The sequence below is a fragment of the Hymenobacter sp. M1-2 genome (assembly GCF_057808495.1).
The window spans coordinates 63,583-119,625 of record NZ_JBTYZO010000006.1 but is presented as its reverse complement, the minus strand read 5'-3'; the positions used below and the strand labels follow the sequence as shown (position 1 = coordinate 119,625).

Sequence of the window (56,043 nt, the reverse complement as noted above, 5' to 3'; positions counted from 1 at the left end):
TCACACCTTGCCGCTGCTACTCTTTTCGCGCTTGCTGGCTGGTGCCGCCTCCGGCAACCTGTCGGTGGCCCAGGCTTATCTGACGGATATTACACCACCGGAGGGCCGCGCTAAGGCCCTGGGCATGATTGGCGCAGCCCTCGGTCTGGGGTTCATCTTTGGCCCGCCCGTGGGTGGGGCCGTGCAGTTCTACCTCGGTATTGAATGGGTGGGCTACGTGGCCGCCGCGCTGGCCGGGCTGAATCTACTGTTGGCGCTAGGGCGCTTGCCGGAGTCGCTGCCTGCCAGCCGGCCGATGCGCCCAGTGCGCCTGCTCGACGTCGAGGCGTTGGCTGCTATAAGCCGTTCGCCGCAGTTGCGGCGTCTGTTTAGCGTGTATTTTCTTTTCACGTTGGCCTTCGCTTTGCTCACCGTCACGGGCGCGTTGCTGTGGAAAGATAGATTTAAGCTCAACGACGCCCAGATTGGCTACACCTTCGCGGGTATTGGGGTAGTCACGGCTGGGGTGCAGCTAGGGCTACTAGGCCGGTTGGTGCCCCGCTTTGGGGAGCGGCGCCTGCTGCTTGCTGGTTTGTTGCTGATGGCTGTGAGCTTTGTGCCGATGCCTTTCATGGCGCCGGGCGCATTCGGCTCGGGTGAGTTATTGCTGATTGCCGTCTTCGGGCTGGGCTACGCGTTGGTGCTGCCTAGCGGCACCGCTCTGGTGTCGCGTTCCGTGGGAGCGGCCGAGCAGGGTCAGGTCCTGGGCCAATACCAGAGCGTGGCCGCGCTGGCTCGTATTGTGGGGCCAATCATGGGGGCGTCGCTTTACGGGTGGCGCATAGAAAGCCCCTACCTGCTGGGTGGCAGCCTGATGCTGCTCACGTGGCTGCTGGCCCAGCGTATCCGCCAGCCGGAGCCGCAACCGGAGCCTGCCGTCGTGCCAGCCGCGGCCTAAAGGTGCTCTGCCGCCGGCCATATTAGCCCTCGTTGTAGCGGCTCGTTTACATTTTCGCAACCTCTTCACTTATGCTCGCTACTGCTCCTTCTTTTCCTGCTGCTCACGTGGCACCGCCAGACGTGCTGGTGTTCAAAACCTCCGTTAGCCATCGGCAACAGGTGCAGAGCCTTACCCCCGTGCTCCGTCCGTTCGGCCGTTGGACCTTCGATCTAGAAGATTGCGACCGGGTTTTACGCGTCGAAACCGATCTTGGCAATGCGCTGCTCATCTGCCACCTGCTGCTGGCCCGAGGATTTGTCTGTGAGGAATTACCCGATTAATTGTTGCCAACTTACTCCTTACTTATCTGCCCAGGCATGAAACACTCTGGCTCCGCTGATTTGCCCCTTTATTCCGGCTCCGTACCACCCTGGCTGGCCGAACGGATGAGCCGCTTGGGGCTGGCCATTACGGAGGCCATCTTGCTCGAAGAAGGTACGGCCGGCTTTCTGGCGCGCCTTTCGGACCCGTTCTGGTTTCAAAGTTTCGGCGCGGTGTTGGGCATGGACTGGAATTCTTCGGGGGTAACCACGGCCGTGATGGGCGCTCTGAAACGCGTCCTCAACCCGCACGCCGCCGCGCTTGGTCTCTACGTATGCGGGGGCAAGGGTAAACATTCCCTGCAAACTCCCGCCGAACTACTGCGCGTAGGCGAGCGGACCGGCCTCGATGGTGTGGCCCTGGCCCGCGCCAGCAAGCTCACCGCCAAAGTAGATAACACGGCCATTCAGGATGGTTTTCAGCTCTACCTGCACTCTTTTGTGGTAGCTACTGATGGGCAGTGGGCGGTAGTGCAGCAAGGCATGCGCGGCGGTACGGCCAGCGCCCGTCGTTATCACTGGCACTCGCCTGCGTTGCGCTCCTTTGTAGAAGAGCCCCATAGCGGCATCTGCGGCGAGCCGCAGGGTCAGATTCTCAACCTCGTTGATGCGCAGGCTCAACCCGCGCAAACGGCTATTCTGCACATCGCACGGGAAGAGCCGGAACGCATGCTCCGCGAAATCCGACAGATGCGCCTGCCCAGCTACCACGAGGTGCGCGCCGCCGACGTGGACCTCAAGCGCCTCGGCGCCGTGCTCTACCTGGCTCAGGAGCAGGCTCCCGCCGCCTTCGAAGATGTACTGCTGTTGCCTGGCTTGGGGCCACGCACGCTGCAATCATTGGCCCTGGTTAGCGAAGTGATTCACGGCACTCCATCCCGCTTCACCGACCCGGCCCGCTTCTCGTTCGCGCACGGCGGCAAGGGCGGCCGGCCCTTTCCCGTGCCTACCCGCGTGTACGACCAAACTATTTCGGCTCTGCGTCAGACCGTCGAGCAAGCCAAAATCGGACACACGGACAAGCAGCACGCCCTGCAAAAACTGCACAAGGTGGCGGAGCGCGCCGAGCAGGATTTTACGCCGAATGATAAGTTCGAAGAGCTTCTCCAAAAGGAACGCGACGACTCGTGGAAATACGGCGGACGCACGTCTAGCGGCTATGTGAAACCACCCAAGCCAGGTCAGCAGCTGCGTCTGTTCTGAGCTGAGTGGGCAAGTAGCCAGAGTGCGATAGTTGAAGGCACTGCTTGCCCGCTAATACCCAACATTAGGCTGCCATTTGGCACAAAAAAGAAGCCCCCGTAAGTAACTGCTTACGAGGGCTTCTTTTTGCATTGCTGCGGTCCGGACGGGACTCGAACCCGCGACCTCCGCCGTGACAGGGCGGCATTCTAACCGACTGAACTACCGAACCAGTTCTTCACTGCCGGGGCGTTGAAGTGGTGCAAAAGTAGACGGCGGGGGTGGAGTACGCAACTATGGCCGTAAAAAAACCGGGAAAAAGGCGCTGCTCGTCTTGTTTGCGGCTGTTTATCAGCGACTAATTTTTTTGCAAAAAACGGCCCGCCCGCGCGGTGGGCTGTCTGCACGGCTTCGCTTACCTTTGCTTCCCTTCTCTCACTCCGCAACCCAGACGCATCCAACCGTGGCCATGCTCCTCGATTTTGAACAACCGATTGCCGCTCTCGAAGGCAAGCTCCGTGAAATGCAGCAACTGGCCCTCGACAGCCAGGTAGACGTTTCGGAAGCCGTAACGGCGCTCGAAACCAAGATAAAGGCCCTCAAAAAGGAAACCTACGCCAACCTCACCCGCTGGCAGCGCGTGCAGCTCTCTCGCCACCCCGACCGGCCCTACACGCTCGACTACATCGAAGGCATGACCGACAAGTTCATCGAGCTGCACGGCGACCGGACCGTGGCCGACGACAAGGCTATGGTAGGCGGCTTCGCCGAGCTCGATGGCCGCTCGGTGATGTTTATTGGGCAGCAAAAAGGCCGTAACACCAAGCAGCGGCAGTTTCGCAACTTCGGTATGCCCAACCCCGAAGGCTACCGCAAGGCTCTGCGCCTGATGAAGCTGGCTGAGAAATTCGGCAAGCCTATTGTGACGCTGATTGATACGCCCGGCGCGTTTCCGGGCTTGGAAGCGGAGGAGCGGGGGCAGGGCGAGGCCATTGCCCGCAACCTCAAGGAAATGTTCCTGCTCAAGGTGCCCGTCATCTGCATCATCATCGGCGAGGGCGCTTCGGGCGGGGCCCTGGGCATTGCCATCGGCGATAGGGTGCTGATGCTGGAAAACACGTGGTACTCGGTGATTTCGCCGGAGTCGTGCAGCAGCATTCTGTGGCGCTCCTGGGATTACAAGGAGCAAGCGGCCGAAGCCCTCAAGCTCACGGCCACCGACATGCTCGGCAATAAGCTCGTGGATGGCATCGTGAAGGAGCCCCTCGGCGGCGCCCACACCGACCCGGCGGCCATGATCAAAGCCCTGAAAAAGACCATCCTCAAAACTATCGACGAGCTGGAGGCCCTGCCCCACGAGGAACGCATCAGCCAGCGTATCGACAAGTTCTCCGCGATGGGCGTGGTGCTGGAATAAAGTCAATTGTTGAATTGCTGCATAATTAAATGGTTGCTCAACGGCGCGTTAGAAAGATCAGCCATTTAATCATTAAACCGTTAAGCCATGCAAATTCATACGCTCGATACCGGCCTGTTTAAGCTTGATGGGGGAGCCATGTTTGGCGTGGTGCCGCGTAGCATGTGGCAGAAACTCAACCCGCCCGATGCCAACAACATGTGCACCTGGGCCATGCGCTGCCTGCTGATTGAGGATGGCGGCCGGCTGGTGCTCGTCGATAATGGTATTGGGGAGAAGCAGGACGAGAAGTTTCGGGGGCATTTCTACCTGCACGGCGACGATACGCTGGAAGGCTCGCTGCGCAAGCTCGGTTTCACGTCGGCCGACATTACGGACGTGTTTCTCACCCACCTGCACTTCGACCACTGCGGCGGCTCGGTGGTGCGCACATCTGGCGGGGCGCTGGAACTGGCTTTTCCCAACGCCACCTACTGGAGCAACCAAAGCCACTGGGACTGGGCCGTGACGCCGAACCCGCGCGAGAAAGCCAGCTTCCTGAAAGAAAATATCCTGCCCATCCAGGAAAGTGACCACCTGCAATTCGTGGACCCCGCGGCCGGGGTGCCCGAGGCACTAGCCAGCTTCCGCGACATCCTCTTCGCCGACGGCCACACCGAGAAGATGATGGTACCGCTGCTCGAATACAAAGGCCGGACGGTGGCTTTTATGGCCGATTTGCTGCCCAGTACCGGCCACGTGCCGCTACCCTACGTGATGGCCTACGACGTGCGGCCCCTGCAAACCATGACCGAAAAGGAGCAGATCCTGCGCCGGGCAGCCGACGAAAACTGGGTGCTGGTGCTGGAACACGACCCCACCACGGAATGCTGCACCGTACAGCATACCGAAAAAGGCATCCGTCTGGCCGATACGTTCCGCCTGTCCGAGCTGTAACGCTCAGGCTCGTGCGCGGAACGGATTGCCGCGTTACGGGCTTAGTTCGAGAACTTTTTGGGGCTGCTTTGTAGCCGAGCTGCTTGATTTCACGTTGTTGGGTTGCGGTTTTTTCCTAACGCCAAACATGCCTGCTTCTCGTGGCCGAAACTGACAACCAACAACTAGCAATCAGCAACTCCCTGGCTTTGGCGCTTTCCGGGGGTGGGGCGCGGGGTATTGCGCATTTGGGCGTATTGGCGGCGCTGGAAGAGCTACAGATGCCGGTGGGCCGTATAGCCGGGGTGTCGTCGGGGGCTATTGCGGGCACGTTTTACGCGGCTGGGTTTCCGCCCCGTGAGATTCTGCGGCTGTTCATGGGCATCAATATCACGCGGCTCACGCGCATGGCATTCAGCCGCTACGGTTTGTTGCAGCTCGATGCCGTGCAGCAACTGTTTGCCCAGCACCTCGGTCCCGACTGCACCTTTGCCGACCTCAAGATTCCGCTCACACTCGTTGCTACTGATCTCACAGAGGGCGCGTCCGTTTATTTTTCGGAAGGCTCGCTGATTCCGCCGCTGCTGGCCTCTTCGGCGGTGCCGGTGCTGTACCGGCCGGTGGAGTACCAGAATCGGCAGCTCGTGGATGGCGGTTTGCTCAACAACCTGCCCGTGGACGCGCTGCTTGGGCGCGGCCTGCCGGTAGTGGCCGTGAACTGCATCCCAACCAACCGGGCGGTACGCGTCACGAGCTTTCGTAGCCTTGTGGAGCGCACGCTCAACCTGGTCATCAACGCCAACAGCACCCTCAGCAAGCTACAGTGCGACCTGCTGCTGGAGCCGCCGGATCTGCGCACGTACCGGCCGCTGGATTACCGCCGGGGGCAGGAGCTGTTCGATATCGGCTATACGTACACGCTGGCCCAGGCCGAGGAGCTAACGGCGCTGCTGGCGGTGCGGGCTTCCTAGTGGCATACGGGTGCGGGCTTCGCCTACATTTGTCTAGTTTTGATTTTTGGCTGCCCTTCTTCCACCCAGGGCGTTTTTTCCCGCATGGCTGCTCGCAAGACCTCTTCCTTCTGGTATCTGTTTTCAAAATTCTGGTTCTGGATAACCGGCTGGCGGCTGGGCTCACAGGTGCCGCCCGGCATCAAGAAGAGTATGATGATTGCCGCGCCGCACACCAGCAACTGGGATTTCATGTACGCCCGCGCCGCATTTTTCCTCATGGATGTCGATGTGAAGCTCACCATCAAGAAGGAGTGGACCACCATTCCGGTGCTGGGCGCGCTGGTCCGCTCGCTAGGCGGGCTGGCCGTGGATAGGAGCAAGAACAACAGCCTCGTAGACGGCATGGTGCAGCTTTTCCAGGAGCGTGACGAGCTGGTGATTCTCATTACGCCAGAAGGCACGCGCAGCTACCAGCCCAAGTGGCGCAAGGGCTTCTACCACGCCGCCATGGGTGCGGGCGTACCCATTCTACTCGGCTACCTCGATTACCAGAAGAAAGAAGCCGGCGTCGGTCCCGCGTTCTGGCCCACCGGCGACTACGAAAAAGACCTAGAGGAAATCAAAGCCTATTACCGCACCAAGCCCGGCCGCTTCCCGGAAAAAGGTGTACGTTGAGTCTGCAAACGCAAACGAGGCTTAGCTCTTGGCGTTTCTTCGACACGATTTCACTCCCCAAGCCACCCTCATATACCTATCCGCCGCATGGAAAAGCTGCAAACGTTGCTCTGGATACTGCTGGGGCTGGGAATTTTCATCTGGCGCATGGTGCAGAAGGCGCGGGCCGCTATAGCCCGCGACCAGCGGGAGCGGCCCGCCCGCACCGGGCAAGCGCCGCCGCTGCCGGCCGCTTCGTTTGAAGAACTGCTGAAGCAGATGCAGGCGAAAAATACCGCTCCTGCACCGCCCGCCGTGCCAACAGCCCGCGAAATCACGACCCCGGCCGGCCGACCATTGCCCCGCGAAACGCCGCCGGTGGCCCGTAGCCTGGAGCGTACCGAGCAGACGTCCCGAACCCTGGAAGCAACTCCCGAAGCCCGTTCCTTGGAGGTGCCCCTGCACGAAGCTCGCCGCGCCGCTCAACTGGCCCGCGCCAGCAACCGCCCCGTTCAGGAAGACTACTGGACGCGCCAAGCCGCCCAGGCGAAAGCACCGGCGCAGTCAGCCGTTGCCGATATGCTGAAAAACCCGGCCAACCTGCGCACAGCTTTCGTGCTGAGCGAGATTCTGCAACGCAAGTTCTAGGCACCGCGAAATCGTGGTCAGGGCGGAAGTCGCTGGCTTGAATGCCTGAGCCGAATTTTTGCCGCCTATACACGTCGATTCGCCCGCGCCGGCTGCCGACTAGCGTATTCCAGCTGGCACCTTGCGTGTTCAAGTTGCCAACTTCAACATTCAAGACGGCAACTTTAGTGTTCAAGACGGCAACTTGAGTGTTCAAGATGGCAACTTGAGCGTTCAAGTTGGCAAGTTTGCTGTTCAAGCCGGCAACTTGAACGTTAGAGTTGACGGGTTTGTGAAAGAAGCCACTGAAGCCGCTTAGGAACTGTAGTTGAACGTCAGGTCGTGCTTCGGCAAGCGGATACCGGGTGAGGCCATGCCATTCTAAACAGCTTCTGTGGTTTCGATTGTAGACCAAGTAGCCGGTGGTGCCTAAATCCGTAGAGCAAGCCTTTATATTATCACTCACGAAAACGCCCGGCCTACACAGGTCGGGCGTTTTGTGTAAGTAGCAGTTTTAGACAGTTAGTCTTGGGTGAGGGCGTAGGTCACCAGGTTGGCGCCCATCTTCAGGGCGGCTTCGTGGGTTGCGGGGGTGTCTTCGGGGTAGGTGCCGAGGTCTTCCCAGCCGTTGCCCAGGTCGCACTCGTAGCTGTAGAAGCACACTAAGCGACCTTTGTAGAGCAAGCCGAAGCCTTGTGGACGTTTCCCGTCGTGCTCGTGAATTTTGGGTAGGCCTTTCGGAAACTGGTATTTCTGGTGGTAAACGGGGTGGGAGAAGGGCAGCTCCACGAAATCCAGCTCGGGAAAGACCTTCTTCATCTCGGGCCGGATGAACTTGTCGAGGCCGTAGTTGTCGTCGATGTGCAGGAAGCCGCCGCCGGTGAGGTAGCGGCGCAGATTCTTGGCTTCGGCCTCCGTGAAAGCCACGTTGCCGTGCCCGGTCATGTGGATGAAGGGGTAGGTGAGCAGTTCCGGCGAATCCAGCTCCACGGTGGCTTCATCGGGGGCAATGTTGGCTTTGAGGGCTTGGTTGCAGAAGCGGATGAGGTTGGGCAGGCTGGTTTTGTTGGCGTACCAGTCGCCACCGCCGCCGTAATGCAGCTTGGCGATGCGGAAGCTGGGGGCCAGCGGCGTGGCGGCCGTAGCGAGGAATAGCGTGAGGGCCAGCAGAATGCGAATCATAGGGTTTTGAATGAGCTAATGGTGGTTCCCGCAGAGGTTCGCGGAGGAAACGCAGAGGTACGCTGAGGTCGTTCAACGAGCTGCCAATTCGCGGGCCACGTGTACCGTGTGTACGGCGGCCAGCGCGGCCGTTTCGGTGCGGAGCCGGGACTGGCCCAGCGTCACGGGGCGGATGCCGCGGGCAAAAGCAGCCTCGATTTCTTGCGGCGTAAAGTCGCCTTCGGGGCCGATAAGGATGCAGCAGCCGGTGCCGCTGGCGGCTACCCAGGCCAACGCTGTACGCTCGCCGTCGTCGAGGTGGGCAATAAAGGTGGTTTCCGGTGCCACTTCGGCTACGAAAGTTGTGAAGTCCGTCAGCTCGTCGAGTTGTGGCAGCCAGGTCTGGCCCGACTGCTTGAGCGCGCTAACCGCAATTTTCTGGAGCCGCTCCAGCTTCAGCTCGCGCCGCTCCGAGCGGGCACAGCGCAGAAACGTCATCCTATCCACGCCAACTTCCACGGCCTTTTCCATCAGCCACTCCATCCGGTCGAGGTTTTTGGTGGGCGCCACGGCTAAGTGCACGAAGTACGGGCGACGCGGTATCTGCTGCTCATCAGTAACTCGGAGCTGGCAGCGTTTGGGATTGGCATCGGCTACTTCGGCCCGGTACCGGCCGCCGCGCCCGTTTACCAGTTCCACGGCCTCGCCAGCGGCGAGGCGCAGCACCCGCACGGCGTGCTTGCTTTCATCTTCGGGCAAGGTGTAGGTGGTGCCCGCGAGGTCGGGGGCGAAGAAAGTGTGCGGCATGGGGCAAAGGTAAAGCGGAAAACGAAGCAGCTTACGGCGCTCGGCAAGCACAACTGGCGGACGGCCCCCAGGTATAGATGCCTAAGGCTACGTGTGGATCTGGCACAACACGAAGCTAGGCCGGCCGTATGCTTAGGTATTGTTCGCGCTGTTTATCAATCTTTTCCCACAACCATCATGGCTGTTAAACTCAAAAAACTCAGAGACCAAACCATCGTCATCACCGGCGCTTCGTCAGGTATAGGATTGGTTACGGCCCGCCTAGCGGCCCAAGCCGGCGCTAAGCTCGTACTCGCCGCGCGCAGCGAAGAAGCCTTGCGCCATCTCACCGAGGAAATCCGGCAGGCCGGTGGCCAGGCCACCTACGTAGTGGCCGACGTGAGCAAGCCCGAAGACGTGCGGCGCCTAGCCCAGGAAGCCGCTAGCAAGTACGGCGGCTACGACACCTGGATCAACAACGCCGGCGTGAGCATCTACGGCAAGGTGGAGGAGGTGCCCATAGAAGACATGCGGCAGCTGTTTGAAGTGAACTTCTGGGGCCTCGTAAATGGCTCTTTGGAAGCGGCCAAGCACCTCAGAACTAAGGGCGGCGCCATCATCAACGTGGGCAGCATCTTGTCCGACATCACGGCCATTCTGCAAACCATCTATTCAGCCAGCAAGCACGCCGTGAAAGGCTTTACCGATGGTCTGCGTATGGAGTTGGAAATGGATGAGGCGCCTATCTCCGTCACGCTCATTCAGCCCGCCGCCATCGACACGCCGTACCCGGTGCACGCCAAAAACTACATGGAGCGCGAAGCTCAGCACGCCCCACCCGCCTACGCCCCCGAAACAGTAGCCCGCGCCATTCTGCACTGTGCCGCCACGGCGGAGCGCGAGGTGGTAGTAGGCGGTGGCGGCAAGGCCATGATTGGCATGAACCGCTGGACCCCGGCCCTGCTCGACCAGTTCATGGAAAAGGCGTTTTCCAAGCAGGAAAAGGCCGAGTATCCGCCGCGCCCACTCCAGCAAAACGCCCTCGACCGGCCCATGGGCAAGCTGGAAGAGCGGGGCAACTACCCCGGCCACACCCGCGAGACCAGCTACTACACCGAAGCGGTAACGGCTGGTACTCCGGCCTTGCGCACTGCCCTAATCTTAGGCGCTGGCGCCGGCGTAGCACTGGCGGCGTGGCTAGGCGGCAAGTCCAAAAACGGCAACGGCCATTCGTCGGATAATTAGCCGGACGTCATGCTGAGTCATAAAAAAGCCCCCGCTGACACATGTCGGCGGGGGCTTTTTGTTCGGGATGAATAAGTTGTTGCAATAGCTTTAGGGTTGCAGCATCGTCTCGATATCTCGCAGTGATACCTCATCGGGCATACTGACGTAGGGGTCGTTGAGGTGGTATTTGTTCTGCCAGAGCTCTTTGGCTATCTGAAGCTGAATGGCCGCCGCTTGCGGGTCTTTGCGCTGCTGGTGGGCCCTGGCCATGTAGTAATAAGTTTCGGCCAGCTTTTCATTGATGGTGCGCTGCTGCGCGAAATCGGCCAGAGCCCCAGCAGTATCGTGCAGACGTAGCTTGGTGACGCCGCGGTGCAGGTAGTCATAGAGCCCGACCCTGTCTTTTTTTATATTGTCGGCAATGCACTCATCGAAGGTGGCTAGGGCCCCGCGCAGGTCGCCTAGTTCACGTTGGCAGAGCGCCGCCACGATGCGCAGATCGTAGCTGCCATCGCCGGACTGAGCCGGTTCGTTGGGCGCTAGGGTGCGGAGGCGGGTGATATCGGCCAGGGCACCGGCATAATCATGCAGAAACTTGAAGCGGCACCAGCCCCGGTCACCGAGGAAGCGAGTGGGCTGCAAACGCACGGCTTCGTCCATGAGCTGCTTCCAGGTACGGAAGTCGCCACGCTTCAGGAACGCCACCGATTTTTCGTGGTAGGCCTCGGCGAAGGTGGGACAGATGGCCAGGACCCGGTCGAAGTACACTTGTTCCTGAATAGAGCCCTGTGGGTACTCAATGGCCCGTAGGTACAGCTCGCAGGCCGCGCGCTCGGGCGTACCCGCGGCATATACGTTGCAGTTGGGCTGGGCCATTGCAGCACCACCCATTAGTACAAGCAGCAGGAGGGCAAGAAACTGCTTCATAATGTAATGTCCTGAACCCGGCCAGCCCGGACCACAAACGTGATGTAGAAATAGCTGTCCTGAGCTTCGCTCCCAATTTTGCCCGGCTCCCACTGGTGTAGCTGTCGGCAAGCGGCCAGTACTTGTGCCACTAACGCTGGGGCAAAAGAATGCGGCTGATACGCAGCATCAAGGGCACTCACCCGAAACCGGTCGGTTTCGCTCAGGTGGTTCACCACAAAACGCACCGTAAGATAGCCCTCGTCGGTGCTGCCCGCTGGTGCGGAGCGCAACGTTTCCAGTAACTCCCGCCGCAGTTCCAGCCGGCCGCCAGCGTAGGTGGTAGCGGTGTTGAAATTATAGTATTGGTAAATGGGCCGGCCGGCGCGCAAGGCAAAGTCGGCGCGGTCCTGGGCCGGGTCGAACAGAATGTCACCCACCTGATACTTCGGGTTATAAACCAATGGTATAACCGCCGGCCGGATGAACCCCTGGGCTTGCCCGCTGAACGGCAGCAGTAGCAATAGTGTGGCTAGTAATGTGGCACTTTTGATAACCATGTTCAAATGTAGAAGGGGAAGCCCCAGAAACGGTAGTTGGTTTGGGATTTCTAGACAGGTTACTGCAAAAAAGTCCGGCGACTCACTTGAGCCACCGGATTGTGGGGATGAAACCGTTTTAGGGAGCCTAAGCAGTAGTCGCTGAAGGTAGTAACTTGGTCGCGTAGGAACTCGTCTTCGACTCGTGTGCGGAGCGGATTTCCGCGTTACGTTATCCTAATGCCTCATTCAGCAAGGCCGCTAGCCGTACGCCGGCTTGTTGGATGCGGCGCTTCATCAGTTCGGAGTGGGCGGGATAGTATTTGTAGTCGATGTCGCCGGGTGTTTCGGCGTTGTTTGCGCCGGCTGGTACTTCCTTATAGATCTGCTCACTGGCTTGGTACGACTCCCAAAACCACTGTTCCGGCGTCGCGGCCTGCCACTCCCGAACCTGGCGGCCGGGTAGCTTGTAGCTGTACTGCGTGGCCATTTCGGTGTAGCTCAGGCCCTGGTAGTCGATCAGGCCGCTGTCCCAGAGGCTGTGCAGATTGGTGTCTTTGCCCCGGTATTTGAGTTTGATGTCGTTGCCGCCTTTGTCTTCGGCATGGCCCGTGTGCAAGGGCTGGTGCGCGTCGCCGACGATATGAACGATGAATTTCAGCGCCGCTATCTTTTCGGCTTGCGTTTTGGCTGGGTCCGCCAGTTCATTGAGTTTGGCTTGCAGGGCGTTGTAGGCGTTGGGTTCCGTTTGGGCTTTCAGCGCCTGTACGTATTGAGTTTCATCGAGGCCGCTCGGCAGGTTCACGTAGTGCCAGGGCGACGTCTCCTTGAACTCCGGGTAGTTGCGGATTTCATCGGGCCAAGTGCTGACTAAGGCCAGCGTTTCGGTGCCTAGCAGGCGCTGCACTTCGCGGCGAGCTTTGCGGGTGAGGTGCTGTTCGGCAATCTTGCCCACGGCACGGTGGCCATCAACGCCCCAGGCCCACAGGCTCAAAGGAGAAAGAAGCAACAAAAAAAGCGGCAGCAAACGCTTGCGCATACGAGGGAGAAATTAAAATGAATCACAAAACTAGTCTGTTCTGACTTGACTCATACGGGTTATTGCGAGCTCCGAAAATGTGTTTGCGTTAAGTTTTTAACACGCCGCCAGCCGCAAAGGGCTGTACCTTAAGCTAAATGAGATACTGAATTCAGCCCGCCTCTTTGCCATGCCGATGCTGCACTGCTACCCTTTATTCTTGCGAATTAGTTTATAAAGTGCGGCCTGGTTGCTGGCGCGTTGTGTTCCGCTCCCATTTCTTTCACAGCTTCACCAGCCGAATGTCCATTTCCCGGCTGACGTATTTCCACTCCTCGGTCTGGCGCAACGCCGCTACCAACTCCTCGAACTTGGCCGCATCGGCAGGAGCGTACTCAAACCAAGTCAGAAAGTCGAACGGCTGGTCCAGGTCCCGGCTGTGGTAGAGCTTCCGCGCAATGGCGGGCAAGTACTGCAAACCGGTTTGCGTGTGGTGCGACTGATGCTCGAACAAAGCCCGGCGCTCATCCTGCGCCAAAGCCCACCACGCCTCCGCTTTGCGGATCGGAATAAGGGCGGCGCAGGTTGCCTCCGGCCGGCCAAGCGGCGCCTGAATGGCCGCTAAGGTTTCCAGTTCCCGTTTTTCCGCGTACCGAACGTTGCTCACGACTCCGCGCAACGCCCAGCTACCGGCGTCCGACGCCAAGGCTGGGACTGACCTGACCTGGACGTGCGAAACCGACTCCAGCGCGTCGCCGGTTACGGCCTGCATGCGCGTTACCTGCCACTGCCCGGTTTCGCCGCCGATGAATTGAATCGTAGTAACACTCATGTCAGGAGGAACGAAGGTGCTGACCACACGCCCGGCGCTGGTGCTCATAACTGAGTTGAAAAAATGGGGCTGACGCGAAGCAGAAAACGTTCCTGCCTCGCGTCAGCCATTTGAGTAGCTGGTCATAAGGAATAGATGGTGAGCAGGTAGCAATTATTTGAAAGTCAAATACTTGAATCTTGCTGCCAACTACTTGCTACTAACTGCCTACTCGAACGGCAACTATTGACGGGCTACTCCCGCCCCGGCTGCCACGCGGTCCGGCAGAGCGTTTAGACCTTGGTAACCGGCGTTGCGTCAGGCTGCGGGTATTCGCCTACGCGGCCGAATTGGCGTTCGTGCTGAATGCCCGCATCGGTGCCGAAGGGGTGGCCGCCGAAGCCGTGGCGCATCATGGCAATGGCCCGGGCCGAGGTGCGGGTTTCGTCGCGAGAGGTGAAAAGCTGCATTACGGCCTGCGTGATAACCGGAATTGGGACTTCCATGCGCAGGGAGTCGGCCACGAGCCAGTTCACTTCGCCGGTGTCTTCCACGTAGCTGGGCACGTCGAAGGTGGGGTGCTCGTCGAACTGCTTTTTCATGAGGTCGATGAGCCAGGAGCGGATAACCGAGCCGCGATTCCAGAGGCCGAGCACCTCGCTAATGGGCAGGGGCGCGCGGTATTTGGTGAGCAAATCCACACCTTCACCAATGGCTTGCAGCATGCCAAACTCAATGCCGTTGTGGACCAGCTTCACGTAGTGGCCCGAGCCGGCGGGGCCGGTGTGCAGGTAGCCTTCGGGCACAGCCGTGTCGATGAAAAACTGTTCGAGCTGCTGCACGGCTTCTTTTTCGCCGCCAACCATGTAGCAGGCGCCGTTGCGGGCCCCGGCTGGGCCGCCGCTCGTGCCGCAGTCGATGAAATGCAGGCCTTTTTCTTGGAGCCGTTCGGCCCGCCGGATACTATCACCCCAGTACGAGTTGCCGCCGTCCACGATGATGTCGCCGGCTTCGAGGTGGCCGCTTAGCTCGTCGATGATATGGTCGACGGCCGCGCCGGCCGGGATGTACACGAACACCTTGCGTGGGCGCGCCAACTGCTGCACCAGTTCCGCCTGGCTCGTCACGACGCGCAAGTTGGTGGTTTCCAGATCGGGCCGGGCCCGCAGGTCCAGACCCACGACGGGGTAGCCTTTTTCGGCGGCTTGCTGGGCCAGCGCCGCACCCATCTTACCGAGGCCGATGATGCCAATTTGGGTCTTTTCCATGATCATGCAGAAGCTAGAAGTGAGGTGTTGTGGATGAGGTGTGATGAGAAGATTTAGAGGGGCCGCAGCAGCACCCGCGCCGGAGCCCCGTCGCTGCCCACGATGGGCAGGGGCAGGCACAGCAGCTCGTAGCGGCCGGGCGTAACGTGCTGCAACGCCAAGCCTTCGATAACCGTAATGCCGGCCCCTAGCAGCACCAGGTGCGTATCGGCGGGCCCCACGGAAAGGTAGTCTACGCCCACGCACACCACGCCCTGGGCTTGCAGGTGGCGCGCCGCCTCCGCATCCAGCCGCACGAACTCGGCGTTAAAAAACTCGGTGCTCCAGTCGGAAGAGGAGTTGCGCGTTTTGAACAGCACCCGGTCGCCCGCCGTGAGCGGCAGGTCCTGGACTTCCCGGAGCGTAATGAATCGCGGGTCTTCGATGGCCACTACCAGGGCGGGGCCCATCACTGTGTTCAGATCGAGGGCCGTTACGTCGGCGCCATCGGCAAGAAAATGCAGTGGGGCGTCGACGTGGGTACCAGTGTGGGCGCTCAGGTGCAGCTCCGTTACGTTGGCGGCGGCCCCGGCCGCCATGCTCAGCGTGTGGCGCACACTCACGCCAAGGTTGTCGGGCCAGTGCACCATACCACTGCGGATGGGCATGGTCACGTCGATCCAGGCAGCAGGAGCCGGCGACGGAGTGTTGGTAGGAGAGGACATGAGGAAGATGGATTTAGCGTCGGAAGAAGGAAAAGATAGCTAAGCAGCTAGGGCAGCGCGCAGGGCATGGCCCGGCCCGGTTGAAGGCGGCTCGTTTCAGTTTCTGCCGCGCTGTTAAAGAGCCCCGGTTGCCGCTGGGCCCGCAAATACAACCCGGCTGCCAGCAGCATGCCCAGGGGCGGGGCCAGCAGGTAGACCCAAAGGGCCGTGAAGGAGTGGGCCAGCACGGCCGAGGCTAGGGAGCGGGCCGGATTCATACCGAAGCCCGACACAGGCACCGCCACCCACATATAGAATACTAGCAGCGCCGCTACCGGGCGGGCGCCCTGCCGGGTCAGCGCGGGCCAGCCGGCCCCAAACAGAGCCAGGAGCATCAGAAAGAAAGCCGTTCCCATCTCCATCATAAAGGCCCAGCCCACGCCCGCTACGCCGGGCAGCCGCGGCTGCGTAACGAGAAAATGAATGGGCGGCACCGCGAAATCCATCCGCAGCAGGCCGGCTACTACCGCCAGCCCGACCACCGCTCCCACGCATTGCGCCAGAGCGTACATTACGGCGTCGCGCCCTTCAATGCGGCGCAGAAAATAAAAGGTGAGCGTAACGGCCGGGTTGAAGTGCGCTCCCGAGCGGCGTCCCCAGCCTGACTCGGCCAGCAACAACGCGAAGATGCCTACTGCCAAACACAGCAGTGCGCGCCGCAAACTCGGAAATGGCAGCGCCTGGTGCAGCACGGAGCCAGGAGCTTCGAGCAACGTGGCGCACAGGCCCACACCCACCATAAAAAGGGCCAGCCCGGCGGCTTCAATGCCGTATTCTGGCCAGGAACGGGCCGGTGGTGCGGCGCGGGTTATCATAGCGTGGGGGCAAGTATGGTAGCCGCCGTGGCGCCCGTAGTATCAGTTGTTGCGGTGCTTTCGGTCGTTTCAGGGGCGGGATACTGGCACGCGACACGCAGCACTTCGGCCACGCCCCAAGCTTGGGCCATGCAGCCGCGGGGCTGGTGCGGGGCGTCGCCATCGAATATCTCGGACACGCTGCCAATACCCGCTTCGGTCAGGTGATAAGCGAAGGCGTTGAGCACGGTTCGAACTTTAGCCGGACCGGCTTCGGGGCCGTGCACGTGCATTAGCGCATCACAGTAAGGGCCTAGCCACCAGCTCCAGACCGTGCCCTGGTGGTAGGCGCCGTCGCGTTGGGTGGGGCCGCCGAGGTAGCGCGGGCAATAAGCAGGGTCGTCGGGGGCGAGGCTGCGCAAGCCAACGGGCGTGAGTAGACTGCGCTCCGCAGCGGCTAGTACCAGCGTCGCCCGCATGCCGTAGAGTAACGGAAAGGGCAGGCTCAGAGCGAGGAGCTGGTTGGGGCGCAGGCTGGCATCGGGCGGACCAATAGGCGGGAGGCAGTCGTAGAGGCAACTTTTGTCGTGGTTCCAGAAGTTCTCCTCGAAAGACGACAACACCTGGGCGGCCAAATCCTGTAACTCGTCCGCTTCGGCCTCGCGCGCCAGCCGGTCCAGCAAGCAAGCCGTGATGCACAAGGCGTTGTACCACAGCGCCTGCACTTCCACCGGCTGACCCTGGCGGGGCGTCACCACCCAGCCGTTTACTTTGGCATCCATCCAGGTGAGTTGCTCGCCCTCAGCGCCGGCCGAAAGCAAGCCATTCTCCGTTACGCGGATGCCGTAGCGGGTGCCGCGCCGGTGCCAAGCCAGGATGTCGGTCAGGACTGGCAGCAGGGTTTGGGTCACAAATTCCTCGTCGCCGGAATGCTGCTGGTATTGGTAGGCGGCCACGAAAAACCAGAGCGTGGCGTCCACGGTGTTGTATTCGGGAGCCGCGCCGGAATCGGGGAAACGGTTGGGCAGCATGCCCTGGCTCACGGTATCGGCGAAGGCCTGCAAAATGCGCCGGGCCTCGGCGAAGCGTCCGGTTACGAGGCAGAGACCAGGCAGGGAAATCATGGTGTCGCGGCCCCAGTCAGTGAACCAGTGATAGCCAGCAATAATGGTATTGAGGTCGGCGGCCCGGCGCACGATGAACTGGTCGGCGGCCAGCGTGAGGGTGCGGCGCAACGGGTTGGCCGCGGGCACGGTCGTGAGCAGAGCCTCGCGGCGGCGGCGTTCCCGCGCCAGCAAGGTTTCTGCGCCCACCGAACCAGCGGCCTCGGTGGAAAAAACCAGGCCGAAGGTGTCGCCCGCTTGCAAGTGGCGCCGAAACACGCCGGGGCTGAACAAGTCTTCCCGGAAATCCTGGCCGCGCTCCTGTTCTATGGCATATTCGAGCTGATAGTACCAAGCGGGCCGGGCTTCGTACTCCGCTCCCGGCAGCGTCAGAAACAGCTCCACCGACTCGGGCCGGGGCCGCGTCAGGAAGGTGTCAGTATCGTTCAGGCGTTGGAAGACTGGTTCGGCGGTCGGATTGTGGTGGCCGAGGCTGTGGTAGTCGCGCCCGGCCAGCAGCGGCAGCAGCTCCAGCGTGAAAGGTGCGGGCGCGGCCAGTACCTCGTACACCACCAGCGTGGTGTTGTGGCCGTGCAGCGCCGCCACCGTTTTGCGCAGCTTCACCTCACCCGCCTCGTACTTGAATTGCGGAAACAGGTCCCGCGAAAACGCGCTCAAGTAGCGGTAGCCCTGCGGATGCACGGCGCCGGGATACTGGTTGCACCCCAGCTCGAAGGTTTGCCCATCGGCCAGCACCAGCGTTTCGTCGAGCTTGGCTAGCAGCACTTGCCGGCCCACGGGCGGGTCGGTGGCGGCTACCAGCAGGCCGTGGTAGCGGCGCGAAGAAGCTCCGCTGAGCGTGGCGCTGGCCCAGCCGCCGAGGCCGTTGGTTTCGAGCCACTCCCGGCTATGGGCCCAAGCAAAGTTGTTGAGTTGCGAACGGTCGGAATGGAAGCTCATGCGCGGGGCTGTAAAAGTTTGGCAATGAGGCCGGTCCAGCCGGTTTGGTGACTGGCTCCCAGGCCGCGGCCATTGTCGCCGTGGAAGTACTCGTGGAAGAGTAGGTAGTCTTTGAAATGCGGGTCCTGTTGCAACCGTTTATCGGGGCCGAGGGCCGGACGGATGCCCTCCTCGTTGCGCAGAAACAGCTTGGTAAGCCGAACGCTGAGTGCGTCAGCAATTTCAAGCAGCGTGCTGTACTGGCCCGAGCGGGTCGGGTATTCCACCTTGAAATCGTCGCCGTAGTAATGATGAAAGCGTTGCAGCGACTCAATCAGCAGGAAATTGGTGGGGAACCAGATGGGGCCGCGCCAATTGGAATTACCCCCAAAGATGTCCGTTTCGGACTCGCCGGGCTCGTACTGCACTTTCAGGTCCATGCCGGCGAAGTGCAGCTGGCAGGGGTGGTCTTTGTGGTAGCGCGACAAGGCCCGCACGCCGTATTCCGACAAAAACTCGGCTTCGTCCAGGGCCCTAGCCAGCAACCGTTTCACGCGGTGGCCGCGCAGCAGCGAGAGCAGGTGGGTGGCGCCCATGCCTGGTTCTTGCCACCGGCTCACGAGGCTAGCCAGGTGTGGCCTATTTTCCAAAAACCAATTGAGCCGGGCCACGAATTTGGGCACCGTACTCAGCACCTCATCATCGAGCACCTCCACGGCAAAGAGCGGAATCAATCCAACCAGGGAGCGGGTTTTGAGGAACTGCCGGCCGTGCTGCGGGGTGTGGAGTACGTCGTAATAAAACTCATCCTCTTCGTCCCAGAGGTCTTTTTCGGCGGCTCCCATGTTGGTCATGGCGTCGGCGATGTAGAGGAAATGCTCGAAAAACTTGCTGGCCAGGTCCTGGTAAATGGGGTTGGTGCGCGACAGTTCCAGGGCCATGCGCATCATGTTGAGCGCGTACATCGCCACCCAGGCCGTGCCGTCGGCCTGCTCAATATAGGCCCCGCCCGGTAGCGGCGAAGAGCGGTCGAACAAGCCAATGTTGTCCAGGCCCAGGAAACCGCCCTCAAAAATGTTGCGGCCGTCGCGGTCCTTGCGGTTCACCCACCACGTGAAATTGAGTAGTAGGCGATGGAAAACGGTGCCCAGGAAATCGGTGTCGCCCACGCCGTTGTTGTGCTTCTGGCACATTTTGTACACGCGCCAGGTGGCCCAGGCGTGCACCGGCGGGTTCACGTCGCCGAACTGCCATTCGTAGGCCGGTAGCTGGCCGTTGGGATGCATGTACCAGTCCTGGCAGAGCAGCCGCAGCTGGTTTTTGGCAAACCAGGCGTCTAGTTGGGCCAGCGGCAGGCAGTGGAAAGCAAGGTCCCAGGCTGCGTACCAGGGATATTCCCACTTGTCGGGCATCGAGATGATGTCGGCATTGTTGAGGTGTTTCCAGGCGGTGTTGCGGCCGTGTCGGCGCGGCGCGGGCGGCCGCGGCGCGGCTGGGTCACCATCAAGCCACTGTTGCACATCGTAGTAGTAGAACTGCTTGCTCCACAACATGCCCGCAAACGCTTGGCGCTGCACCCGGCGCGCATCTTCGTTGGTCAGACTGGCCTGCACGGCGTCGTAGTACTGGTCGGTTTCTTGCCGCCGCAGTTGCAGAATCTGGTCGAAATCAGCAAACGGCTTGGCGAGGCTGGCTGGCCCCATCCGCACCCGCACTTTCTGGCAGGCCCCCGCCGCAATCGTAAGCGTGTAATGCGCCGCCGCTTTAGTGCCCGTCTGGGCTGGGTTAACAGCTTGTTGGTTGCCTTGTACCAGGTAGTCGTTGATGCCGTCTTTGCAATACGGTGTCGGCGTGGTGGGCGGGGTTGCGTGCAGCCGCTGAGTGTTGGTTTCGTTTTCGCAGAAAAGCAAAGCCGGCGCCTGGTCGCAGTAGAGGCTGAGGTCGTCTAGGTCTTTATGCTGCACCGTAATTGTACTGCCGTCGGGCGTGGCTGCCAACACGGGGCGGTAGTCGTCGTAGCCCCAGGCCCAGGTGTTGCGAAACCAGAACTGCGGCAGCACGTGCACCGTGGCGGTTTCTGGGCCACGGTTATAGATGGTGAGCTGCATGAGCAGGTCCTCCGGGCCGGCTTTGGCGTACTCGATGCACACATCGAAGTAACGGTTGCCGTGGAAGATAGCCGTGTCGAGCAGCTCAAATTCGGGCTGGTCGCGGCCCCGGTGGGCGTTTTCTTCCACCAGCCAGTTGTAGGGGAAAGCGTGCTGCGGATACTTGTAGAGCATCTGCATGTAAGCGTGCGTGGGGGTGTTATCGAGGTAGTAATACACCTCTTTCACGTCTTCCCCGTGGTTGCCTTCCGGGCCGCTGAGCCCGAACAGCCGCTCTTTCAGGATGGGGTCCTGCCCGTTCCAGAGCCCCACGCCCAAACACAACAGCTGCTGATCGTCCGACACGCCACCTATACCTTCCTCGCCCCAGCGGTAGGCGTAGGAGCGGGCCATGTCGTGGGTGCAATAGCCCCAGGCGCTGCCGTCGGCCGAGTAGTCTTCGCGCACCGTGCCCCACTGTCGTTCCGAGAGGTAGGGTCCCCATTTGCGCCAGGGGGCGCGGCGGGCATTGGCATCAGCCAGACGGTCGTGTTCGGCAGTCATACTTTTTCAATGAAAAGAGGAGAATGAGAAAGTAAGAATGAGCAAATAGGTATGAAGAATTGGTTAGGGCGTATGCGTTTGTAGAATTCATTATTGATGATAAAGTTGCCGTTGAGTAGGGTTGTCTTTGCTCGTGAGTGGGGTACCTAACAGAATGATAACATAGAACCCACTCAGGGTAAGCTTAGCAGACACGTTCAGCCTCCGGTAAACAGATCAATAAATGGCGCCCAGCCTGCTCAGCCATTATCGGCGAAACCGGGGTAGAGCGTCATACCACCATCGGCGAAGAGCGTGATGCCCGTCACGTAGTCGGACTCATCCGAAGCCAGCCAGACGGCCACTTGGCCAATGTCGGCGGGCTCACCGATGCGGCCATAGGGAATGAGCGTAAGCAAGCTTTTCTCTTCTTCGGGCGTGTCGCGGGCTTCCAGGTTGATGGGCGTGGCAATGGCGCCGGGCCCGATGCTATTGACTCGAATCTTGTGCGGGGCCAGCTCCTGGGCCATGCTTTTCATGAGCTGCATGATGCCGCCCTTGCTGCTGGCATAGTTGACGTGGCCGGCCCAGGGAATGACTTCGTGCACCGAACTCATGCAGATAATCTTGCCCGTGGCCTTCGAGATTTCCGGCTGCGGGCCGCGGCGCACAAACTCGCGGGCGGCTTCGCGGGCGCACAGAAACTGCCCCGTCAGGTTGATGCCGATGACGTGCTGCCACTGGTCGAGCGTCATGTCCAGAAACGGCGCGTCGTCCTGAATACCGGAATTATTAACCAGAATGTGCAGCGTGCCAAACTGCTCTATCACTGCTTCAAACATGGCCTGTACTTCAGCCTCCTGGCTCACATCGGCACGTACGCTCATGGCGTGCCCGCCCGCATCCGTAATAGACTTCACCACGGCTTCTGCCCCGGCCGCATTGCCCGCATAACTAACCGCCACGGCGGCTCCGGCGGCAGCCAGGGCCTTAGCTACTCCTGCCCCAATGCCGGAGCTACCGCCCGTTACGAGGGCCACTTGGTTGCGTAATCGTTGGTTTTCAGTCATTGAGAAGAAGGAAGAGAAAGAGGTAAGCAAACGACTCGCATTAGAGACGTACTCTTCGAAAGAATACTTAACCTTTAGCCTTTTTGGCCTAAGCAAAGCTCACCAGCCGCGTCGCATCGGCCGGCGCTGGCAGGGCCGGCAACTGGTTACGCTGGCTGCATATTATTCACGTGACGAAGCTGAGGCGTTGGTAGTCACACGCCAGCATTGTACACCGTACCATTGCGTGAACACCAGTGCCCGCATGGGGCAGCGGTATTTGCTCAAGCTGAATTCCAATTTCGGAAGCTCAAAGCTGTATAGCGCAAGGAAAAAGAGCCACCGGGCCCGACCTAAAGGCCAAGCGAATTGTAGTACTTCTGTGGCAGGAGCTTAGACTTTCTCTCTAGTCGACAAATCATGACTGACTGTCGGCTCGCGGCAAAACCCTAAGTAAAAGCTTATAAAGAAGGAAAAAGCGACAACAGCGGGAGTAGTTGTCGGGGGCGCCGTGGTAGTAAAGGAAGGCGGCAGATATCACAAACTATTCACAGTCAGTTTTTTTTGACTTGACGGTTGCAACAGCAGGTCGGGCCGTAGTTCATCGGCAAACTGATACCCCCGACCCCACACAGTCAGGATGTACGTGGGCTGCGCGGCATCGGGCTCAATCTTGAGGCGCAGGCGGTTGATATGGGAGCTGATGGTATGCTCGTAGCCTTCGTAGGAAAGGCCCCATAACTGGTCGAGCAACTGTACGCGGCTGTATACCCGCCCCGGATGGCTCATAAATAAGGCCAACAAGTCGAATTCCTTGGGCGTGAGCGGCACTGGCTGGCCCCGCAGCAGCACCCGGTGGGTGGTTAGGTCGAGGGTTAGCTCGCCCTGGGCGTAGTACGTAACTGGGCCAAGCCTTAATTGATGCCGTGGCTCCGTCCTGCCGCGGAGCTGAGCCTGCGCGCGGGCTCGAAGCTCTTGTAAGTTGAAAGGCTTGGCCACGCAATCGTCGACTCCCAGATCTAGGGCCTGGGCGGTTTCGTGGGCTTGGCTGGTGAGAGCCAAAACGGGAATGGGGACCTGCTGAGCCCGCAGGTGCTGATAGACTTCCAGCCCCGCCCGATTGGGTAGCTCCCAATTGAGCACCAGCAGATCGTAGCAGCCAGTAGTCGCTTCCTGGAGCCCTGTTTGGCTGTCGTACACAATCTTGGCGCGGCAGTTAATGGCGCTTAGCACTTCCTGGACCTGGAAAGCTAAGCGAAGGTCATTGTCTAAGATGAGAGCGGTGGTGGCCATAAGGGCGTGTGGTTGGAAGCAACAGAACAGAGAAAACGTACGCGCGCCTGCCGGTAGACGCACCATCGGCTAAGTCCTTACACTTGCGTTTCAAAAAGAAACAGCGTGTAGAAAACGATGCTTCTACAACAGCTTTCCGTGGTGCATTCCAACGCACAAAACCACCAAAGCAGCAGGGTTTATAAACGGGTTTACCCCAACCATCCGGCACAAAAAAAAGGCCCCGCCAGCATTTGCTGGCGGGGCCTTTTTACGGTTTAGACAATCTATACGCTGGCTTCAACGGCTGCTTTTGGCGCACCGGCCAGGATTTCTTCATTGGCGAAATCGGCGTACTTCTGGAAGTTGCTCACGAATTTCTGGGCCAGATCGGCGGCCGTTTTGTCGTAAGCTTCTTTGTTGGCCCAGGTGTCGCGCGGGTCGAGGATTTCGGTGGGCACGCCGGGCACGCTCACGGGCACTTCCACCCCGAAGATGGGGTGCTTGCGGAATTCCACGTCGTTCAGCTCACCGTTTAGCGCGGCCGTAATCATGGCGCGGGTGTAGGACAGTTTCATGCGCGAGCCTACACCGTAGGAGCCGCCCGTCCAACCGGTGTTGACGAGCCACACGTTCACGTCGTTTTCGTCCATCTTCTTGCCCAGCATTTCGGCGTATTTCGTGGGGTGCAAGGGCAGGAATACCGCGCCAAAGCAGGCCGAGAAAGTCGTTTGCGGCTCGGTAATGCCCATTTCGGTACCCGCTACCTTCGCCGTGTAACCAGACATGAAGTGGTACATGGCGTGGCTCTTGTCGAGCTTGCTGATGGGAGGCAGCACGCCAAAGGCGTCGGCCGTCAGGAAGAAGATATTCTTCGGCGCCTCAGCCACCGAAGGCTCAATGGCGTTGGGAATGAAATTGATAGGGTAGGCCGTGCGCGTGTTTTCCGTCACCGACTTGTTGGCGTAGTCCACCGTGTTGGTGCCCGGGATAAAGCGCGTATTCTCCACGATGGCGCCGGTTTTGATGGCGTTCCAAATTTCGGGCTCCTTCTCGGCCGAGAGGTCAATCACCTTGGCGTAGCAGCCGCCCTCAAAGTTGAAAATGCCCGCGTCGGGCGTCCAGCCGTGCTCGTCGTCGCCGATGAGGCCACGGTTGGGGTCGGCGGAAAGGGTGGTTTTGCCGGTGCCCGAGAGACCGAAGAAGATGGCCGTATCACCGTCTTTGCCTACGTTGGCCGAGCAGTGCATGGGCAGCGTGTTTTGCTCGTGCGGCAGCAGGTAGTTCAGCACTCCGAAGATGCCTTTCTTCATCTCCCCCGCGTAGCCCGTGCCGCCAATGAGGATCATCTTCTTCGAGAAATTCAGGATGGCGAAGTTCTTCTGGCGCGTGCCGTCAACTGCTGGGTCGGCCTCGAAACCAGGGGCGCAGATGATACTAAAGTCGGGCGTCCAGCTGGTGTCGGCGCCTTGGGCGGGGCGCAGGAACATGTTGTAGCAGAACAGGTTGTGCCAAGCCAGCTCGTTCACTACGCGCAGCTTCAACTGGTAGTCGGGGTTAGCGCCAGCGTAAGCATCGCGCACGAAAATTTCCTTGTCGGCCAAGTACTGCACCATCTTCTCGTGCAGCTGGTCGAACTTGTCGGCGTCGAACGGAATGTTGATGTCGCCCCACCACACGCTTTCAGCGGTGCCGGAGTCGCGCACCACGAAACGATCTTTGGGCGAGCGGCCCGTGAAGGTGCCGGTGTCCGCCATGAGCGCGCCGGTGTCGGTCAGGACGCCTTCCTGGCGGCGCAACGCCTCCTGGGTGAGCTGTTCGGGCGAGAGGTTGAGGTGTACCTGGGCGGCGCGGGAGATACCTAGGGGCGCGAGGCGAGCGTTGGCGGCGGAGTCCATCATACTAAAGGGCCGAAAACGGATTGGGGTTGGGTGGGAAGAATGGGGAATTGTGGGGCAAAAATAGGGAAAACGCCGGGTTGGTAATGTTCCCTACTAAAATTCGCGAAAATTCGCTAGTGGATTCTGAGCAGCTTGGTAAGGATGTTGCGACAAACGTAGACCCCTGCGTAGGGGTTGGGAATCTTTTGTAGCTTTACCAACCCACCTTGCGGTTGCAGCCGCTGGCTTCTGTTCATTCTTTCCTCTCAATTTCCCTGCATGCAAACCAACTCTGCTGTGCGTGAGCAACCTGCTCAAACGGCACAGACCAGCCACCCGAAGGGCCTGTACCTTCTCTTCGCCACTGAAATGTGGGAGCGGTTTAGCTACTACGGCATGCGTGCCGTGCTGGTGCTATTCCTGACGAAGGCCATGATGATGGACAAATCTTTTGCGTCCAAATTCTATGGTGGCTACACCAGCTTAGTGTACTTAACGCCGCTTATTGGCGGCTATATTTCCGACCGTTACTGGGGCAACCGTCGCTCTATTCTCACCGGCGGCTTGCTGATGGCACTAGGGCAGTTTACGCTCTTTATTTCCGCCTCTTTCTACGGGCCCGAAGAAAGCCACGCCCTCAGCCACCAGCTACTGTATCTGGGCCTGGGCACCATGATTATCGGCAACGGTTTCTTCAAGCCCAATATTTCGTCGATGGTAGGCTCGCTCTACTCCACCGGCGACTCACGTAAGGATGCTGCCTACACCATCTTCTACATGGGCATCAACCTGGGCTCCTTTATCGGCAACACCATCACCAGCCTCATCGGCGACACCGGCCATCCTGGCGACTTCCGGTGGGCTTTCCTGGCCTGTGGTATTGCCATGGTTCTAGGAACAGTAATTTTTCAGTGGGGCAAGACCAAATACTTGCACACTCCCGAAGGAGAGCAGGTAGGCGAGACGCCGTCCACATCTACTACCGTGAAGGGGATTTTTGCGCTGCTGCCCGTGCTGTTGGTGGTGGTGCTAGGCTTCCTGTGGGTCGATTCTACGAAGTTTCCCACCATTATGCCGCTGCTGGTAGTAGCCGCGTTGGGCATCGCCACGCTCATTCTGTCGGATAAGTCGCTTACCAGCGGCGACCGGCAGCGGGTATGGGTGATTTTCGCGGTGTCGTTTTTCGTGGTGTTTTTCTGGGCCGCTTTCGAGCAGGCTCCTGCTTCGCTCACGTTCTTCGCCGACGAACAGATGGACCGCACGCTCTTCGGCCGAGAATTGCCGGCCAGTATTTTTCAGAACCTGAACGCCATTTTCGTAGTGGTGGGCGCTCCGCTGGTTGCCATGCTCTGGACGGCGCTGGGCCAACGCAATGCCGAGCCACCATCCCCGTACAAAATGGCCATTGGTCTGGCCCTGTTGGCGCTGGGCTACCTGGTAATGTGCTTTGGGGTACGCACAATAGTGCCCGGCGTGAAAGTGAGCATGTTCTTTCTTGTAGCGCTCTATTTCCTGCACTCCATGGGCGAGCTATGTTTGTCGCCCATCGGCCTGTCGTTGGTAAATAAGCTGGCCCCCATCAAGTTTGGGTCGCTGCTGATGGCGGTGTGGTTCCTGGCCAACGCCACGGCCAACTACCTGGCGGGCTTTATGAGCAGCCTTTACCCCGAAGCCGGCAAGCCAAACCCGCAGTTGGTAGGCTTTGAAATCACTAGCCTCTACGACTTCTTCATGGTCTTCGTCGTGTCGGCGGCGGTAGCTGCGCTGCTGTTGTTCCTGCTCAGCGGGCGCTTAGTGCGCGTGATGAACAACAAGGACTAGTTTCCAGCTTACAGCAGCAAAAAAGCCCCGTCGGAATTCCGTTGGGGCTTTTTTGCTGCTGTTTGATTTGACAGCCAAACGGCTTCAAGCCACTTGGCCGTGAAAACTGTAGCGCGAAGCTCCGGCTTCGCGCATCGTTGAACGACTGGAACCGCGCCATAACAACGATTGTCGTTCAACCTCAGCAACGATGCGCGAAGCCAGAGCTTCGCGCTACAATCTTCAGACACAAAAAAGCCCCACTGGCAAACGCCAGCGGGGCTTTTAGGTTGGTCAGCGGAGCTGGCCGGGGACAGATTACATCATGCCGCCCATGCCACCCATGCCGGGGGCACCGCCGCCGTGGCTGTGCTCTTTCTCAGCTTCAGGCTCGTCCGAAATCACGCACTCAGTGGTCAGGAGCAGGCCAGCAATCGAAGCGGCGTTTTCCAGGGCCAGGCGCGTTACCTTGGTGGGGTCGAGGATACCGGCCGCCATCAGGTTTTCGTACTTGTCTTCGCGGGCGTTGTAGCCGTAGTCGCCTTTGCCTTCGCGCACTTTCTGCACTACTACCGAGCCTTCGCCACCGGCGTTGGCTACGATGGTACGCAACGGCGACTCAATAGCGGTGCGGATGATGTTCACGCCGGTGCGCTCGTCACCGTTGAGCGTGTCCACAGCCTCCAGCGAGTCGAGGGCGCGTACCAGGGCCACGCCACCACCGGGTACCACACCTTCCTCAACGGCGGCGCGGGTGGCGTGCAGGGCATCGTCAACGCGGTCTTTCTTCTCTTTCATCTCTACCTCCGTGGAAGCACCGATGTAAAGGATGGCCACGCCGCCCGACAACTTGGCGAGGCGCTCTTGCAGCTTCTCCTTGTCGTAGTCGGAAGTGGTAGTGCCGATCTGGGCTTTGATTTCGTTTACGCGGGCCGTGATGGTGTCTTTCTCACCCTTGCCGTTCACGATGGTGGTGTTATCCTTGTCGATAATCACCTTCTCCGCCTGGCCGAGGTATTCCAGCGTAGCGCTGTCGAGCTTGTAGCCGCGCTCTTCCGAAATAACGGTACCACCGGTCAGCACAGCAATATCTTCCAGCATCGCCTTCCGACGGTCGCCGAAACCGGGAGCTTTCACGGCCGCAATTTTCAGCGAGCCGCGCAGCTTGTTTACCACAAGCGTAGCCAGAGCTTCGCCGTCTACGTCTTCGGAGATGATAACTAGGGGCTTGCCGGTTTGCAGTACTTGCTCCAACACGGGCAACAGCTCCTTCATCGTGCTCACCTTCTTGTCGTAGATGAGGATGTAAGGGTTATCGAACTCGGCCTCCATCTTCTCCGGGTTGGTCACGAAGTAAGGGGAGAGGTAGCCGCGGTCGAACTGCATGCCTTCCACCGTTTTCACTTCGGTTTCGGTGCCGCGCGCTTCTTCCACCGTGATAACGCCTTCCTTGCCCACTTTGTCCATGGCGTCGGCAATCATCTGGCCGATTTCCATGTCGTTGTTGGCCGAAATAGCGCCTACTTGGGCAATTTCCGACGAGTTCTCAATCTTCTTGGACTGGGCTTTCAGGTTGGCAACCACGGCGTGTACTGCCTTATCGATGCCGCGCTTCAGGTCCATGGGGTTGGCACCGGCGGCCACGTTCTTGGAACCAGCGGCGTAGATAGCCTGGGCCAATACGGTCGCGGTGGTGGTGCCGTCGCCGGCTTGGTCAGCGGTTTTAGAAGCCACTTCTTTCACTAGCTGGGCGCCCATGTTCTCGATTGGGTCGCTCAGTTCAATCTCTTTGGCCACCGTTACACCGTCTTTGGTGATGGTGGGGGCGCCGAATTTCTTGTCGATAACCACGTTGCGGCCTTTGGGGCCGAGGGTTACTTTCACGGCATTCGCCAGTTTGTCTACGCCACGTTTCAGCTTGTCGCGGCCGTCGGTATCGAATTGGATGTTCTTAGCCATCAGTTATTCGGGTGTTTGAAATTCAGATCAGAGAAAAGAAAGAAGCTTACAGTACGGCGAAAATGTCCGACTCCTTCATAATGAGGTAGTCTTGGCCATCGACCGTGATTTCGGTGCCGGCGAACTTGCCGTAGAGCACCTGGTCACCCGCTTTCACCTGGGGCTTGATGGGGTTGCCGCTGTCCGACACTTTGCCTTCGCCCACGGCTACTACTTCACCGCGCTGGGGTTTTTCCTTGGCCGTGTCGGGGATTATGATGCCCGATTTGGTTTTTTCCTCGGCAGCGGCCGGCGCGACAATCACGCGGTCAGCCAGCGGTTTGATGCTAAGCGACATATTGTACGTTTTGGTTGAAAGGTTTACTTGAAACTAGGTGGTGCCGGCCGTTCCGCACTTCCCGTGCCAGCCCGCTAAACCTGACAGAATGAACGCCCCAAAGGCCCTACATCCGTCAGCTTGCTAGGCTGGACTGCCAAACGTGACACACGAAAGTGACAGAGAAGCCAGACAATCCGGCTTTCGGCGGGGCGAAGGTAACAGAATAGCTGACCTAAGAACGTGCATTATTACGGGCGGCTGGCTATAGCCTTAATGCAAGTCTGCTCATCGCCTTCGAACAAGACACAAGAAAAACGGCGGCTCCCCGTGAGAGGAAGCCGCCGTTGAAAATCGGGAAACCGAAGAGACTATTTGCTCGGTGCCGGAGTCTGGGCAGGAGCTTGCGCGGGCTGCTGAGCGGGGGCCGTTGCGCCACCAGGAGCGGCGGGAGTAGCACCGGGAGGTACCGCGCCGGGAGCCGGGGTGGAGGGCAGGCGGGTTTCCAAGGCTTTCTGCTGGTTTACGCTACGGGCAGGGCCCCCATTCGTAGTGCTACGCAGAACGTGCGTGCCCAGCGTAAGTACCATCAGGCCGATGGCGAAACCCCAGGTCAGGCGCTCCAGCAAGTCGCCGGTGCGCTTTACGCCCATTAGGTTGGCCGCGCCGCCCGCACCGAACTGGCTCGACAGCCCGCCACCTTTGGGGTTTTGCGCCAGCACCACGAGGGCCAGCAACAAACACACAAAAAGAATTACAATAATGAGCGCAAGGTACATCTACTCCGGGTTTTGCAGTTGTTGAATTTGATCGGCAAAGTACGCGCTTTTTTCCGGCTGGCGCACCATAAGCCGCTCATATATTTCGATGGCCTTGTCCACTTTGCCCTGCCGAATCATGATTTTGGCTAGGCTTTCGGAGGCTAGATCGGGCTTTACGCTCGTGCTGCGCACCGATAAATCGGTTTGCTCCTCGGCCAGCGAAAGCCGCACGGCCGGCGACTTGAGCCGCGGCTGGTTTTTGAGGAAACGATTAATCAGGTCGAGTGAAGAAGGAGCTGGAACCGCGACGGGCCGGTGTTCGGCCGCGTAGGCTTGCAGCAACGCATCGGGCGGGAAAAACTCATCCACGGGCAGTGCCGAGGTTAGTTCACCATCCTGCATCTGCAACGCATACCCTAGCCGGCTGCCACCGCCAAGCAGCGCGTACGCCAACTCAGCATCGCCGCGGAAGGGCGGCATAGTGTCCGGCGCAACTGTTGCCACGTCGTCTAGGTCGTCTTCTACACCAGGCAACTGGTAGAGAGACGTCAGCCGCGGGGTTGCTGGCGTGCCCAACCCAAACTCGAAGCGGGAAATTCCGGCTTCGGCAGGCGGCCGAATAGGCGGAGCCACCGCCGGCAGCTGCTCATCAGGTTCAGTGGTATCGAAATCAATGTCTGCCAGCGCTACTACTGGTCCGGCTGTCGCAACGGATTCTTCTTCCTCTGACGGCTCTGGCAGGCTCGTATCCGCATCTGCTGCGGAATTCGAAGGTGTTTCGGCGGCGCTTTCAGTTACTTCAATGTCCGTAGGAGCAACTGCCACCGCTTCTTCATCCTCCATTACGGCCACAACAGGTTCCGTATGGCTGGCAACTTCCGGCTCCACGGTGAAAGCGCTAGGTAGTGCTTCCTCGGGCGAAAACGTTGCTGGTGCCTCCGCCGTGGCATCTGGTTTTGCAGGCTCCAAGTCCGTTTCGGCAGCAACTTCAGTATGCACTGCTACTTCTGGCGTGGGCTCTGCCTCTACTTGTTCCGTGAAGGCTGGTTCTGGAGTGCTGGTTTCCAGCGGCTGCACATCTTCCGTACCAAATGTTTGGTAAAAAGCGGCCGTGCCGGCCCGACCAAGCACCACTACCTCCGGCTCTTTAGCGGTTGAATCAAGCAGTTGCTGGGGAGTGGGCGCCGAAAGTAGCGCGTGTTCCTGGGCCGGCTGCTCCAGCAACTGGCGCAGCAATTGGCGGTCGGCGGCATAAGTGGCCGCCCGGCGCAGGCGTTGGCTGGCGAGCATGCTGCTCCGGTCGTGGGCGGCTTTGGCCAGCAGGATATGGGCCGTCTGGCAGTAAGGAAAGGCCGTCGCCAACTGTTCCAGCTCCCGAATTTCGGCTTCCGAAATTCCGCTCACGTGGTCCAGGATATATAATAGCGACGCGCGAGTCATGAGGGGTGTGCTGGTTAGGTGAGGTGCTGGTTTGCTGATGAACTGTTGCCAGGTGCCAGTAGCTTTTGTAGAAGCAAAGCATCAAGCAAAAAGCCCGGGTTGCAAAAACGCGGACGGCAAAGGTGCACCAATTTAACCAGGAAACCCATTCCATTGCCCAGCTCGCCCAGAAAATGAGGCAAAATCAATACTGCGCCGACACAGGTCCGCGAGTCAGTAGTCCGCACCTAGCATCCCAACGGTTCAGCCTCTGCTCACCAGTTCGCCACCGACTTATTAAACACGTCGGTAATAATTTTCTGCGTGGTGTTGCGGACGGCCGTGGGGTCGTTGTTGATGGTGTTGATATCGACGTTAGCCGGGAAGTCTTCGGGCTGCTGGAAAGTCTGCTCGAAGTCCTGCTTGGGGTCTTTGGTGTTCGTGTATTTCACGCGCACTTGCACGGTAAGGCGGTTTACACCAGCCTGATCTATGCCATTCTGGTTCTGAATAGCCGCCGGAGCGTAGTCGAAAGCCGTAATGGCGCCTTCAAACTGTAAGTCGCCATCGCGGGGCACGAGCCGAAGCTGCGTGTTGCGCTGAAAATAGTCCTTAATATCCTCTGTAAAGCGTTGCGCCAGCGAGGCGGGGCCGTTGCTGGCTGTATTCTGGAAGTTGGCGATGGAAAAGGTTTTGACTTCTGGGTCGATGTTGGTGCCGGTGAAAGAGTACACCTTGCAGCCGTGCAGTCCAAACAGCAACAGCAAGGCAACCACCCAATAGCCGACCCTATTATTTTCCTTATGCTTGTTCAAGATCATACTGCTTTAGTTTGCGGTAGAGCGTGCGCTCGGAAATGCCGAGGTCGTGGGCCGCGTATTTGCGTTTGTTGTGGTGCTTTTTCAGCGCCTTCAGAATCATCTCTTTCTCTTTGGCTTCCAGGGAGAGGGTTTCTTCCTCAGTCTCGTGCGGAATGTCTTCCACGCGCTGAACGTCCTCTTCGTAGTCGGCAGTATCTTCGAGGGGCGCGGGGTTGAGAATATATTCCGCCGAACCACCATCGGGCGCGGCTGGGCGCAGGGGGCGGTTGGCGTCGTAGGAAGCGGGGGCGAGGTTGTTGAAGAGGTGGCTGTTCTGGCGCAGCAACTCCTGGGTTTCCTGCGGGCGCTGGCCGGCGGCCATTTCTAGCACCAGCTTCTTGAGGTCGGTCATGTCGCGGCGCATGTCAAAAAGCACCTTGTAGAGCAGGTCGCGCTCCGAGTACCCGTTGCCAGCTGCGTCGGGGCCGGCGGCGTTCAGTAGCATGGGCAGCTGGCTGGCTTGCTCCACCGGCAGGTACTGGCGCAGCCGCCGAATATCCACCTCGCGTTCCGTCTCCAGCACCGACATTTGCTCGGCCACATTCTTGAGTTGGCGGATGTTGCCGGGGAAGCGGAACCGCTGCAACTCCTGCACCGCGTCGGGCGTCAGCACGATGGGTTTCACCCGGTAACGGTCAGCGAAATCGGTGGTAAACTTTCTGAACAGAAGATAGATATCATCGCCCCGCTCACGCAATGGTGGAACCGTAATAGGCACCGTGTTGAGGCGGTAATACAGATCTTCGCGGAAGCGACCTTCGCGCACGGCGTCCAGCAGATTCACGTTGGTAGCCGCTACCACCCGCACGTCGGTCTTCTGCACCTTAGAAGAACCCACCCGAATAAATTCGCCGTTTTCCAGCACGCGCAGCAGACGCGCCTGCGTGCCGAGCGGCATTTCCCCAATTTCGTCGAGGAAGATAGTACCGCCACTGGTGACTTCGAAGTAACCCTTGCGCGCTTCCTGCGCCCCCGTAAACGAGCCTTTCTCGTGCCCGAACAGTTCCGAGTCGATAGTGCCCTCTGGGATGGCGCCGCAGTTGATGGCAATAAACTGCCCGTGTTTGCGCGGCGACAGGGCGTGAATAATTTTGGAAAACGACTCCTTACCGGAGCCGCTCTCGCCCGTTATCAGCACCGTCATGTCCGTCGGGGCCACCTGCGCCGCCACCTGAATGGCATAGTTCAGCGAAGGTGCGTTGCCGATGATGCCGAAGCGCTGCTTGATACTTTGAATCTCTGATGGTGTCAAGTCTGGTTTTTGGTTTTTGGTTTTCGTTGTTCGATAGACGGTAGGAGATAAGGGATATTTTATGCGTAGCGCAAGCGCGGCCGCGGTGCAGGGATGGGACGGTTTAACTCACGGGCGGTTTCTAGCCATTCTTCTATAATGACGGCCGCATTGGCTAAAGCCTCTGCCTGCGTCGGTCCATCGGCAATGCAGCCGGGCAGGTCAGGCACCTCGGCTAAAAAAGCTTGGTCATCTTCGCTCCAGGAGATGACAACGGCGTAGTGCTGAGCGGCATCCATGTTATTTCTTGCGTTTAAAAGGAATGATAGTAGTGGGTAGTGTCTGAGTGATGACGCGCAGGCTCGGCGCTGGAACTAGAGTGAATTCATATTTCTGCAACAACTCCCGTACCTGCTTCACCTGATAGGGCTTCGCTGTGCCTCCAGCAGCAGGTTGATAATCTCTTCAACTCCTTTCTTGGCAAAAATGTGGTAACTGCCCTTAATCCGTTGAGAAAATCCTAGCTTCAAAAGCAGTCCGCACAAAGCAGTAAAATCGAGCGTTTTATCACTCTGGCCACTTAACAGGCTCGCAACGAATTTTTCCAGTTTGCTCATGCACCCTGTCGTGATAAGGTAGAAACCTGCTGCAACCCTACACTGCTTCCCCCAGCAGCGTGTTCGTTGTCGATTCGTGGACTAGTACGTTTACGTAGTCGCCTTTTTGGTAGTGCTTTTTGGGGAAGATGACGACCTGGTTTTGGCTGTTGCGGCCGCTGAGGTGCTCCTGGCTGCGCTTGGAGAAGTTCTCTACCAGCACCTTATGCACTTTGCCCACGCCGCGCAGGTTGCGTTGTCGGCTGTGGTGCTGTTGCAGGGCAATGACTTCGGCTAGGCGGCGCTTTTTCACTTCCAGCGGCACGTCGTCTGCCAGCTTGCGGGCGGCCAGCGTGCCAGGGCGCTCCGAGTAGAAGAACATGTAGGCCATGTCGTACTGCACTAGCTCCATGAGGCTCAGCGTGTCCTGGTGCTCTTCTTCGGTTTCCGAGCAGAAGCCAGAAATCATGTCGGTGCTGATGGCGCAGTCGTCGCCGAGGATGCGGCGGACGGCTTGGATACGCTCCTCGTACCAGGGCCGGTCGTAGGTGCGGTTCATAAGCTTGAGAATGCGCGAATTACCGCTCTGGGCCGGCAAGTGAATGTACTTGCAGATGTTCTCGTACCGGGCCATCGTGTGCAGCACCTCGTCGGTGATGTCCTTGGGGTGGGAGGTAGAGAAACGCACGCGCAGCTCGGGACTGATGAGGGCTACGCGCTCTAGCAGCTGCGCGAAGTTGACCTGCTCGGCGCTGTCTTCGCTGGCCCATTTGTAGGAGTCCACGTTCTGGCCGAGCAGCGTCACTTCCTTGTAGCCTTGCGCCACCAAGTCTTTGGCTTCCTGTACGATGCTATGCGCATCTCGGCTCCGCTCCCGGCCGCGGGTGAAGGGCACCACGCAGAAGGAGCACATATTGTCGCAGCCGCGCATGATGCTGATAAAGGCCGACACGCCGTTGGAATTCAGGCGTACCGGCGTGATATCGGCGTAGGTTTCTTCGCGGCTCAGCAGGACGTTCACGGCCTTCTGGCCGCCATCGACTTGCTGAATGAGCTGGGGCAAGTCGCGGTAAGCATCGGGGCCTACCACGAGGTCCACGAGCTTTTCTTCCTCTAGGAACTTGCTTTTCAGGCGCTCGGCCATGCAGCCTAGCACGCCCACCAGCAGGCCGGGGTTGCGCTTTTTGTGGCCGTTGATCTGCTTGAGACGCATCCGCACGGTTTGCTCGGCCTTCTCCCGAATGGAGCAGGTATTGAGCAGCACCAGGTCGGCGCCATCTAGTTGGTCCGTCGAATCAAAACCCTGCTCAAACAGGATGCTGGACACGATTTCGGAGTCGGAGAAATTCATCTGGCAGCCGTAGCTCTCGATGTAGAGCTTGCGCGTGCGGCCCGTGCGCGTGGCTGCGCTGACGCGCACTTGGCCAGATGGCTCATGCTCGTGCGTGGTGGCATCCACGGCGGGCGTGGGCAGGGTCGGGTTATCGAGAAAATCTAGCGTAATCAGCGGTTGGGACATGGGAAAAGCCTGCGGCAGGCATCAGCTTCACGTTTCAGAGAGCGGCAAAGGTAGGATTTTCAGCCCGAAAATGACAGAATGGCAGAGCTGCAAAATCTTAGAAAACTAGCAGCTAGTTCCCCTCCTTATTTTAAGGAGGGGCTAGGGGTGGTTGATAATCGTAGAACAGTTTTTAGTGTTACATCTATAGCAGTTCCCAGGTTGGTGTATTAGGTGTAGCGCGAAGCTCCCGCTTCGCGCATCGTTGAACGACAAGCGTTGTTACGGCGCGGTTCCGGTCGTTCAATGTCAGCAACGATGCGCGAAGCGGGAGCTTCGCGCTACACCCCGTACCGCCACCCAAAACTCGCGCTAATAACCGTTCAACGCCGGTCAACCACCCCTGGCCCCTCCTTAAAAAAGGAGGGGAATTAGTTCTAGACTTAGCTCCTAAGCCAAATAGTCCAGGACTTCACGCACAGAGCCGACTTGGTGAAACTCGAGGCCCGCCAACTCCTCAGCGGCTATCTGCTCGTGTATCCAATTTGCATGATAGGGCACGTGCACGGCCCGAAAGCCCAGCCGCGCCACCGGCAGAATATCCGACTTGAGCGAGTTGCCAATCATGACGAACGTCTCGGCAGATGCGCTGTAGCGGGCCAGCAGGCGGCGGTAAGTAGCCTCGTCCTTCTCACTGACAATTTCGACGTGGTCGAAGAAATCGCCTAGGCCGGAGCGGGCCAGCTTGCTTTCCTGGTCGAATAAGTCGCCTTTGGTGAGCACCATGAGGCGGTGGCCGCGCTGCTTCAGCTCCGTAAGTACGTCTACCACGCCGGGCAGCGGCTCAATGGGAAAGCGCAGCAGCTCCTTGCCCATGTCGAGGATCTGCTGAATTTCATGGCCGGTTACGGCGCCGTTGGTGAGCTGAATGGCCGTTTCTATCATGGAGAGCATAAACGACTTGGCGCCGTAGCCGAACAGTTTCATGTTGCGGCGCTGCACGTCGTAGAGTTCCTTGCCAATGTGCGTCGGGTCGCCGCAACGGGCCAGAATGGTGAAGAGGCGGGCTTCTACTTCATCGAAATGGGGCTGGTTGGGCCACAGCGTGTCGTCGGCGTCGAAGGCGATAAGCGCGGGAGAAGAAGACATAAAATGAGGCGAAAAAAGGTGGCTGAAGCGGCGAGAGCCGGCGAAGTTATCGAACTTGCCGACCATGAAACAGCTTATCGACCTCGCCAGCTGGAACCGCCGCGAGCATTTCACCTTCTTCTCAGCCTTTGATGAGCCTTTCTTTGGGCTGGTAGCCACCGTAGACTGCACGCGGGCCCAGGCCGAAGCGAAGCGACTCGGCGTCTCCTTTTTCCTCTACTATCTCTACCATTCGTTGCAGGCCGCGCACGAGGTGCTGGAGTTTCGCTACCGCATCGAAGACGGCCAGGTGTACTGCTACGACCGTATCCACGCCTCGGCCACCATCGGCCGCGACGACCGCACCTTCGGTTTCTCCTTCATCGAGCAGCAGGATGAGCTAGCCGACTTCGTGCGGGCTGCCTTAGTTGAAGTCGAGGCCGTGCGCAACAGTTCGGGTTTGCGCCTGAGCGAAACCACCGCCCGCCCCGACGTGATTCACTACTCGGCCATTCCGTGGGTGCGTTTCACTGGCCTCACGCACGCGCGCAGCTTTCAACACCCCGACAGCTCGCCCAAGATTTCCTTCGGCCAAACCTACCAGGAAGGCACTGATACGCTGATGTCGGTGGCCGTGAACGTGCACCACGGGCTAGCCGATGGCTACCACGTGGGCCAGTTCCTAAAGGCGTTTCAGGAGCGGCTTGGGTAGTAATGAAAGAAGGGAGAAGAGTAGGTTGACTTGCTCTGTCATCCTGACGAAGGAAGGACCTTATTACATCTGTGCAGTGGGCAAATAGAGCAGGTTCTCCATAACCGTTTGGGAAACCAAAATCCGCGAAACAGCTACTATTTCTATAACCAGAGCCGATTGATATACTTCTGTACAGCCTTGTGTTAGCGACGTGGCACAAGGCCCTTTGCTGCGCTCAGGATGACAGTTGGACCACTCACTAGCCTGGCTTTCACAGGCTCGTCACGCCCAGCACTTCCAGTAGCGCCTTGGCTTTGAGCAAGCACTCCTCATACTCGCGCTCCGGCACGGAATCGTAGGTGATGGCGGAGCCGACCTGGAAGCTGAGGTAGCCGGTATCGGTGCGGTATTGCAGGCTGCGAATCACGACGTTGAAATCGAACTCGCCAGTGGGCCACACATAGCCGATGCTGCCGCTATAGAGGCCGCGGCGGCTTTGCTCGTAGTGTTCGATGAGCTGCATGGCCCGGATTTTAGGCGCGCCGGTCATGGAGCCCATCGGGAAGGTAGCGCGCAGGGCATCTACCAAGTCCACCCCAGCGCGCGGCGCGGCCACCACGGTGGAAATCATCTGCCAGACGTGGCGGAATGAATACAGCCCGAATAACTCGGGCACGCGTACGGTGCCGGTTTCAGCCACGCGGGCGAGGTCGTTGCGCACCAGATCCACTATCATCAGATTCTCGGCCCGCTCTTTTTCGTCGTGGAGTAGGGTGAGGCGCTGCTGCTCGTCTTCGGTGGGCGTGGCGCCACGCCGGATGGTGCCTTTGATGGGCTGGGAAAGCAGGAGTGGGCCACTGCGGGCCAGAAACCGTTCCGGCGAGGCGCAGAGCAGGTAGTGGTGCTCATGGCGAAAGAAGCCGGCAAACGGTGCCGGGGAGGCCGCGTTCAGGCGTAGAAATACGTCCACCGGGTCGAGCTGCACGTCTTGGGCGTAGAATTCCTGGCAGAGATTGAGCTCGTACACTTCGCCGTTGAGAATGTCTTCCCGAATGGCATCCACGGCTTGCAGGTAGTCGGTTTTGGGCATGCGGGGGCGCAGCACTGGCACGGTTGGCGGGGGCAGTTGCGGCACCGGCGTAGCCAGAATGGCGCTTAGCACGCCGTCGGTGTGGCCGTGAATCTCCACCACGTTGCTGCGCCAGTACAGCCAGGTTTGCGGGCAGAAGAAGTGCAGCCGGGGCCACTCCAGCCCCGAAAAGTTGGCGCTCTGCAACTGCTCTATTTCATCCTTGATCTCATAAGTCAGAAAGCCCAACCGAGGCATGGAGCCCAACGACTGCCGCAGCCAAGCGCGTAGCTCCGCCAGGGTGCGCGGCGCATCTGGCGCGGTTGGCGCGACGCCCAGCATCCGGTCGAACGGGCCCTGGGGATAAGTCAGCAGGTCATTATGTTCGAAGTAGGCACAGTGCGCGAACTGCGCGGCCCACCGCAGGGCGCGGGCCGGAAAGTCGGCGGGAAGGTCAGCAAGGGGAGCAGTAAGCACGAAACGAAGATAAGGAGGGTGGAGGCAGCCGGCAGTTGCCTGGTTGTTGGGCCTTGTCCCGGAATGTCAGTATAGGAACTGATTCGGTTGGCTGACCTAGGGTCTTGCCGCTGAGCGGCTCAAACCGTGGCCAGAGCTTAGCAAACCAAAGCCCACGACTTAACCAAGCCCCGGAGGGGCGGCATATCGGTAGAAGACACATATCAGTAGAAGACAAGAGCGTAACGGTAAATAAAGCCCCATCGGGGCGACACAAAATCGTTGGACCGTTTGCGCCGCCCCGCCGGGGCTTTTGAACGGTATATAAGCAGGGTTACTACCGATATGCCGCCCCGCTGGGGCTCAAATATGCTCCTCAAACTAGGCTGCTACACAGATTAGGCCGTTGCAGGGAGCAGAAACACCGAAGTACAGCTACGGCAACTCTTTCAGCGCCAACTTGGCTTTGGTATCGGTGCTGTTCTTGTATTCGTGTTTGGGATAGCTGAGCGCCTTCTGAAAGTAGACTTTGGCCGTATTGCGCTGGTCTTCGGCCTGGTAGAGATAGCCGAGCTGCAAGGCGGCTTGGGGCGCGAAATAATAAGGTGCATTGCCAGCCCGCGCGATGGTGCGGGCATAAAACAGCCGGGCCGAATCGGGGCGTCCGAGCAGGTGCCAGGCGCGGGCGCGCCGGTATGGCTCTTCTAATTGGTCGTGCAAGGGTGTGCTGGGCGTGCTCTGGAAGGCGTCGAGGGTGGTGAGGGCCTCACGGTAGTAGCCGCCGTCGATTTGCAGACGGGCGCGGGTGAGCAGACGGTTGAGCGGCTCTTTGTCGTCGAAGAAGCGCTGGGCGTAGGTGTCTTCTTCCACCACGGTGCGGCCCCCAGCATCGATCTGGCGCCGGTACCGCTCAGCCGCTGCGTCGTCGTTCCCCAGCCAGGCGGCGAGGTAGAGCTTGAAATAGGCGTCCTTGCGGTAGTGCTGGCCCCGAAACTCCCGCAGAAACTGCTCGTTCTCACGGCGCGAAGCCGCGTAGTTGCCTTGATAGAGCAGCAAGTCGGCGGCCATGTGGCGCAGGTAGGGCAGAGCGAGGTAGCCGGGGCCAGCCGGGCGGGCACGATAGGCGGCGAGGGCGGCTTCGGTGCGGTGCTGCTTTTTGTTGAGGCTGATGAGTAGGTAGCTGTAGAGCAGGTTGTCGGGCTGTTGTTGTTGCAGCTGGGTGATGAGCTGCAAGGCTTCTTCGGGCTTCTTGTAATAGGTTTCTTCCACCAGCGACAGCAGAATGCGGGCTTCCGACTGGAAATCGTTGGGCTGGCGGGCCGCTGCGCGCAGGTTGCTCAGACCGTTTTCTACGCTGCCAGCTAGCCCGAGCAGCTTCAGAAACCACCGGTAGCCTTCCGGCAGGGAGCCAATGAAAAACTGCACCAGTCCCAGTGTTTTGCGCGCGGGCAAATACGCCGGGTAGCGTTTCACCACCGCCTGCATCTGCTGGTACGCCTGCCGCAGACTCCACGCCCCCTGCACCTCGTGGCCGAAAGCCACCTGCGCCGCCGCTTGGTGCAGCCGGATTTCAGCGCGCGCGTAGTCGCGCAAAGCGCCTCGTTCAGAGCTTTTTTCCAGAAGTGCCAGACGCTCGTTTTGCGCGTCTACCGTTGCCGCGTAGTGCGCTGCGTCTTGGCTCACCAGCAGTTCCGTGATGCCAAGGCAGTCCTGCACCAGCACCGTGCCGGCGGCGGTTGGGGAGGTGTCTTGTAGCAGGTCCCGAACTATGCTCGGCCGCATTTTCAGCACTTCCGCGTAGGCACGGGCTTGTTGGGCGGTGAGGGCGGGTTGTGCAGCCGCTTCGGGCTGGCGAGGTTCCCGCAGAGGAGCGCAGAAGGCTTTGCTGAGGAACGCAGAGGCGAGCGTCAGCAGGAGCAGCCTCCGCGTCCTGCTGCGAAATCCTCGGCCTACCTCTGCGCGAAACGACATTTGAACAAAGAAAAAGGAACGACCAAGGCCGCTCCTTTCACTATTACAATCCCTAACGAAGCCTACGCGATGCGCGCTTCCACGTCGGCCAGCACACGGCCGCAGTGCTCGCACACGATGATTTTCTTGTGGGCAATGATGTCAGCTTGGCGCTGCGGGGGCACCGTGTTGAAGCAGCCGCCGCACGCGTCGCGCTTCACCGTCACGACGGCCAGGCCGTTGCGCACGTTGCCGCGGATGCGGGTGTAGGCCGTGTACAGGCGCTCTTCGATGGGCTCGATAGCCGTTGAGCGCTCATCCAGCAGCTTCTTCTCGTCGGCTTCGCTCTCGCCCACGATGACGTTAAGCTCGCCTTTCTTGTTGTCAAGGTCTTTCTTACGCTCTTCCAGCCGCTGCTTTGTACCGCCGATTTCGGAGATTTTCAGGTCAATCTGGTACTGCGCCTCCTTGATTTTCTTTTCCGAAATCTGGATTTCCAGCTTTTGTAGCTCGATTTCCTTGGAAATGGCTTCGTACTCGCGGTTGTTGCGCACGTTCTGCTGCTGGTCCTCATAGCGTTTGATGAGGCCATCGGCGTCTTTGGCGTTTTGCTTGCGCTGTTTGATTTGCTCGTTGAGGCCGGCAATTTCCTCATCGAATTTGCTCACGCGCACCTCGTAGCCGGCAATTTCATCTTCCAGGTCGCGCACTTCTTCGGGCAGGTCGCCGCGCACGCGCCGGATTTCGTCGAGCTGCGAGTCAATGCGTTGCAGGTTGAGCAGGGCTTCCAGCTTGCTGGCAACGGGGGCATCGGCCGGGGCAGTGGCGACGGTCTTAGCAGTCATATCGGACGGGGTTGGTGTAGGTCTCGGCAATGAAGAGCGCAAAAGTACTTCCAAAGTTTTCGGCAAGCAAATCCCGGAAGATTTCCCCCGTGAATTGCTCGCTCTCAAAATGGCCCACATCGCAGAGCAGCAATTGCCCTTCGGCCCCAAAATACTCGTGGTATTTCAGGTCGCCGGTCACGTAGGCATCGGCCCCGGCGGCGCGGGCTTTGCCAATCAGAAAACTGCCCGCCCCGCCGCACAAAGCCACTTTCTTGATGGGTTTATCAAAGTCCGTGTGCTTAATGACGGGCACGTTCAGGGCGGCTTTCAGCTGCTGCCGAAACTCTCGCGGACTTAGCGCCTCGGGTAGCTCTCCCACCATGCCGGAGCCTACATCCTGGTGCTCATTTTCCAGTCGAATGATTTCGTAGGCCACTTCCTCGTAGGGGTGCGCTTGGCGCAAGGCCCGCAGCGCCGCGCGCTGCAAGTGCAGTGGCAGCAACACCTCTACGCGCTGCTCCGGGGTGGTTTCGGGCTGGTTGGGCTGGCCTTGAAACGGCTTGGTGCCGGCGCCAGGCGTGAAAGTGCCAGTACCGTCGGTGCGGAAGCTGCACTCCGAGTAGTCGCCCACCTGGCCCGCCCCAGTGGCGTAGAGGGCTTGCAGCACGGTCTCGGTGTGCGTTGCCGGCACGTAGATGATGAGCTTGGCCAGCGTGCCCGACTTCGGGTCGAGGATGCGCAAATTTTGCAAGCCGAGCTTTTCCGCCAGCTTGCGGTTCACGCCGTGGCGCACGTTGTCGAGGTTGGTGTGGGCGGCGTACAGCGCCACGTCGTTTTTGATGGCTTTGAGCAGCGTCTGCTCCACTTCATTGGCTCCGGTAAGGCGCTTGAGGGGCCGGAAAATGAGCGGATGGTGCGCCACTACCACGTTGCAGCCGCGCCGAATAGCTTCCTCCACTACGGCCGGCGTGCAGTCCAGCGCAATAAGCACCCCCGTAACTTCCTGCTGCGGATTGCCACATTGCAAGCCCGCATTATCATACGATTCCTGGTAGGCAAGGGGCGCGGCGGCCTCCAGCATGCGGGCAAGATCCTGAACTGTGGGCATTCTGGGTGAATTAAAAATTGAGAATCAAAAATGAAGAATTGGGCAGCGGCGCGAGTGAGCTACTGTCGGTTTTGCCCGGTGGAGCCGCAAGGTGGGCGGACTGGATGAACTAGTGGCGCAAGTTGCGGTAACGGCCTCAATTCTTCATTCGTCATTCCTCATTCCCAATTGGAAAAGCGTTTCTGCGTAGCGCGCCACGTGTTCTGTGAGCTCCCGGCGGCGGTATTGCATGAGGTAGCGCGGGTGGTCGAGGATGTAGATTTGGTTGAACAGGCTTAGCTCCGCGTTCAGCTTTTCGAGCAGCAGCCCGTTCCGGCGGCCCAGACACACGGCGGCGTGGCGGGCCAGGCCTAGCTCGGCCACTTGGCGCTGCAAAGAGACGCGAATATCTGGCTCCAGCGCCTTTTGTAGAGCTGGCGAGTCGTAGTAATTGTAGTTTTTGCCGTGGCGCAACAGCACCAGCGGGTAGAGCGAGCCAAGGTAAAAATGCTGGTAGAACGCCTCCGGCCCACCTATTTCCGCCACCACGCGGTACACGAATTGGCTGCTCAGCTCCGGCTGCCGCGGCTGCTCGTTCGCAATGCCGCAGACCTCCGCCAAGGTGCCCGGGTCGGTGAAGGCAACGCCCGTGCGGCCCGCACCAAAACGCCCCGGATTGATGCCCAGCAGTGCCACGCGGGGCCGGTCATCAGTGTAGAATTTCTGCACGAATTGCGTCAGCAGGGGCGCTATGGCCGGATCTTGGTGTGGGTTGAGCGCCTGCACTTCGTCGGGTAGGGCGGGAGGAGCTGGGAAGGTGGTGAGGAAGCGCAGGAGCGAAGCGGCGAAGGCGGGCATAGGCGCAGATAAAGGTCAGTGACTGTTGTCAGGCCTTGCTAACGCAAACCTCGGCTCAAGCGGACAACAGGCCATCTGCTTACTCTAGTACTACCCGAATGATAGCAACATCGTCAGTTGGGCGCAAAGCGAAGCTGTTTTCAAGCTGCTTTACTTTGATATTCAGCATTTCACTCCGCTCCGTGAGCTTACGATCCAGGAGCAGATAAGCTGGAACATCGGGCAATTCCTCCTTATCCATAGTAGTTTGAAAACTGTCTATGCCATCGGTGGCAATGCTGATGTCGGTACAGGCGGTTAGGTGCAATAGCTGCCGTTGTTGGGCATACCAATCCTCGAAGAATTCACCAAAATGATAGCCAATATAATCGGGCCGGTTGTCCTGCTCGAAGCGAATGAGTTGGCCGTTGATAGCCGCCGTTGCATCCCCAACAGCAAGCAGCATGGCTTCGCGAGTGTTGGTATCCAGAAACAGCACCACCAGCGTAGTGAGCAATTCGGACGTGTCGAGCAGCAGTTGGTTTTTTAACTGAACAAGCTCCTTGAAAACCGCCGCTATAATTTCACGAAATTCTTGCGGGAGGGGCTGGTTGGCGGCTAATTCGTTGTAAAACTTCTGGTACTGACGCTCCTTCAATACTTTGCGCAGCACTTTTGCCAGCAGGATAGCGGCGAAGTGGCTTTCCTGGCCCATGGTACAGCCATCCATCACGGCACAGAGAAGCTTATGCTCGTCTACTTCTTGCACCAAGCTAAAATCCTCGCAAAAATCTAGGTGATATTCTCCTCTTTTTAGAAAATGATAGATGTTCATGCAACGCGATGCTTCGGCTGTCTGGACTACTGCTGTAGCGAAAGAGTATAAGAAGATGACAGCCTTTGGCGCCTAAAGATCCGCTTTTACAGTCGAATCAAGCGTGGAATCCGTCGGGTTCTACTGCGTTAGCTGTTGCAACCAGCTACTTTTGCGCTGCCTTAGTTGCCGTGCATCCATGCCTTCGCTACTTACCCTACTGCTGCTGCCCTTCAGCTGGCTTTACGCCGGCGTGATGGCTGTGCGCAATTGGCTCTATCAAACTGGCCTGAAAGCATCGAGCCGGTTTGGTGTGGTGCCCGTGCTGAGCGTGGGCAATCTGCGGGTGGGCGGGACCGGCAAAACGCCGCACGTGGCCTGGCTGGTGCGCGAGCTGCAACGGCAAGGGCAGCGCCCCGCCATTCTCAGCCGCGGCTATGGCCGCCGTACCCGTGGCTTCCGGCTCGGTGGCCCGCAAGAGTCGGCCGCCACACTCGGCGATGAACCGTTGCAGCACTACCAGGATTTCAGGGGCCAAGTGCCTGTAGCGGTGTGCGAGGACCGCCAAGCTGGCTTGCGGCAGTTGCTGCGCGCCGAGCCGGACCTCAGTGCCGTGGTGCTCGATGATGCCTACCAGCACCGCCGCGTGCAGCCCGATTTCAGCGTCCTACTCACCGAACAGCACCGCCCATTCTACCAGGACTACGTGCTGCCCGCCGGCCGCCTGCGCGAAAGTAGGAGTGGGGCGCGCCGCGCCGATGTCGTCGTCGTGACGAAGTGCGACGCCGGACTGACGGTGGAGCGGCAGCAGGAAATCCAGCGGCAGATCTGGCGCTACGCCCGGCCGGGCGTGCCCGTGTTGTTTTCCACGTACGCCTACGGGGCACCCGTGCCGCTGGCTGGTAGCGCGGCTACAGCTGCCGTGTGTGGCCCGGAAGTTGTGCTCCTGACGGGCATTGCCCAGCCGGGGCCCTTGCGCGACTACCTCGTGGGAGCCGGCTTTCGCATCGTGCATCACGCTGCCTTTGCCGACCATCATGCCTTCACGGCAACTGAAATTGCGGCCGTGGCTGCGCATTGCGGACCCGGACAGTGTATTTTTACGACCCAGAAAGATGCCACCCGGCTGCTGGCGCCCGCGCTGCATACGGAAATAGCTCGTCTTTCCGTTTTCTATATTCCTATCACCGTGGAGTTTCTGGCCGATGGGGCCGAGCGCCTGCGCCAGCTGCTCCCGGCCGCCTTTCAGCCCCAAGCTGTTGTCTGACTTGTCGTTGCCTTCGTCGTGTATACTTAGCCTGCCGCGGCAGGTGACTCGTGTTTTCCAAATAAGCCCCGGTTGGCGCGGGCTGCTACTGGTATTTCTGTTGCTGGCGGGCGCGGCAGGCGGGCAGGCGCAGGTCCTCGACGATTCCACCAAGGTGCTCTACGGAGCCCGCACCACGCGTCTGCTCCGCGAGGCCGATGTGCTGCGCGACCAAACCGAGGGCCGCATCATCGATACGACGCTCACCAACTTTCCCTCGGCCCGCAACTGGTACCACGACAGCACCTTCTACCAGGACCTGGGCCATGTGGGCACGGCTGCCCGGCCGCTGTTGTGGCGCACCAACACGGAGCTAGGCGCCCGCCTCGGCCGCAACGTCTTCGACCGTTACGCCCGCGACCCATCCGCCATTCCGTACTACGATTCCAAGTCGCCGTACACGTTTTTTCGCTTTATTCAGGGTGGCAACGGTGAGCAGGTGTTTGAGCTTTCCTACACGCGCAGCATCAACAAAAACGCCAGCGTGGGTTTGGCCTACGAACGGTTTGCAGCCAACAAAGTATACACCAATAACCCGCGGGAGTCGCTGGTAGAGCACAGCAATATTCTGTTTTTTGCCCGGTTTCAGAGCACTGATGAGCGTTACCACGCCCTGTTCAACTACAACAACGTACGCCACCGCGCCGTGGAGCAAGGCGGTATCCAGCCGCAGACCACACCCGTACGCGACACTACCCTCGCCCAATTTTTTGACTACGGCGAGGAGCGCCCCCGCTTGCTGACGGCAATCAATACCGAGCACCGTGACGGTCTACGCTTGGTGCAGACCTACCGCCTGCTTAATCGCGGCCTGACGGCCTTTCATATCGTGGATTGGCGCCGGCAATGGAACCGCTTCCAGGATACCAGGCTGCCCATTAATACTACAACCAACGCCCTAAGCTACTACCCGCAGGCCCGGCTGAGCCGCACCGCTACCGACGACCGCGCGCAGACGCAGCAAGTGGAAAATACTGTGGGCGTATTAGGGCGTACCGAAGTCGTGGAATACCGGCTCTACGCCCGGCAGCGTAATCTTTCGCTCACCAACCGCATTCTCGTGGGTGACCCCGGCATAACGCGAGACACCACCGGTCGACGCTTTACTGGCGTTGACCAGATTTTCCTGGGCGGGTCGGCCGCATTCCGCTACAAGATATTCGCCATTGAAACGGCCGGGGAATTGAAGGTGGCAGATGAATATTGGCTGCGCGGCGCGGCCAAGCTCGGGCCCCTGACGGGCGAGCTGCTGAGCACCAGCTACTCGCCCACGCTCACGCAGCAGCAATTCGTTGGCAACCATTACGTGTGGAACAACAATTTCCGCAACACCAAAATCAACCAGCTCACTGTGCGCGTTGACCAAACGCTGGGCCGACAGCGCGTGGAAGCCTCGGCGGCTATCATCAATATCACGGACCTCGTGTATTACGATGAGGTAGGCGTGCCCACGCAATCTGGCTCAGACCGCCGTTTACTGACGGCTTCGCTGCGCCACCGTTTCAACGTCGGTAGCTTCTTCGTGGACAATCAGGCCCACGCCACCAGCGGCGGTGACGACGAAGCCGTGCGTATTCCGGCGCTGCTCACCGACAGCAAAGTCTACTACCAGGGCTACCTCTTCAAGAAGGCGCTGTTTGGGCAAGTGGGTGCGGAAGTGTACTACCAATCCTCTTGGCGGCCGTACGATTATAGCCCCAGTACGCAGCAGTTCTTTGTCCAGAACCATTTCAAAGCCGCCAACTTCGCGGTGGCCGATGTTTTCGTGACCGGCGATATCCGGACCGTGGCCGTGTTCCTGAAAGTGGCCTACGTGAACCAGGGACTAGGGCGCGACGGTTACTTCACCACGCCTTACTACACGGGCCTGCCCCGGCGGTTTCAGATCGGTATTCGCTGGCAATTTTTTGATTGAGTTGAATGGTTTAATGGTTGAATGGCTGCATTGCTTAATGGTTACATGGTTGACTGTTCAACGAGCCGCCAGAACGACCAACCATTTAACCATTGAACAATTAAACCATTCAACCCATTGGAAAAGGAAAAAACCATTCTCAAGCTTAAGCTTAATACCGACCCGCGCTGGGTGGATATTGCCAGCAAGAACATCGAGGATATTCTCGTCGATCATGCTTGGTGCGAGCAGAAAGCGGCCAGCACCGGCATCAGCATGATCATTCATTATCCCGAGAAAACCCGCCTCGTGGACGAGCTCACGGACCTTGTGGCCGAAGAGTGGAGCCACTTCGAGCGGGTGCTGATCGAGCTGCGCAAACGGGGCTATCAGCTCGGCCGGCCCCGCCGCGACGAGTACGTGGTACAACTGCTGGCGCACGTGCGCAAAGGCGGCCCCCGCGAGCGGCAACTCCTTGATCAGCTACTGGTTTCGGCGCTTATTGAGGCCCGCAGCTGCGAGCGGTTCAAGTTGCTCTGGAAGCACATTCCCGACCCCGAGCTGAGCAAATTCTACTACGAACTGATGGTGTCGGAAGCGGGGCACTTCGTGAGCTACGTGGAGCTGGCCAAAGAATATTGCGACCCCAAGGAAGTGGATACACGCCTGCAAGAGCTACTCAAAATAGAAGGTGACATCGTGACCAACCTGCCGGTGCGCGACGACCGAATGCACTAACTGGAGTAGAGAGTGGAGATTTGACGCGCTACTTTTCGCTGCTCTTCGTGCCTGCCGGGACCCTGCTTTCCGTTTGGCTCGTGGCAGCTCTGGGGGCTGGCCGGCTCAGCGAATAATCACCCCGTGAATCACAAACTCCACCGGCCCCGACGAGCCCAGGCTGTAGGCGTACACTTCAAGTTGGTTGTTGTTGACATGTCGGTAGAAGTACGTGACGCTGTTGAGGACATTGCCGGTCAGCAGCTCCATGGAGAGCATCACCATGGGCTTGAAGCCGAGGTTGTGGGTCACAATCCAGCCCGCAGTGCCGCCGCTGGGCACCGAGCCGGTGGTCTGTAGATCAAAGGTACTGGGCTGGCCGATGCTGCCGTCGCTGCCGCGGATGGCCAGCAGCGTCGATTGATTACTGCTGAAGTTGCGCAGCATCAGGTTGTTGGCTACCACGTTGCCGTCCACGTCGAGGCGCTGCTGGGGCGAGGTGGTGCCCACGCCCACGCGGCCATTGCCGTCCACGTACAGGTCAGTTATGAACTGGCTACTGCCGGTAACGGCTGCTAGGTCGCCGACCCCGATCCGGCCGATTTCAAATCTGGTGTTGCCGGCCCGCCACAGACCGGCAGGCCGGCCGGCGTACTTCATCAGCCCCACCCGGCGCTGCCCGCCTTGGTCGGCGATAAAGCCGCTGTTTTCAGCATTGACGTAGGCCGAACCGTTGATTTCCAGCCGCTGGCTGGGGGTGTTGATGCCCACGCCTACGTTGCCGCTCGGCGTAATGCGCAGGCGCTCGGTGTAGCCGCCGGTAGGAAAGTAGGTCAGGAACTGGTGAGCACCCTGCGCCGTAGCTCCCGTATTCGGGCCAGCGACGTACTGCATCGTCCAGTTGGGGGCGTGCCGGAGCTGGGAGCCGTTAGGGCCAGCAGCGGTGAGTTGTACCTTGTCGCCATCGGTGGTAGTGAAGCGCAGGGGCTGGGTGGCGGTGTGGTTGCCCAGGTTGTCGCCCGAGCGGGCCTTGTCGGGGATGAACACCCAGGTGCCGCCCACGGCGTACCAGAAGCCTCGGCGCCCGTCGGTCTGAAACACCATCAGCCCGTCGGGCGGGCTGCCGATGCCGGCGCGCTGGGCCGAGTCGAGGCGCGGGATGAGCAGACCCTTATCGGTGCTGCTGATGTCGAGAGCTGCTTTGGTATTCGGGTTGGTCGTGCCGATGCCTACGGACTGTGCCCGGACTGGGGCAGCGGAGAGCAGCAGGCAGCACCCGGCCAGGCAACCGCCCAGCAGGATTTGGCAGCCTAAATAAAGGGCGTGCGGGTACGTGTTGGTCATAGCATAGAGGAATGAAGGTCGCGGCGGCCAATGACTGGCTAGGTGTTGCAAACATAATTATATATAATAAAAAAATTATACAGAAGGGCAGCCAGGTATACCACATGTGCTAGAAAAATTTTCGCCGTTCAAAAGAGGCTTGGAGGCGGTTATTATCCGCTTGTAGCAAGTAGTCCTGAAAGCTGAAAGCGCCCCTCGTAGCCGCCAATACAGTTGTTCCTTGTAAATGTGTTTAGGCCGGCACCACCTAAAATTTGCCGGTTGGGGGCACTCCAGTATATTAGGCCGTTTTTGCCTTCCCGATGCAATGAAGAGACTATTGCTGATTGCCTTTCTGCTCGCTTCTGGCGTGGCCTCTGCGCAGACGGAGACCCCGCCGACAGCGGCTCCGCCAGCTCCCCCAGAAACCACGTTCAACTTCTGCGGCATTGATATTCCGGTTCCCCAGGGCTGCACTTTGGCCACCAAGTATGAGATTCAGTGCGACAAGTACCAGCTGAGCTGGTTCTACCTCAATTACCGCGACCTGAAGCCAGTGGTGGAGAACATGCTACAGGTTGAAAAGAAAAAACACAAACCGGTGGAGCAGCAGGAGTGTGAAGGGTTTATCCTCGACATGCCCGCCAAAGGCTACCTGCTCAACTATACTGTCGATGCGGCCATAGTCCACCAGCTCATTTTCTACGGCATCGCCAAGGGCCAGCCCGTAGTGGTGCAGCTCACCCTCGACATGGAACCAGAAAAAACGGACGACTTACCGGAAGTGGCCCGCCGCATTGTGCGCCTAGCGAAGTAGCAGACACTCTCCGCTTTCCAGCTACTTCCAACGACCTTAGCGGCTACCCTGACACCCAAAAAAGCCCGCCCGGTGTAGTTCCAGACGGGCTTTTTCTTGGTAACTGTGGTTGGTGCTGCTGGTCTTATGACTCAGAGGCTGCTTCCTCGGCTTTGCTTGGGTTGCGGGAGCGGAGCAGGCCCGCCGGTACGTCGAGCGCGCCGGTGTGCGGGTCGATGATGCCGTTACGCTCGTCCTCGATGTTGGTGGCCTGCGTGTACACGTCGCCGGCGATGGGCTGGCGGCGCAACTCTTGCTTGAAGGCCCGGATTTGCTCGGTGCGGGCTTCTGCGCTCTGCGGGCCACCGTAATCTACGAAGCCGAAACCGCCCCATTCGCTCACTACCAAGGGCTTTTGGCGGCGGTAGAAAAATGGGTCGCCTACTACGAGCGGAAAGGCGGCCACGTTCATGTCGCCCTGCACGAGGCGCGTGAGCAGCTCGCGCCATTGCGTAAGGTCGGGGGTGTAGATGTGGGCCGTGAGCAGGTCTGATTTCAGGCGGCCTTCCGAGGAAATGTGGCGCCAGCCGTCGTTATCCACCACCAGAAATTGCGGGTGGTTGATGAGCATGTAGTGGTACATCTCCGTGATGTAGGCGCGGGTTTCAGGGTTGGTGGCAATGTCCTGGCAGCCCCAGTCTTCGTTGTATAGGCTCCAAATGACGACTGACGGATGGTTTTCAATCAGGGCCAGCATGCGCAGCAACTCGGCGCGGTGGTTTTCGCGGCTGCGCGGCGTAGAGCTGTGCGGGCTGGGCACTTCTACCCATAGCAGCAGCCCTAGCTCATCGGCCAGGTTGTAGATGCGTGGGTCGACGCCGGCAATGTGCACGCGCACCAGGTTGCAGCCTAGTTCCTGCATGGCGTGCATGTGGCGGCGCATTTCCTCGTAGGTGGCCGTGCCCGGCTGGTAGAGAATACCGTCGAGGTAGGTGGGCTCGTTGTTGACGTATACGTAGGTGCCGCGCGACTCAATCTTGCGCAGGCCAAACAGGGTCTGGATTTCGGCGGTGTTGCCTTCCGCGTCAATGAGCTGGGCAATGAGGCGGTAGAGGTTGGGCGTGCCGGGGCCCCACAGCTTGGCGCCCGCCAGCTCCATCACCACCCGCTGCTGCCGTTGCCCAGCTTCCAGCCGCAACGGAAAATCGGAAGTAGCTAGTGGTCCGGCCGAGGAGCCATTGCTCTCGAACACCTGCAAACGCAAGGTATAGAAGCCGGGGTCCTGAATGCGGGTGGTCAGGTTGAAGCGCACCATCTGGTCTTCAATCACGCTATCGACGCCCACGCGGGAACGGAGGCGGTTGCGTTCCACCGTCTCCAGCCAGATGCTGCGCACGGCTCCCGTCTGGGTCTGGTACCAAATGCCGCCGCGCTTGTACACGTGCGACTCCTGCTTGCCACGGGGCGTTTCAGCGTCCATGTTATCGGCCACGCGTACCGTGAGGCGGTTCATGGGCCGCAAGTACTCTTCCTTCAACTCGTACGAAAACGACGTGTACTCGCCGTAGTGTACGTCCTCGCCCTCGATAGTGCGCAAGGGGTGGCCGTTAAGCCAGACACGCGTTTCGTAGCCGCAAGCCCCAAACGTGAGCTGAAACAAGGAAGAAAGGCTGTCATCGGCGCGGACGGGCAGCGGAAAATCCCGTTCGTACCACGCCACTACCTGGTCTTGCCAGCGAGTCGGCTGCTGCTGGCCCTTGGCCTCAGCCATGTGGTCTTCCACGGAGCCGGGCCAGGTGGCGGTGTGCTCGTAGCTGTGGCCCAGGTGCCAGCCTTCCCGCAAGCCGCTGTCGGTGGCATCGATGGCAAAGTGCCAAAGGCCGTCAAGGAGCAGGTAGTTGTTGGTCCGCAGCACGGCGCGCGGCAGGGGGTTGAGGGCTTGCCCATCGTTGGGGCGGGGACTAAAACCGAAATTGGGTTGCTCAGCTGCGCTCATAGTCAGGAAAACGATGAGGCCTTCTTAACGCAATTTCTGCGGTTGAGTCTGGGCCGCTGATAAAAAATGCGCAGTCTTCACTTGCCAAGTCGTGGTAATTCAGATAGTAAGAATACTCGCGTTCATCTACTATACCTGTTGCAAAGTGGTTTGCGAAACATGTAGCGACGCGACCCTTCGCGTCTGCTAGTCCGCGCCGGCTGCCCGATTATCTTGCAACGACGAGACGCGAAGGGTCGCGTCTCTACACGCGGGCGATTCTCGCAAACCATTTCGTAACGAGTATAACTAAGTAAAAAGCTCCACTACTTAAAAGTAGCGGAGCTTTTCGGGCATGTTTCGGGTAAGGCTACCGGCTATTTAATAAGACCTGTTCGATTTAGAAGCACCTACCATATGTCCCCATGCCTCCAACTTACCTTCCTTGGCACTGAGCATACCCTCGATGCGCGCGTGCAGGACGGTTTTGGTGCCGGGGCCTTCTTCTCCTACTTCAACGCCAATGTCTACGCCAGCCTTTCCCACTTTTTCAACATCAGCGCCAACGTTGCCATTGATCTTGACCGCGCCTTTCTGTATAACACCCTCACCAAATAAGATGTCCATGTTGACATCAAACTTGTATACTGAGAATACATACTTCTGGCTCAGCGATCCATGCATGAAATTGAGTTGCCCGTCGCTTGGGCCGTCGGTCTGAAAAATAAGGTTGACGTTTTGAACTAAGTAGCCGGTCTTAGGATCCGGGGTGTAGAGTGCCGTGAGCAGTAAATCGGGCACTCGCAGTCCGTCGAAATAAGTCCCAAAGCTTGGTATTGTTATCTGCTGCTTGTGAGTGTGTTGCGCAGACTTCCAAACGGGCACAAAGAACGGGAGCGTTTTAATGGTCATGATGCATGGATTACTTGTGAGGAGTTATGGGAATGTGCTCAAGAGCTTTGAGCGAGTCAATCTTGTGGTAAATGTTGGCGAGTTGGGCCGAATCATTGGCGTAACCCACAAGCGGGCCTCCGCCAACTTGGTTATCCCATACGGAGTCATTGGGCGCACTAGAGTCATGGGGAATGGGGCGCTTAGACATTTCCAGCCGTCGAAGCTGAAAGTCGATAGCCATTTGGCGTAGCGTGCGGGCACTGTAAGGCGGACCCAATGAAATAGAATCCCGGTACCGCTCATCAAAGCGTAGCTCGGTATCCTGGTAGTCGGCTAGGGAGCGGGTCGGTGCCGCGCTGGCCGTTGAAGGGGAACTCTGGTGGGTGCAACCAACCAATAGCGCTAGGCCCAAGGCCCACGCCTGACAAGCTGCCCTTCCAGGTCTTCCTCTGGAAGCATGAATATTACTGTAACGCATGGAAAAATGGGTTAGTGAATGGATTACTTATGAGGGGTTATGGGAATGTGCTCAAGAGCTTTAAGCGAATCAATCTTGTGGTAAATATCAGCCAGATGAGCAGCCTGACTAGGAAACCCTACTAGCGGGCCTCCACCTACATGCTCATAGACAGAATCGTTTTGTCCCGGATCGTTATCCGGCATTTTTGCCATACTCAGCCGCTTCAACTGATTAAGGATGGCTAGTTGACGCTGAGTGCGGGCACTATAAGGCGGACCCAATGAAAGGGAATCCAGATACCGCTCATCAAAGCGTAGCTCGGTATCCTGGTAGTCGGCTAGGGAGCGGGTCGGTGCCGCGCTGGCCGTTGAAGGAGAACTCTGGTGGGTGCAACCCGTCACTAGCGTCAGACTCAACAGGCCCATGCTTAAAGCCAACAACCGACGAGATGAGCCTTCAGGTGCTCCTCTGGAAGAAGGAATACGGCTGTAATACATAGATAGAAAAATGAGTCAGTAAAAAAAGTGCTCTTAGGCTAAAACTAAGGGCATATATACAAAAATATTCTTTGGGGCACCTATCGCTGCTAAAGCCACTCAGCCCGCATCAGGTCTTCTGCTTCTTCTTCTTGGCGGCGGGGAAGAGCACGTTGTTGAGGATGAGGCGGTAGCCGGGCGAGTTGGGGTGCAGGGCCAGGTCGGTGGGCTCTTCCTCTACCATGTGCTGGTAGTCTTCGGGGTCGTGGCCGCCGTAGAAGGTCCAGGTGCCTTTGCCGAGCGTGCCGTGCATGTAGCGAATTTCGCCCGAGGCCTTGTTGTCGCCCATCACCACCACGTCTTGCTTCACGAGGCTCTTGCGGAAAGCCGTGGTCTGGCCCATGAAGCCTTTGATGGTTTTCTCGTGGTCCTGGGTGAGCATGGTGGGCACCGGGTCGTACTTGGCCGAGAAGGTGAAGAGCTGGAAATAGTCGTTGTCTTCGTACACGCCGCGCTCCTGGGGCTGCATGTCGATGTCGGAAAACTCATACTGGTACGGGTCGCGCACGATGCGGAAGTCCTTGAAAGCCAGCGTGCGGTTGAAGTTGAGCTTGGACTGGGCAGTCGGGTCGGCGGGGTCGCCGTCGTACATGCTTTCCACCATGTCCAGGCCCAGGCCCGCCAGCGCGATGTCGTAGGTGTCGGTGGCCGAGCACATGGCAAACTGGAAGCCGCCGCCCGCAATAAACTCCTGCATCTTCACTACCACGGCCGCCTTCATCTGGGAGGTTTTGGTGAAGCCGTGCCGCTTGGCGGCGGCTTCAGCGTCGCGGATCTGCTGCTGGTACCAGGGCCGGCCGCGGTACATGGCGTAGAACTTGCCGTTTTGGCCCGTGAAGTCTTCGTGGTGCAGGTGCAGCCAGTCGTACTTGGGCAGCTTGCCGTCGAGCACCTCGTCGTCGTACACCTCATCGTAGGGAATTTCGGCGTACTTGAGCACCATCGTCACGGCATCATCCCAGGGCTGCTTGCCTTTGGGCGTGTACACCGCGATTTTAGGTACCTTTTCCAGCTTCATCACGTCCATGTTGGCGTTGGGGTCGGCTATTTCCGAGAGGATGCTGTTGTACTGCGCCGCCGAAATCACCTGGTAGGTGACGCCCCGCACGGCCAGCTCGTTTTCCACGCCCGGCGCCACCTCGCAGGCAAAGGCGCCACCCCGGTAGTTGAGCAGCCATTCCACCTCTACCTGCTTGCTGAGCAGCCAGTACGCGATACCGTAAGCCTTGAGGTGTTCCTTCTGGGTGTTGTCCATCGGGATGAAGATCTGGTTGGCCCAGGCCCCGAGCGGGGCCAGCAGCCACGCCAAGAGCAGCAGGAGGGAAGAGCGTTTGAAAAGCATGGCAAAAGGGTTCATCATGTTGCGCTTGCGAAGGACCTCAACCAAGTTTAATCCAGGGTTTCGGACCAGATAGGTTGAGTACTAACGCGGGAAAGAGGCGTTTCGCTGCTTCGGGGCCGCAGAAAAGAAAAGGACCAGCCGGCGCCACGTTAAAGGTAGCAAGTAGTTGGTAATAGGAGTAGGACTTACGCACTCAAGGCAGGACTACTTTCTCGCAGTGTTACGCAGTGTTGGGGGGGGGGGGGGGGGGGGGGGGGGGGGGGGGGAAAATGGAAAAAACAAAAAAAAAAAAAAAAAAAAAAAAAACGAAACAAAGAGAAGAAAA

General features: G+C 59.1%; 51 protein-coding genes and 1 tRNA gene (1 of these 52 only partly in view). 16 read left to right on the top strand and 36 right to left on the bottom strand.

Annotated features, from left to right (window positions below; translation table 11 throughout):
* From ACYSMN_RS07785 to ACYSMN_RS07775, 3 genes are all read left to right on the top strand, one after another.
* On the top strand, positions 1-937 hold the 3' portion of the coding sequence (locus ACYSMN_RS07785; protein WP_488923294.1) for an MFS transporter. Its footprint begins 269 nt before the window's first position; 937 of the gene's 1,206 nt are visible here — the last part of the coding sequence; its start codon lies beyond the left edge, outside the window; its stop codon occupies positions 935-937.
* A gap of 71 nt (positions 938-1,008) precedes the next feature.
* Positions 1,009-1,260, top strand: coding sequence for a hypothetical protein (locus tag ACYSMN_RS07780; protein WP_488923293.1), 252 nt, complete (start codon positions 1,009-1,011; stop codon positions 1,258-1,260).
* Between the two features lie 36 nt (positions 1,261-1,296).
* Positions 1,297-2,502, top strand: a complete 1,206-nt coding sequence (locus ACYSMN_RS07775; RefSeq protein ID WP_488923292.1) for a DUF763 domain-containing protein — start codon at positions 1,297-1,299, stop codon at positions 2,500-2,502.
* A 137-nt stretch (positions 2,503-2,639) separates the two neighbouring features.
* Here the strand turns inward: ACYSMN_RS07775 and ACYSMN_RS07770 are convergent.
* Positions 2,640-2,713: transfer RNA gene (locus ACYSMN_RS07770), tRNA-Asp, on the bottom strand.
* A 237-nt stretch (positions 2,714-2,950) separates the two neighbouring features.
* Here ACYSMN_RS07770 and ACYSMN_RS07765 point away from each other — a divergent pair.
* From ACYSMN_RS07765 to ACYSMN_RS07740, 6 genes are all read left to right on the top strand, one after another.
* Positions 2,951-3,898 carry an acetyl-CoA carboxylase carboxyltransferase subunit alpha gene (locus ACYSMN_RS07765; protein ID WP_488923291.1) on the top strand — a complete coding sequence of 316 codons (948 nt, stop codon included), beginning with the start codon at positions 2,951-2,953 and terminating at the stop codon, positions 3,896-3,898.
* An 87-nt stretch (positions 3,899-3,985) separates the two neighbouring features.
* A complete protein-coding gene (locus ACYSMN_RS07760) occupies positions 3,986-4,834 on the top strand; it encodes an MBL fold metallo-hydrolase (protein WP_488923290.1) in 849 nt (282 codons plus the stop codon).
* Positions 4,835-4,974: 140 nt separating this feature from the next.
* A complete protein-coding gene (locus tag ACYSMN_RS07755) occupies positions 4,975-5,784 on the top strand; it encodes a patatin-like phospholipase family protein (protein ID WP_488923289.1) in 810 nt (269 codons plus the stop codon).
* 84 nt (positions 5,785-5,868) lie between these two features.
* Positions 5,869-6,441, top strand: a complete 573-nt coding sequence (locus ACYSMN_RS07750) for a 1-acyl-sn-glycerol-3-phosphate acyltransferase (RefSeq protein ID WP_488923288.1) — start codon at positions 5,869-5,871, stop codon at positions 6,439-6,441.
* Between the two features lie 87 nt (positions 6,442-6,528).
* Positions 6,529-7,068, top strand: coding sequence for a hypothetical protein (locus tag ACYSMN_RS07745; RefSeq protein ID WP_488923287.1), 540 nt, complete (start codon positions 6,529-6,531; stop codon positions 7,066-7,068).
* Positions 7,069-7,189: 121 nt separating this feature from the next.
* Entirely contained in the window at positions 7,190-7,366 is a 177-nt protein-coding gene (locus tag ACYSMN_RS07740) for a hypothetical protein (protein WP_488923286.1), read from the top strand.
* A 203-nt stretch (positions 7,367-7,569) separates the two neighbouring features.
* Here the strand turns inward: ACYSMN_RS07740 and ACYSMN_RS07735 are convergent, their stop codons facing one another.
* Together ACYSMN_RS07735 and ACYSMN_RS07730 are read right to left on the bottom strand one after the other, a co-directional pair.
* Positions 7,570-8,229 (bottom strand): DUF4159 domain-containing protein, encoded by a 660-nt coding sequence (locus ACYSMN_RS07735; protein WP_488923285.1) that lies wholly within the window; start codon positions 8,227-8,229, stop codon positions 7,570-7,572.
* A gap of 72 nt (positions 8,230-8,301) precedes the next feature.
* On the bottom strand, positions 8,302-9,015 hold the full coding sequence (locus ACYSMN_RS07730; protein WP_488923284.1) for a 16S rRNA (uracil(1498)-N(3))-methyltransferase: 714 nt from the start codon (positions 9,013-9,015) through the stop codon (positions 8,302-8,304).
* Positions 9,016-9,192: 177 nt separating this feature from the next.
* Between ACYSMN_RS07730 and ACYSMN_RS07725 the strand changes: the two genes are divergently transcribed.
* Positions 9,193-10,239, top strand: a complete 1,047-nt coding sequence (locus tag ACYSMN_RS07725) for an SDR family oxidoreductase (protein ID WP_488923283.1) — start codon at positions 9,193-9,195, stop codon at positions 10,237-10,239.
* A gap of 90 nt (positions 10,240-10,329) precedes the next feature.
* Here ACYSMN_RS07725 and ACYSMN_RS07720 read toward each other — a convergent pair whose 3' ends face one another.
* The 12 genes from ACYSMN_RS07720 to pckA all read right to left on the bottom strand — a co-directional run bounded on the left by ACYSMN_RS07720 (position 10,330) and on the right by pckA (position 25,194).
* On the bottom strand, positions 10,330-11,148 hold the full coding sequence (locus ACYSMN_RS07720; RefSeq protein ID WP_488923282.1) for a tetratricopeptide repeat protein: 819 nt from the start codon (positions 11,146-11,148) through the stop codon (positions 10,330-10,332).
* The gene (locus ACYSMN_RS07715) at positions 11,145-11,687 is read right to left on the bottom strand and encodes a hypothetical protein (protein ID WP_488923281.1); all 543 of its coding nucleotides are present in this window, start codon (positions 11,685-11,687) and stop codon (positions 11,145-11,147) included. The genes ACYSMN_RS07720 and ACYSMN_RS07715 overlap by 4 nt, the downstream gene beginning before the upstream one ends.
* Before the next feature lie 211 nt (positions 11,688-11,898).
* Complete coding sequence (locus tag ACYSMN_RS07710; RefSeq protein ID WP_488923280.1) at positions 11,899-12,705, bottom strand: S1/P1 nuclease; 807 nt, start codon at positions 12,703-12,705, stop codon at positions 11,899-11,901.
* Between the two features lie 262 nt (positions 12,706-12,967).
* On the bottom strand, positions 12,968-13,564 hold the full coding sequence (locus ACYSMN_RS07705) for a chlorite dismutase family protein (protein ID WP_488923279.1): 597 nt from the start codon (positions 13,562-13,564) through the stop codon (positions 12,968-12,970).
* A 224-nt stretch (positions 13,565-13,788) separates the two neighbouring features.
* Entirely contained in the window at positions 13,789-14,763 is a 975-nt protein-coding gene (gnd, locus tag ACYSMN_RS07700) for a phosphogluconate dehydrogenase (NAD(+)-dependent, decarboxylating) (protein ID WP_488923278.1), read from the bottom strand.
* Between the two features lie 53 nt (positions 14,764-14,816).
* Positions 14,817-15,467, bottom strand: a complete 651-nt coding sequence (locus tag ACYSMN_RS07695; RefSeq protein WP_488923277.1) for a cyclase family protein — start codon at positions 15,465-15,467, stop codon at positions 14,817-14,819.
* A 47-nt stretch (positions 15,468-15,514) separates the two neighbouring features.
* The gene (locus tag ACYSMN_RS07690) at positions 15,515-16,321 is read right to left on the bottom strand and encodes an aquaporin (protein WP_488923276.1); all 807 of its coding nucleotides are present in this window, start codon (positions 16,319-16,321) and stop codon (positions 15,515-15,517) included.
* Complete coding sequence (locus tag ACYSMN_RS07685; RefSeq protein WP_488923275.1) at positions 16,318-18,363, bottom strand: amylo-alpha-1,6-glucosidase; 2,046 nt, start codon at positions 18,361-18,363, stop codon at positions 16,318-16,320. The genes ACYSMN_RS07690 and ACYSMN_RS07685 overlap by 4 nt, the downstream gene beginning before the upstream one ends.
* Positions 18,360-20,993, bottom strand: coding sequence for an MGH1-like glycoside hydrolase domain-containing protein (locus ACYSMN_RS07680; RefSeq protein ID WP_488923274.1), 2,634 nt, complete (start codon positions 20,991-20,993; stop codon positions 18,360-18,362). Before ACYSMN_RS07680 ends, ACYSMN_RS07685 begins: the two co-directional genes overlap by 4 nt.
* Positions 20,994-21,232: 239 nt before the next feature.
* Positions 21,233-22,042 carry a glucose 1-dehydrogenase gene (locus tag ACYSMN_RS07675; protein ID WP_488923273.1) on the bottom strand — a complete coding sequence of 270 codons (810 nt, stop codon included), beginning with the start codon at positions 22,040-22,042 and terminating at the stop codon, positions 21,233-21,235.
* 516 nt (positions 22,043-22,558) lie between these two features.
* Positions 22,559-23,314 (bottom strand): response regulator transcription factor, encoded by a 756-nt coding sequence (locus tag ACYSMN_RS07670; RefSeq protein WP_488923272.1) that lies wholly within the window; start codon positions 23,312-23,314, stop codon positions 22,559-22,561.
* Between the two features lie 266 nt (positions 23,315-23,580).
* The gene (gene pckA / locus ACYSMN_RS07665) at positions 23,581-25,194 is read right to left on the bottom strand and encodes a phosphoenolpyruvate carboxykinase (ATP) (protein WP_488923271.1); all 1,614 of its coding nucleotides are present in this window, start codon (positions 25,192-25,194) and stop codon (positions 23,581-23,583) included.
* Positions 25,195-25,452: 258 nt separating this feature from the next.
* On the opposite strand from pckA, the gene ACYSMN_RS07660 reads away from it, so the two are divergent.
* Entirely contained in the window at positions 25,453-26,994 is a 1,542-nt protein-coding gene (locus ACYSMN_RS07660; RefSeq protein ID WP_488923270.1) for a peptide MFS transporter, read from the top strand.
* Between the two features lie 297 nt (positions 26,995-27,291).
* Here the strand turns inward: ACYSMN_RS07660 and groL are convergent, their stop codons facing one another.
* The 10 genes from groL to ACYSMN_RS07610 all read right to left on the bottom strand — a co-directional run bounded on the left by groL (position 27,292) and on the right by ACYSMN_RS07610 (position 36,762).
* Positions 27,292-28,932, bottom strand: a complete 1,641-nt coding sequence (gene groL / locus ACYSMN_RS07655) for a chaperonin GroEL (RefSeq protein ID WP_488923269.1) — start codon at positions 28,930-28,932, stop codon at positions 27,292-27,294.
* Positions 28,933-28,978: 46 nt separating this feature from the next.
* Positions 28,979-29,269 carry a co-chaperone GroES gene (gene groES / locus ACYSMN_RS07650; RefSeq protein WP_488923268.1) on the bottom strand — a complete coding sequence of 97 codons (291 nt, stop codon included), beginning with the start codon at positions 29,267-29,269 and terminating at the stop codon, positions 28,979-28,981.
* Positions 29,270-29,619: 350 nt separating this feature from the next.
* Entirely contained in the window at positions 29,620-30,027 is a 408-nt protein-coding gene (gene secG, locus ACYSMN_RS07645) for a preprotein translocase subunit SecG (RefSeq protein WP_488923267.1), read from the bottom strand.
* On the bottom strand, positions 30,028-31,449 hold the full coding sequence (locus tag ACYSMN_RS07640; RefSeq protein ID WP_488923266.1) for a DUF8458 domain-containing protein: 1,422 nt from the start codon (positions 31,447-31,449) through the stop codon (positions 30,028-30,030).
* A gap of 254 nt (positions 31,450-31,703) precedes the next feature.
* Positions 31,704-32,243: an LptE family protein gene (locus tag ACYSMN_RS07635; RefSeq protein WP_488923265.1), complete on the bottom strand. Its 540-nt coding sequence runs from the start codon at positions 32,241-32,243 to the stop codon at positions 31,704-31,706.
* Positions 32,230-33,540: a sigma-54 interaction domain-containing protein gene (locus ACYSMN_RS07630; protein WP_488923264.1), complete on the bottom strand. Its 1,311-nt coding sequence runs from the start codon at positions 33,538-33,540 to the stop codon at positions 32,230-32,232. Before ACYSMN_RS07630 ends, ACYSMN_RS07635 begins: the two co-directional genes overlap by 14 nt.
* Positions 33,541-33,599: 59 nt before the next feature.
* The gene (locus tag ACYSMN_RS07625) at positions 33,600-33,818 is read right to left on the bottom strand and encodes a type II toxin-antitoxin system HicB family antitoxin (RefSeq protein WP_488923263.1); all 219 of its coding nucleotides are present in this window, start codon (positions 33,816-33,818) and stop codon (positions 33,600-33,602) included.
* A gap of 117 nt (positions 33,819-33,935) precedes the next feature.
* Positions 33,936-34,136: a hypothetical protein gene (locus ACYSMN_RS07620; RefSeq protein ID WP_488923262.1), complete on the bottom strand. Its 201-nt coding sequence runs from the start codon at positions 34,134-34,136 to the stop codon at positions 33,936-33,938.
* Between the two features lie 37 nt (positions 34,137-34,173).
* Positions 34,174-35,634 carry a tRNA (N6-isopentenyl adenosine(37)-C2)-methylthiotransferase MiaB gene (miaB, locus tag ACYSMN_RS07615; protein WP_488923261.1) on the bottom strand — a complete coding sequence of 487 codons (1,461 nt, stop codon included), beginning with the start codon at positions 35,632-35,634 and terminating at the stop codon, positions 34,174-34,176.
* A 429-nt stretch (positions 35,635-36,063) separates the two neighbouring features.
* On the bottom strand, positions 36,064-36,762 hold the full coding sequence (locus ACYSMN_RS07610; RefSeq protein WP_488923260.1) for an HAD family hydrolase: 699 nt from the start codon (positions 36,760-36,762) through the stop codon (positions 36,064-36,066).
* A 64-nt stretch (positions 36,763-36,826) separates the two neighbouring features.
* On the opposite strand from ACYSMN_RS07610, the gene ACYSMN_RS07605 reads away from it, so the two are divergent.
* Positions 36,827-37,453: a CatA-like O-acetyltransferase gene (locus tag ACYSMN_RS07605; protein ID WP_488923259.1), complete on the top strand. Its 627-nt coding sequence runs from the start codon at positions 36,827-36,829 to the stop codon at positions 37,451-37,453.
* A 253-nt stretch (positions 37,454-37,706) separates the two neighbouring features.
* On the opposite strand, the gene ACYSMN_RS07600 is transcribed toward ACYSMN_RS07605, so the two are convergent.
* From ACYSMN_RS07600 to ACYSMN_RS07575, 6 genes are all read right to left on the bottom strand, one after another.
* The gene (locus ACYSMN_RS07600; RefSeq protein ID WP_488923258.1) at positions 37,707-38,981 is read right to left on the bottom strand and encodes an anthranilate synthase component I family protein; all 1,275 of its coding nucleotides are present in this window, start codon (positions 38,979-38,981) and stop codon (positions 37,707-37,709) included.
* A gap of 414 nt (positions 38,982-39,395) precedes the next feature.
* Positions 39,396-40,931, bottom strand: coding sequence for a tetratricopeptide repeat protein (locus ACYSMN_RS07595; protein WP_488923257.1), 1,536 nt, complete (start codon positions 40,929-40,931; stop codon positions 39,396-39,398).
* A 62-nt stretch (positions 40,932-40,993) separates the two neighbouring features.
* Positions 40,994-41,755, bottom strand: a complete 762-nt coding sequence (locus ACYSMN_RS07590; RefSeq protein ID WP_488923256.1) for a zinc ribbon domain-containing protein — start codon at positions 41,753-41,755, stop codon at positions 40,994-40,996.
* Complete coding sequence (locus ACYSMN_RS07585; protein ID WP_488923255.1) at positions 41,745-42,845, bottom strand: Nif3-like dinuclear metal center hexameric protein; 1,101 nt, start codon at positions 42,843-42,845, stop codon at positions 41,745-41,747. The genes ACYSMN_RS07590 and ACYSMN_RS07585 overlap by 11 nt, the downstream gene beginning before the upstream one ends.
* Before the next feature lie 144 nt (positions 42,846-42,989).
* Positions 42,990-43,682, bottom strand: a complete 693-nt coding sequence (locus tag ACYSMN_RS07580; protein WP_488923254.1) for a uracil-DNA glycosylase family protein — start codon at positions 43,680-43,682, stop codon at positions 42,990-42,992.
* A gap of 79 nt (positions 43,683-43,761) precedes the next feature.
* A complete protein-coding gene (locus tag ACYSMN_RS07575) occupies positions 43,762-44,496 on the bottom strand; it encodes a protein phosphatase 2C domain-containing protein (protein ID WP_488923253.1) in 735 nt (244 codons plus the stop codon).
* A gap of 178 nt (positions 44,497-44,674) precedes the next feature.
* On the opposite strand from ACYSMN_RS07575, the gene lpxK reads away from it, so the two are divergent.
* The 3 genes from lpxK to ACYSMN_RS07560 all read left to right on the top strand — a co-directional run bounded on the left by lpxK (position 44,675) and on the right by ACYSMN_RS07560 (position 48,413).
* Entirely contained in the window at positions 44,675-45,742 is a 1,068-nt protein-coding gene (gene lpxK / locus ACYSMN_RS07570; protein WP_488923252.1) for a tetraacyldisaccharide 4'-kinase, read from the top strand.
* 43 nt (positions 45,743-45,785) lie between these two features.
* Positions 45,786-47,696 carry a putative porin gene (locus tag ACYSMN_RS07565; RefSeq protein ID WP_488923251.1) on the top strand — a complete coding sequence of 637 codons (1,911 nt, stop codon included), beginning with the start codon at positions 45,786-45,788 and terminating at the stop codon, positions 47,694-47,696.
* A gap of 117 nt (positions 47,697-47,813) precedes the next feature.
* Positions 47,814-48,413: a MiaE family protein gene (locus tag ACYSMN_RS07560; RefSeq protein ID WP_488923250.1), complete on the top strand. Its 600-nt coding sequence runs from the start codon at positions 47,814-47,816 to the stop codon at positions 48,411-48,413.
* Between the two features lie 105 nt (positions 48,414-48,518).
* Here the strand turns inward: ACYSMN_RS07560 and ACYSMN_RS07555 are convergent, their stop codons facing one another.
* Positions 48,519-49,736 carry a hypothetical protein gene (locus tag ACYSMN_RS07555; protein ID WP_488923249.1) on the bottom strand — a complete coding sequence of 406 codons (1,218 nt, stop codon included), beginning with the start codon at positions 49,734-49,736 and terminating at the stop codon, positions 48,519-48,521.
* Positions 49,737-50,043: 307 nt separating this feature from the next.
* Between ACYSMN_RS07555 and ACYSMN_RS07550 the strand changes: the two genes are divergently transcribed.
* Complete coding sequence (locus ACYSMN_RS07550) at positions 50,044-50,532, top strand: hypothetical protein (RefSeq protein WP_488923248.1); 489 nt, start codon at positions 50,044-50,046, stop codon at positions 50,530-50,532.
* A gap of 124 nt (positions 50,533-50,656) precedes the next feature.
* Here the strand turns inward: ACYSMN_RS07550 and ACYSMN_RS07545 are convergent, their stop codons facing one another.
* The 4 genes from ACYSMN_RS07545 to ACYSMN_RS07530 form a co-directional block, all read right to left on the bottom strand.
* A complete protein-coding gene (locus ACYSMN_RS07545) occupies positions 50,657-52,507 on the bottom strand; it encodes a glycoside hydrolase family 2 protein (RefSeq protein ID WP_488923247.1) in 1,851 nt (616 codons plus the stop codon).
* Between the two features lie 360 nt (positions 52,508-52,867).
* Entirely contained in the window at positions 52,868-53,398 is a 531-nt protein-coding gene (locus ACYSMN_RS07540; protein ID WP_488923246.1) for a hypothetical protein, read from the bottom strand.
* A 483-nt stretch (positions 53,399-53,881) separates the two neighbouring features.
* Complete coding sequence (locus ACYSMN_RS07535; RefSeq protein WP_488923245.1) at positions 53,882-54,337, bottom strand: hypothetical protein; 456 nt, start codon at positions 54,335-54,337, stop codon at positions 53,882-53,884.
* 109 nt (positions 54,338-54,446) lie between these two features.
* On the bottom strand, positions 54,447-55,736 hold the full coding sequence (locus ACYSMN_RS07530; protein WP_488923244.1) for an asparagine synthetase B: 1,290 nt from the start codon (positions 55,734-55,736) through the stop codon (positions 54,447-54,449).
* Positions 55,737-56,043: the final 307 nt, after the last annotated feature.

What these genes read in the sequence shown, in the direction of transcription:
- ACYSMN_RS07550 (WP_488923248.1), top strand. Translation starts at nt 50,044, where the DNA reads ATGAAGAGACTATTGCTGATTGCCTTTCTGCTCGCTTCTGGCGTGGCC.
- ACYSMN_RS07685 (WP_488923275.1), bottom strand. Translation starts at nt 18,363, where the DNA reads ATGAGCTTCCATTCCGACCGTTCGCAACTCAACAACTTTGCTTGGGCC.
- ACYSMN_RS07555 (WP_488923249.1), bottom strand. Translation starts at nt 49,736, where the DNA reads ATGACCAACACGTACCCGCACGCCCTTTATTTAGGCTGCCAAATCCTG.
- ACYSMN_RS07715 (WP_488923281.1), bottom strand. Translation starts at nt 11,687, where the DNA reads ATGGTTATCAAAAGTGCCACATTACTAGCCACACTATTGCTACTGCTG.
- ACYSMN_RS07625 (WP_488923263.1), bottom strand. Translation starts at nt 33,818, where the DNA reads ATGGATGCCGCTCAGCACTACGCCGTTGTCATCTCCTGGAGCGAAGAT.
- ACYSMN_RS07760 (WP_488923290.1), top strand. Translation starts at nt 3,986, where the DNA reads ATGCAAATTCATACGCTCGATACCGGCCTGTTTAAGCTTGATGGGGGA.
- miaB (WP_488923261.1), bottom strand. Translation starts at nt 35,634, where the DNA reads ATGTCCCAACCGCTGATTACGCTAGATTTTCTCGATAACCCGACCCTG.
- ACYSMN_RS07710 (WP_488923280.1), bottom strand. Translation starts at nt 12,705, where the DNA reads ATGCGCAAGCGTTTGCTGCCGCTTTTTTTGTTGCTTCTTTCTCCTTTG.
- ACYSMN_RS07705 (WP_488923279.1), bottom strand. Translation starts at nt 13,564, where the DNA reads ATGAGCACCAGCGCCGGGCGTGTGGTCAGCACCTTCGTTCCTCCTGAC.
- ACYSMN_RS07720 (WP_488923282.1), bottom strand. Translation starts at nt 11,148, where the DNA reads ATGAAGCAGTTTCTTGCCCTCCTGCTGCTTGTACTAATGGGTGGTGCT.
- ACYSMN_RS07730 (WP_488923284.1), bottom strand. Translation starts at nt 9,015, where the DNA reads ATGCCGCACACTTTCTTCGCCCCCGACCTCGCGGGCACCACCTACACC.
- ACYSMN_RS07575 (WP_488923253.1), bottom strand. Translation starts at nt 44,496, where the DNA reads ATGAACATCTATCATTTTCTAAAAAGAGGAGAATATCACCTAGATTTT.
- ACYSMN_RS07595 (WP_488923257.1), bottom strand. Translation starts at nt 40,931, where the DNA reads ATGTCGTTTCGCGCAGAGGTAGGCCGAGGATTTCGCAGCAGGACGCGG.
- pckA (WP_488923271.1), bottom strand. Translation starts at nt 25,194, where the DNA reads ATGATGGACTCCGCCGCCAACGCTCGCCTCGCGCCCCTAGGTATCTCC.
- ACYSMN_RS07660 (WP_488923270.1), top strand. Translation starts at nt 25,453, where the DNA reads ATGCAAACCAACTCTGCTGTGCGTGAGCAACCTGCTCAAACGGCACAG.
- ACYSMN_RS07545 (WP_488923247.1), bottom strand. Translation starts at nt 52,507, where the DNA reads ATGAGCGCAGCTGAGCAACCCAATTTCGGTTTTAGTCCCCGCCCCAAC.
- ACYSMN_RS07535 (WP_488923245.1), bottom strand. Translation starts at nt 54,337, where the DNA reads ATGTATTACAGCCGTATTCCTTCTTCCAGAGGAGCACCTGAAGGCTCA.
- ACYSMN_RS07750 (WP_488923288.1), top strand. Translation starts at nt 5,869, where the DNA reads ATGGCTGCTCGCAAGACCTCTTCCTTCTGGTATCTGTTTTCAAAATTC.
- ACYSMN_RS07690 (WP_488923276.1), bottom strand. Translation starts at nt 16,321, where the DNA reads ATGATAACCCGCGCCGCACCACCGGCCCGTTCCTGGCCAGAATACGGC.
- secG (WP_488923267.1), bottom strand. Translation starts at nt 30,027, where the DNA reads ATGTACCTTGCGCTCATTATTGTAATTCTTTTTGTGTGTTTGTTGCTG.
- ACYSMN_RS07610 (WP_488923260.1), bottom strand. Translation starts at nt 36,762, where the DNA reads ATGTCTTCTTCTCCCGCGCTTATCGCCTTCGACGCCGACGACACGCTG.
- ACYSMN_RS07780 (WP_488923293.1), top strand. Translation starts at nt 1,009, where the DNA reads ATGCTCGCTACTGCTCCTTCTTTTCCTGCTGCTCACGTGGCACCGCCA.
- ACYSMN_RS07675 (WP_488923273.1), bottom strand. Translation starts at nt 22,042, where the DNA reads ATGACTGAAAACCAACGATTACGCAACCAAGTGGCCCTCGTAACGGGC.
- ACYSMN_RS07695 (WP_488923277.1), bottom strand. Translation starts at nt 15,467, where the DNA reads ATGTCCTCTCCTACCAACACTCCGTCGCCGGCTCCTGCTGCCTGGATC.
- ACYSMN_RS07540 (WP_488923246.1), bottom strand. Translation starts at nt 53,398, where the DNA reads ATGACCATTAAAACGCTCCCGTTCTTTGTGCCCGTTTGGAAGTCTGCG.
- lpxK (WP_488923252.1), top strand. Translation starts at nt 44,675, where the DNA reads ATGCCTTCGCTACTTACCCTACTGCTGCTGCCCTTCAGCTGGCTTTAC.
- gnd (WP_488923278.1), bottom strand. Translation starts at nt 14,763, where the DNA reads ATGGAAAAGACCCAAATTGGCATCATCGGCCTCGGTAAGATGGGTGCG.
- ACYSMN_RS07580 (WP_488923254.1), bottom strand. Translation starts at nt 43,682, where the DNA reads ATGCCCGCCTTCGCCGCTTCGCTCCTGCGCTTCCTCACCACCTTCCCA.
- ACYSMN_RS07765 (WP_488923291.1), top strand. Translation starts at nt 2,951, where the DNA reads ATGCTCCTCGATTTTGAACAACCGATTGCCGCTCTCGAAGGCAAGCTC.
- ACYSMN_RS07585 (WP_488923255.1), bottom strand. Translation starts at nt 42,845, where the DNA reads ATGCCCACAGTTCAGGATCTTGCCCGCATGCTGGAGGCCGCCGCGCCC.
- ACYSMN_RS07735 (WP_488923285.1), bottom strand. Translation starts at nt 8,229, where the DNA reads ATGATTCGCATTCTGCTGGCCCTCACGCTATTCCTCGCTACGGCCGCC.
- ACYSMN_RS07590 (WP_488923256.1), bottom strand. Translation starts at nt 41,755, where the DNA reads ATGACTGCTAAGACCGTCGCCACTGCCCCGGCCGATGCCCCCGTTGCC.
- ACYSMN_RS07775 (WP_488923292.1), top strand. Translation starts at nt 1,297, where the DNA reads ATGAAACACTCTGGCTCCGCTGATTTGCCCCTTTATTCCGGCTCCGTA.
- ACYSMN_RS07530 (WP_488923244.1), bottom strand. Translation starts at nt 55,736, where the DNA reads ATGATGAACCCTTTTGCCATGCTTTTCAAACGCTCTTCCCTCCTGCTG.
- ACYSMN_RS07640 (WP_488923266.1), bottom strand. Translation starts at nt 31,449, where the DNA reads ATGACTCGCGCGTCGCTATTATATATCCTGGACCACGTGAGCGGAATT.
- ACYSMN_RS07620 (WP_488923262.1), bottom strand. Translation starts at nt 34,136, where the DNA reads ATGAGCAAACTGGAAAAATTCGTTGCGAGCCTGTTAAGTGGCCAGAGT.
- groL (WP_488923269.1), bottom strand. Translation starts at nt 28,932, where the DNA reads ATGGCTAAGAACATCCAATTCGATACCGACGGCCGCGACAAGCTGAAA.
- ACYSMN_RS07680 (WP_488923274.1), bottom strand. Translation starts at nt 20,993, where the DNA reads ATGACTGCCGAACACGACCGTCTGGCTGATGCCAATGCCCGCCGCGCC.
- groES (WP_488923268.1), bottom strand. Translation starts at nt 29,269, where the DNA reads ATGTCGCTTAGCATCAAACCGCTGGCTGACCGCGTGATTGTCGCGCCG.
- ACYSMN_RS07725 (WP_488923283.1), top strand. Translation starts at nt 9,193, where the DNA reads ATGGCTGTTAAACTCAAAAAACTCAGAGACCAAACCATCGTCATCACC.
- ACYSMN_RS07605 (WP_488923259.1), top strand. Translation starts at nt 36,827, where the DNA reads ATGAAACAGCTTATCGACCTCGCCAGCTGGAACCGCCGCGAGCATTTC.
- ACYSMN_RS07670 (WP_488923272.1), bottom strand. Translation starts at nt 23,314, where the DNA reads ATGGCCACCACCGCTCTCATCTTAGACAATGACCTTCGCTTAGCTTTC.
- ACYSMN_RS07745 (WP_488923287.1), top strand. Translation starts at nt 6,529, where the DNA reads ATGGAAAAGCTGCAAACGTTGCTCTGGATACTGCTGGGGCTGGGAATT.